Annotated in this window: 38 protein-coding genes, 12 tRNA genes and 3 rRNA genes (2 of these 53 running past the window's edge); 52 read left to right on the plus strand and 1 reads right to left on the minus strand. The window is 43.0% G+C overall.

The features are described from left to right. The 38 genes from mfd to rrf form a co-directional block, all read left to right on the plus strand. A protein-coding gene (gene mfd / locus DESMER_RS00280; protein ID WP_042333211.1) for a transcription-repair coupling factor crosses the window boundary here: on the plus strand, positions 1-2,661 show its 3' portion. Its footprint begins 882 nt before the window's first position; the window shows 2,661 of its 3,543 coding nt (coding positions 883-3,543); the start codon falls outside the window, past its left edge; the stop codon is at positions 2,659-2,661. Positions 2,662-2,699: 38 nt separating this feature from the next. Continuing rightward, on the plus strand, positions 2,700-3,641 hold the full coding sequence (locus DESMER_RS00285; protein WP_042333212.1) for a peptidylprolyl isomerase: 942 nt from the start codon (positions 2,700-2,702) through the stop codon (positions 3,639-3,641). Positions 3,642-3,819: 178 nt separating this feature from the next. Next, positions 3,820-4,380, plus strand: a complete 561-nt coding sequence (spoVT, locus tag DESMER_RS00290) for a stage V sporulation protein T (RefSeq protein ID WP_014901094.1) — start codon at positions 3,820-3,822, stop codon at positions 4,378-4,380. 343 nt (positions 4,381-4,723) lie between these two features. After that, entirely contained in the window at positions 4,724-6,184 is a 1,461-nt protein-coding gene (yabN, locus tag DESMER_RS00295; RefSeq protein ID WP_014901095.1) for a bifunctional methyltransferase/pyrophosphohydrolase YabN, read from the plus strand. A gap of 84 nt (positions 6,185-6,268) precedes the next feature. Then, positions 6,269-6,544: an HU family DNA-binding protein gene (locus DESMER_RS00300; RefSeq protein WP_007778009.1), complete on the plus strand. Its 276-nt coding sequence runs from the start codon at positions 6,269-6,271 to the stop codon at positions 6,542-6,544. 171 nt (positions 6,545-6,715) lie between these two features. After that, the gene (locus DESMER_RS00305; RefSeq protein ID WP_014901096.1) at positions 6,716-6,979 is read left to right on the plus strand and encodes an RNA-binding S4 domain-containing protein; all 264 of its coding nucleotides are present in this window, start codon (positions 6,716-6,718) and stop codon (positions 6,977-6,979) included. Between the two features lie 419 nt (positions 6,980-7,398). Beyond that, positions 7,399-7,677 carry a sporulation protein YabP gene (yabP, locus tag DESMER_RS00310; RefSeq protein ID WP_014901097.1) on the plus strand — a complete coding sequence of 93 codons (279 nt, stop codon included), beginning with the start codon at positions 7,399-7,401 and terminating at the stop codon, positions 7,675-7,677. Between the two features lie 60 nt (positions 7,678-7,737). Beyond that, complete coding sequence (gene yabQ / locus DESMER_RS24875; protein ID WP_042333214.1) at positions 7,738-8,244, plus strand: spore cortex biosynthesis protein YabQ; 507 nt, start codon at positions 7,738-7,740, stop codon at positions 8,242-8,244. 147 nt (positions 8,245-8,391) lie between these two features. Further along, positions 8,392-8,634, plus strand: a complete 243-nt coding sequence (locus DESMER_RS00320) for a sigma factor-like helix-turn-helix DNA-binding protein (protein WP_042334147.1) — start codon at positions 8,392-8,394, stop codon at positions 8,632-8,634. Continuing rightward, positions 8,609-8,920 carry an FtsB family cell division protein gene (locus tag DESMER_RS00325; RefSeq protein WP_014901099.1) on the plus strand — a complete coding sequence of 104 codons (312 nt, stop codon included), beginning with the start codon at positions 8,609-8,611 and terminating at the stop codon, positions 8,918-8,920. Before DESMER_RS00320 ends, DESMER_RS00325 begins: the two co-directional genes overlap by 26 nt. A gap of 99 nt (positions 8,921-9,019) precedes the next feature. Next, positions 9,020-9,409: a S1 RNA-binding domain-containing protein gene (locus DESMER_RS00330; RefSeq protein ID WP_014901100.1), complete on the plus strand. Its 390-nt coding sequence runs from the start codon at positions 9,020-9,022 to the stop codon at positions 9,407-9,409. A 307-nt stretch (positions 9,410-9,716) separates the two neighbouring features. Continuing rightward, complete coding sequence (locus tag DESMER_RS00335) at positions 9,717-11,801, plus strand: SpoIIE family protein phosphatase (protein WP_014901101.1); 2,085 nt, start codon at positions 9,717-9,719, stop codon at positions 11,799-11,801. A 319-nt stretch (positions 11,802-12,120) separates the two neighbouring features. Then, complete coding sequence (locus tag DESMER_RS00340) at positions 12,121-13,881, plus strand: formate--tetrahydrofolate ligase (protein WP_014901103.1); 1,761 nt, start codon at positions 12,121-12,123, stop codon at positions 13,879-13,881. 270 nt (positions 13,882-14,151) lie between these two features. After that, the gene (gene tilS / locus DESMER_RS00345; protein WP_014901104.1) at positions 14,152-15,606 is read left to right on the plus strand and encodes a tRNA lysidine(34) synthetase TilS; all 1,455 of its coding nucleotides are present in this window, start codon (positions 14,152-14,154) and stop codon (positions 15,604-15,606) included. Between the two features lie 78 nt (positions 15,607-15,684). Further along, positions 15,685-17,604, plus strand: coding sequence for an ATP-dependent zinc metalloprotease FtsH (gene ftsH / locus DESMER_RS00350; protein WP_014901105.1), 1,920 nt, complete (start codon positions 15,685-15,687; stop codon positions 17,602-17,604). A 35-nt stretch (positions 17,605-17,639) separates the two neighbouring features. Then, positions 17,640-18,089: a nucleoside-diphosphate kinase gene (ndk, locus tag DESMER_RS00355; RefSeq protein WP_014901106.1), complete on the plus strand. Its 450-nt coding sequence runs from the start codon at positions 17,640-17,642 to the stop codon at positions 18,087-18,089. A gap of 62 nt (positions 18,090-18,151) precedes the next feature. Then, entirely contained in the window at positions 18,152-18,862 is a 711-nt protein-coding gene (locus DESMER_RS00360) for a DUF881 domain-containing protein (RefSeq protein ID WP_014901107.1), read from the plus strand. Beyond that, the gene (locus DESMER_RS00365) at positions 18,862-19,572 is read left to right on the plus strand and encodes a DUF881 domain-containing protein (RefSeq protein ID WP_014901108.1); all 711 of its coding nucleotides are present in this window, start codon (positions 18,862-18,864) and stop codon (positions 19,570-19,572) included. Before DESMER_RS00360 ends, DESMER_RS00365 begins: the two co-directional genes overlap by 1 nt. A gap of 48 nt (positions 19,573-19,620) precedes the next feature. Continuing rightward, positions 19,621-20,103, plus strand: a complete 483-nt coding sequence (locus DESMER_RS00370) for an HD domain-containing protein (RefSeq protein ID WP_014901109.1) — start codon at positions 19,621-19,623, stop codon at positions 20,101-20,103. Between the two features lie 10 nt (positions 20,104-20,113). Next, on the plus strand, positions 20,114-21,328 hold the full coding sequence (gene folP, locus DESMER_RS00375; protein ID WP_014901110.1) for a dihydropteroate synthase: 1,215 nt from the start codon (positions 20,114-20,116) through the stop codon (positions 21,326-21,328). Then, a complete protein-coding gene (gene folB, locus DESMER_RS00380; protein WP_014901111.1) occupies positions 21,315-21,680 on the plus strand; it encodes a dihydroneopterin aldolase in 366 nt (121 codons plus the stop codon). Before folP ends, folB begins: the two co-directional genes overlap by 14 nt. A gap of 4 nt (positions 21,681-21,684) precedes the next feature. After that, entirely contained in the window at positions 21,685-22,161 is a 477-nt protein-coding gene (gene folK, locus DESMER_RS00385) for a 2-amino-4-hydroxy-6-hydroxymethyldihydropteridine diphosphokinase (RefSeq protein ID WP_014901112.1), read from the plus strand. 259 nt (positions 22,162-22,420) lie between these two features. Beyond that, positions 22,421-23,281, plus strand: coding sequence for a Rossmann-like and DUF2520 domain-containing protein (locus DESMER_RS00390; RefSeq protein WP_014901113.1), 861 nt, complete (start codon positions 22,421-22,423; stop codon positions 23,279-23,281). A gap of 40 nt (positions 23,282-23,321) precedes the next feature. Then, entirely contained in the window at positions 23,322-24,179 is an 858-nt protein-coding gene (gene panC, locus DESMER_RS00395) for a pantoate--beta-alanine ligase (protein ID WP_014901114.1), read from the plus strand. After that, a complete protein-coding gene (panD, locus tag DESMER_RS00400; protein ID WP_014901115.1) occupies positions 24,172-24,555 on the plus strand; it encodes an aspartate 1-decarboxylase in 384 nt (127 codons plus the stop codon). The genes panC and panD overlap by 8 nt, the downstream gene beginning before the upstream one ends. A 79-nt stretch (positions 24,556-24,634) precedes the next feature. Further along, on the plus strand, positions 24,635-25,561 hold the full coding sequence (gene nadA, locus DESMER_RS00405; RefSeq protein ID WP_014901116.1) for a quinolinate synthase NadA: 927 nt from the start codon (positions 24,635-24,637) through the stop codon (positions 25,559-25,561). An 18-nt stretch (positions 25,562-25,579) separates the two neighbouring features. Then, complete coding sequence (gene nadB, locus DESMER_RS00410) at positions 25,580-27,226, plus strand: L-aspartate oxidase (RefSeq protein ID WP_174278157.1); 1,647 nt, start codon at positions 25,580-25,582, stop codon at positions 27,224-27,226. Next, entirely contained in the window at positions 27,192-28,064 is an 873-nt protein-coding gene (nadC, locus tag DESMER_RS00415; protein ID WP_014901118.1) for a carboxylating nicotinate-nucleotide diphosphorylase, read from the plus strand. Before nadB ends, nadC begins: the two co-directional genes overlap by 35 nt. Then, entirely contained in the window at positions 28,065-29,042 is a 978-nt protein-coding gene (locus tag DESMER_RS00420; protein WP_014901119.1) for a biotin--[acetyl-CoA-carboxylase] ligase, read from the plus strand. A 185-nt stretch (positions 29,043-29,227) separates the two neighbouring features. Further along, the gene (locus tag DESMER_RS00425) at positions 29,228-29,995 is read left to right on the plus strand and encodes a type III pantothenate kinase (RefSeq protein ID WP_014901120.1); all 768 of its coding nucleotides are present in this window, start codon (positions 29,228-29,230) and stop codon (positions 29,993-29,995) included. Positions 29,996-30,015: 20 nt separating this feature from the next. After that, on the plus strand, positions 30,016-30,972 hold the full coding sequence (dusB, locus tag DESMER_RS00430) for a tRNA dihydrouridine synthase DusB (protein ID WP_014901121.1): 957 nt from the start codon (positions 30,016-30,018) through the stop codon (positions 30,970-30,972). 232 nt (positions 30,973-31,204) lie between these two features. Further along, positions 31,205-31,675 carry a transcription elongation factor GreA gene (greA, locus tag DESMER_RS00435; protein WP_014901122.1) on the plus strand — a complete coding sequence of 157 codons (471 nt, stop codon included), beginning with the start codon at positions 31,205-31,207 and terminating at the stop codon, positions 31,673-31,675. Positions 31,676-31,919: 244 nt separating this feature from the next. Next, positions 31,920-33,410 (plus strand): lysine--tRNA ligase, encoded by a 1,491-nt coding sequence (gene lysS, locus DESMER_RS00440; protein ID WP_014901123.1) that lies wholly within the window; start codon positions 31,920-31,922, stop codon positions 33,408-33,410. 498 nt (positions 33,411-33,908) lie between these two features. After that, positions 33,909-35,475: ribosomal RNA gene (locus tag DESMER_RS00445) — 16S ribosomal RNA — on the plus strand. Positions 35,476-35,692: 217 nt separating this feature from the next. After that, positions 35,693-35,769, plus strand: a tRNA-Ile gene (locus DESMER_RS00450). A 31-nt stretch (positions 35,770-35,800) separates the two neighbouring features. After that, positions 35,801-35,876 (plus strand) — tRNA-Ala (locus DESMER_RS00455). Positions 35,877-35,977: 101 nt separating this feature from the next. After that, positions 35,978-38,887, plus strand: a 23S ribosomal RNA gene (locus tag DESMER_RS00460). Between the two features lie 102 nt (positions 38,888-38,989). Beyond that, positions 38,990-39,105: ribosomal RNA gene (gene rrf, locus DESMER_RS00465) — 5S ribosomal RNA — on the plus strand. The 16S, 23S and 5S rRNA genes sit together here with 2 tRNA genes alongside, the layout of an rRNA operon. Positions 39,106-39,597: 492 nt before the next feature. On the opposite strand, the gene DESMER_RS23405 is transcribed toward rrf, so the two are convergent. After that, positions 39,598-39,798 carry a hypothetical protein gene (locus tag DESMER_RS23405; protein ID WP_148275251.1) on the minus strand — a complete coding sequence of 67 codons (201 nt, stop codon included), beginning with the start codon at positions 39,796-39,798 and terminating at the stop codon, positions 39,598-39,600. Between the two features lie 575 nt (positions 39,799-40,373). Here DESMER_RS23405 and DESMER_RS00475 point away from each other — a divergent pair. The 14 genes from DESMER_RS00475 to DESMER_RS00540 all read left to right on the plus strand — a co-directional run. Beyond that, complete coding sequence (locus DESMER_RS00475; RefSeq protein ID WP_014901125.1) at positions 40,374-41,042, plus strand: Crp/Fnr family transcriptional regulator; 669 nt, start codon at positions 40,374-40,376, stop codon at positions 41,040-41,042. Between the two features lie 341 nt (positions 41,043-41,383). Next, positions 41,384-41,806 (plus strand): hypothetical protein, encoded by a 423-nt coding sequence (locus DESMER_RS00480; RefSeq protein ID WP_014901126.1) that lies wholly within the window; start codon positions 41,384-41,386, stop codon positions 41,804-41,806. Positions 41,807-41,829: 23 nt separating this feature from the next. After that, positions 41,830-42,768, plus strand: coding sequence for a sulfite exporter TauE/SafE family protein (locus tag DESMER_RS00485; RefSeq protein ID WP_014901127.1), 939 nt, complete (start codon positions 41,830-41,832; stop codon positions 42,766-42,768). A gap of 41 nt (positions 42,769-42,809) precedes the next feature. Beyond that, complete coding sequence (locus tag DESMER_RS00490) at positions 42,810-43,403, plus strand: DUF1847 domain-containing protein (RefSeq protein ID WP_014901128.1); 594 nt, start codon at positions 42,810-42,812, stop codon at positions 43,401-43,403. Positions 43,404-43,976: 573 nt separating this feature from the next. Beyond that, positions 43,977-44,052: transfer RNA gene (locus DESMER_RS00495), tRNA-Glu, on the plus strand. Between the two features lie 11 nt (positions 44,053-44,063). After that, positions 44,064-44,139, plus strand: a tRNA-Val gene (locus DESMER_RS00500). A gap of 4 nt (positions 44,140-44,143) precedes the next feature. Beyond that, a tRNA-Asp gene (locus tag DESMER_RS00505) sits at positions 44,144-44,219 on the plus strand. Between the two features lie 11 nt (positions 44,220-44,230). Then, positions 44,231-44,314, plus strand: a tRNA-Tyr gene (locus tag DESMER_RS00510). 20 nt (positions 44,315-44,334) lie between these two features. Continuing rightward, positions 44,335-44,409, plus strand: a tRNA-Met gene (locus DESMER_RS00515). Positions 44,410-44,453: 44 nt separating this feature from the next. Further along, a tRNA-Gln gene (locus DESMER_RS00520) sits at positions 44,454-44,528 on the plus strand. A 7-nt stretch (positions 44,529-44,535) separates the two neighbouring features. Continuing rightward, positions 44,536-44,612: transfer RNA gene (locus DESMER_RS00525), tRNA-Lys, on the plus strand. Positions 44,613-44,619: 7 nt separating this feature from the next. Further along, a tRNA-Gly gene (locus DESMER_RS00530) sits at positions 44,620-44,694 on the plus strand. Between the two features lie 4 nt (positions 44,695-44,698). Further along, a tRNA-Arg gene (locus DESMER_RS00535) sits at positions 44,699-44,775 on the plus strand. A 14-nt stretch (positions 44,776-44,789) separates the two neighbouring features. Beyond that, a tRNA-Thr gene (locus tag DESMER_RS00540) sits at positions 44,790-44,829 on the plus strand; it runs 36 nt beyond the window's last position.

Genomic DNA, 44,829 nt, shown 5'->3' on the forward strand with positions numbered 1-44,829 from the left:
AATACACCACTCGTTCCCTTTTTCTCATATCTTTCCAATGACCATTTTATTGTACTTGATGAGCCTCTGCGTCTAAAAGAACAGTTGGAGTTTCAAGCCAATGAGCGTTTATTGGATTTTACCCAGCAATTGGAAAACGGCGAAGGAATTGTTCACCCAGAGTCACAATATATTGCTTACGAGGAACTATTGAAATTTGGCGAACATCACCCCTTGATCGGACTTTCTACTCTCCTGAGGCAGGCGCCTGGGCTTTCGCCCAAGCGAATTTTTAACCTTAATGCTCGACCTCTAACAGGTTTTATGGGGAAAACAAGTAAATTGGTTGATGAGATTGTACATCGCAAGGATGCAGGGAACGTGGTTGCGCTATTTGTTGGAGATGAGGATCATGTTGACCGGTTGATTCAAGGCCTGAAGGATAGAGGAGTAACTGCAGCTCGTAAAGAGCTACAGGATCCGGTTGAGGAAGGAAATGTCTATATCTATCCATATTCTCTTGATCAGGGCTTCGAGTTGCCTTTGGGGAAACTTGTTATTCTGACCGAAGCAGAAATCTACAAACGAGAGAGTAAGGCTGCCGGCAAAAAACCAAACCCACCGGTTCCGAAGAATGTTTTTGTATCGGATCTTAAGCCCGGAGACTTTGTAGTTCATGTTCATCATGGAATAGGTCAATTTACAGGTATTGAACGGTTAGAAGTGGGTGGCATTGCCAAAGACTATTTTGGGATTCGTTATGCTGGGGAAGACCGGCTTTATGTTCCTTTAGATCAACTCCATCTCCTTCAGAAGTATTTGGGGAGTGCTGGGGAAACTTTGCCGAAGCTTTACAAACTTGGCGGTTCAGAATGGTATAAAGTCAAGAAGAAGACCAGAAGTGCTGTCAAGGAAATGGCTATTGATCTGGTAAAGCTATATGCGCAGAGAGAAGCTATTAAAGGTTATGCCTTTTCCCAGGATAATGTCTGGCAAAATGAATTTGAGGATAAGTTTCCCTACGTTGAAACTCCAGATCAACTTCAGAGTATTGCCGACGTCAAGTCGGATATGATGCGTTCACGACCTATGGATCGGTTGCTTTGTGGAGATGTTGGCTACGGAAAAACAGAAGTTGCTCTTCGGGCAGCCTTTAAGGCTGTGATGGATAGCAAACAAGTAGCAGTACTTGTTCCTACCACAATTCTTGCTCAACAACATTTCAATACCTTTAAAGAACGCTTTATTGGGTATCCGATAAGTATAGAGATGCTAAGCCGTTTTCGTTCCCAGAAGGAACAAAAGGAAATAATTAAGGGACTTAAAGATGGGAAGATTGACATAATAGTGGGGACGCATCGTATCCTTTCAGAAGCTGTCAAATTCAATGATTTAGGGTTATTGGTTATCGACGAGGAGCAACGTTTTGGCGTTGCACACAAAGAAAAACTTAAAACCCTTAAAGGAAATGTAGACGTGTTGACTTTATCGGCAACTCCAATCCCCAGAACACTGCATATGTCCCTCGTGGGAGTTCGGGATATGAGTGTTATCGAGACCCCGCCGGAAGGGCGTTATCCCGTTCAAACCTATGTTACTGAATTTAGAGCTGATGTGGTACGGGAGGCAATTCGTCGTGAAATCCAACGCGGAGGACAGGTCTTCTATGTGCATAACCGAGTTGAGGATATGGATCAAGTTACACGTTTCTTGAGTGAATTAGTGCCTGAAGCGAGGTTTGGAGTAGCCCATGGGCAAATGCGCGAAAGAGAATTAGAAAAAGTTATGCTGGATTTTCTAGAACATGAAATGGATGTCTTGGTATCCACAACAATTATTGAAACAGGGCTGGATATGCCTAACGCCAATACTTTGATTATTGATGAGGCAGATCATTTTGGATTATCTCAACTTTATCAACTGCGAGGGAGGGTCGGACGGTCTAATCGTAAAGCTTATACTTATCTTTTGTATAAGCCTCAAAAGGTTCTTACAGAAATTGCCGAAAAACGCTTGGCTGCTATACGTGAGTTCACAGAATATGGAGCAGGTTTTAAGATAGCGATGCGAGATTTAGAAATTCGGGGTGCTGGGAATTTAATTGGTGCTCAGCAGCACGGGCATTTGGCTGCTGTAGGATTTGAAATGTACAGTCAGATGTTAAAAGAAGCAGTTCAGGAACTTCGTGGGGAGAAAGTTGAAGAGGCCATAGAACCTAGCATTGAACTGCAAGTGGATGCTTATTTACCTGATACCTATGTTGCGGATAATCAAACCAAAGCATCACTGTATCAACGCTTAGCTATGGTGCGTGATGAGGGGCAACTTAGTGAGATGGTGGATGAACTGGTCGATCGTTTTGGAACCCCTCCCCGAGAAGTGGAACACCTTATTGAAATTATTCGAATAAAATTATTGGCTGGTTCGTTGAAAATCGAGCAAATCCAGCAGGCCAAACAAAACGTTAGTCTGCGTTTCTTAGCTAATATTGACTTCTTGACCGGTGAACATCTGATGTCCGTGGCGTCAGCATCCCCTTATCCATTGTCGTTTAAAACTATGCCTAATGGAAATTTAGAGTGCAAGATACGTATTCGAACCCTTGGTCAAGAAGCAACCATAGAGGCAGTTCGCCGGGTGCTCTCGACATTTTGCGACATTGCTTCAAGGACAACTCCTTGATATACTATTCTCACGTCTAATTGAAAGGGTGTGTCTATATGAGAAGGTCCCGTGTTGGGTTGATTTATGGAGTGCTGGCATTGATGCTTGTGACCACGGGGTGCTCTTCGCTGGTTGGAGGAAAATGGGCAGTTAAAGTTAACGAAAGTCCAATCTTAGTGAAAGATTATGATGCTCGTGTTGAAGAGGCCCAAAAAATTTATGAAAAACAGGGTATGAAATTCGACACTGACCAAGGAAAACAAGCATTACCCCAGATCAAGAGTCAATTGTTAGATCGTATGGTTGAAGGGGAGCTAATGGCCCAAGAGGTTAAAAAGCTTGCCCTTAATCCAGAGGATGAAAAAGTAAAAGAGCAAGAGGAAACTATTAAAAAGAACATGGGTGATGAAGCAACATTTCAAGATACTCTTAAACAACAAGGAATGGCAGAAACCGAATTACGAAACTTCTTGGCAGTTTACGGAAAAATTACCAATGATGTTACAGTGAGTGATGCGGATATCAAATCTTTTTATGATCAAAATATTGCCTATTACAGTCAACCTGAAAGTGTAAAGGCTCGGCATATTCTAGTTAAGACTGAAGATGAAGCCAAAGCAATCATCGCTCAATTAGATACGGGCGTTAATTTCGAAGAGCTTGCTAAAGAAAAGTCCATTGAACCAGGGGCTAAAGAGTCTGGCGGGGATTTGGGATCTTTTACAAAGGGAAAAATGGTTCCTGAATTTGAAACTGCGGCTTTTGCTCAAAAAGTAGGAACCTATTCAACAACACCTGTGAAAACCGAATTTGGGTATCATATAATTAAAGTTGAAGCTCATACACCTGCAGCGGCTCCAGAATACGAAAAGGTGAAGGGTCAAGTAGGACAGGACGCTTTGAACCAAGCTAAAGACGCAAAGTTTCAGACCTATTTTGACGATCTTCGAAAAAATGCAAAAATAGAGTATTCTCAAGGATATAAGCCAATAAGCTAGGAAAACGGGTGAAAGAAGGCATTGTAAAGATGCCTTCTTTTGTTTTGCATTGGAAAATAATGAATAATTGGCAATCCCTAGATATATACTATCATTGAATTTACAAATAAAAACTACAGAAGCAAAAAGGACAAGACGAAATAGGATTCGAAAACGACAAAAGGAGGAATGTGCGTCTATGAAAGCAACAGGTATAGTAAGAAGAATCGATGACCTCGGTCGTGTCGTTATACCAAAAGAAATTCGTCGGACTCTTCGTATTCGAGAAGGAGATCCGTTAGAGATTTTTGTTGATCGGGAAGGTGAAGTAATATTAAAAAAATATTCCCCTATCCGCGAATTGGGAGAGTTTGCCAAAGAATATGCAGACTCATTATTTGAGGCGACGGGGCATATAACCTGTATTACCGACCGAGATACAATTATCGCTGTCGCTGGGGCATCAAAGAAAGAGTATCTGAATAAAGCCATTGGCCCGGCAGTAGAACAGGCAATGGAAGAAAGAAAGACTGTACAAATAGGTATAGCAGGAGAACATGCCTCTTGTAAAACTTGCCCGGATAATGAGGATGAGGAATGCAAAGTTACCAGTGAAGTAGTCGCACCAATTATTACCCAAGGAGATCCAATTGGTGCAGTGATTCTAATGTCCAAAGATGCTAACATGAAGATGGGTGACTTGGAAGTTAAATTGGTAGAAACCGCAGCCGGATTTTTAGCCAAACAAATGGAACAATAAAACTTAATTCCATAGACTTACATAGTTATCGATGGACTTTATTAGGCATAGAGATTTGCAACATACTAAAGGCGCAAAGTCAGGCGCTAAGGAGAATCGCATTAGAAGGGCGTTCTCCAGAAAAAATGAACACATCCTAATATGGAGTGATAAACTTTGATAAAGCGGTCTCACCGCTTTTTTTTTATATCATACAAACTCGGGGTTAATTTTGGTTAGAATATAAATAACACGATTTTCATACTTTTGACCAAACTCTTACGCCGGTAAGGCGTAAGAGCGGCGATTTGGCTATACTGACCAAGAAAGTTTGTGGTAAAATATATAAGAGGTGATACCGAAAATGTCTTCGTGTCTTCATGTTATTGGGTTAGGCCCGGCTGGGCTAGAGCAGTTAACCCTTGGAAACTATCGACGTATCTGTAGTGCGAATAAAGTCTTTGCGCGCACAGCTCAGCATCCTTGTGTGCAAGAGTTAATGGCAGAAGGGGTATGTATAGAATCATTTGATGAAGTCTATGCAAAAGAAAATACTTTTGAGGAAGTCTATGAAACGATAATTGAGCATCTTCGCCAGGAATTAAGTAAAAGCCCTGAGGTTATCTATACGGTACCCGGACATCCCATGGTTGCGGAAAAGACTGTACAACTAATTGAAGAAAGGCTTGCGCAAGAGTATGATGTAGTAATCCACCCAGCTATGAGTTTTGTGGATGAGATTTTTAGGGTTTTGAAATTCGACCCAATCGATGGAGTCTCAATAATAAACTATAGTGCCCTTAAGGACTTCGAACATACAGGGCGGGAGTGGCTGATTGTTCCCCAAGTGTATAATAAATTAATTGCTTCTGAGGTCAAATTGGATCTTATGGAAGTCTATCCTGATGAAGCTTGGGTTTATGTTGTCCAAGCCTTAGGAACAGCCTACGAGCATATTGACAGGCTTCCGCTTTATGAAATGGATCATGGAGAATATGACCATTTGACAACAATTGTTTTACCCCCAAATACAGAGGTCACTTCTTTTAATAGGTTGGCTAAAGTAATGAGGACTTTGTGTTCGGAAGGAGGTTGTGCATGGGATAGAGAACAAACCCATGAGTCATTAAAGAAATACTTAATTGAAGAAAGTTATGAAGTTATCGATGCTATTGAGAAACAAGATATGTATAATTTGTGTGAAGAGTTGGGAGACTTACTATTGCAAGTAGTTTTTCATGCTCAGATTGCCACTGAAGCAGGTACCTTTGGACTTAAAGATGTTTTGAGAGAAGTTATTCAAAAAATGATTCGTAGGCATCCTCATGTTTTTGGAGAGGAAAGGGCAGAGACCGCGGATGACGTCATTGTCACTTGGGATAAAATCAAATTAAAGGAGAAACAGAGCGAGAACCGTAAGGAGTCTGACTTCTTTAGTGATCCTAAAGGTTTACCGGCTCTTATGTGGGCGACTTCTACACAACGCAGAGTAGGAAAAATAGGATTTGATTGGTCAGATATAGAAGGCCCTTGGGCTAAAGTGCTGGAGGAATTAAAAGAGCTAGAGAATGCCTTAGCTGATGAGGTTGGAATTCGTGAAGAGTTCGGTGATTTGTTGTTTGCAATCGTTAATCTTTCGAGGTTTTTAAAGCTTGATGCTGAAGAAGTTTTGCGGGATACAATACATAAGTTCCAGAGACGTTTTTTAAAAATGGTTGAGTTAAGCAAAGACAATGGGATTGAATTTGAGCTTCTTTCTCTTGAACAGATGGATGTTTTCTGGGAAAAGGCAAAATCCCAAGAAAAAAGTGGTAATATGGAGTAATCTAATCCAAAAAAAGCAGGAGAATGGTTTTTTATCGCGAAATATAATTTACGTAGTAGATCAGTTATTTAGGAGGGACTCATTTTGAATAAGGCTGAATTAGTTAGCGCAGTTGCAGAGAAAGCTGACATGTCCAAGAAGGATGCAGAGAAAGCAGTAAAAGCTGTTTTTGAAGTGATTGAGGAATCGTTGGCACAAAGTGAAAAAGTCCAACTAGTTGGATTCGGTACTTTCGAAGTTAAAGAACGTGCAGCACGGACAGGGAGAAACCCACAAACCAAGGAAGAAATTCAAATCCCTGCTGCAAAGGTGCCTGGTTTCAAGGCAGGAAAAGCTCTCAAGGACGCAGTACAGAAATAAGTCTTCGGACTGGTGATAAAGTCAGGTTCTAGGTCTTGCTGGAACCTGACTTTGTATATCTGCCAAGATTTGTCTTGCCCCAAAGTTTATTGATGGGGTTGCACGAATTAGCTGGTCTTGCAGGATGTAAACGAAGCCTACTGACCCAAAGACCTATAAAGGGGGGGTTATATGCGTATTGACAAATATCTGAAAGTATCTAGACTAATAAAACGCCGGACGGTAGCTAAGGACGTCTGTGTTGGTGAAAAAATTTCAATTAACGGAAGGCTTGCTAAGCCCTCGGCAGAGGTCAAAATAGGGGATCGAATAGTTTTAGAGTTTGCTAATCGAGTGATTGAAGTTCAAGTATTGTCAACTCCGAACAGTGTTAAAGCTAACGAAGCACAGACGCTCTACGAATTGATTCGAGATGAACGAAGGACAGAGTCTTAATTAAAGAGACTCTGTTTTTTTAATACATCAGAAAGTATAAGGGGCTACCTCCTATTGAATGTTTAAGGACATTCAATAAGGGGTGGCCCCTTTTTACTTTCGTCAGCAATAATTCAAGAACTAAATTACTATCAGAGTATAATCTTCTGGGATTGGAAAGGAGAAAGAACATTGGATTGTCGCTTAAAAGTACGTGTTGATTCACTTGAGTGCCTTGAAGAGAATCTGGATGACAAGTGAATAGATAGTTTGGAGTAATTTGCCGGTAGTCTGAACTTTTTCAGAGCCTGAACGTATCATATTCCAGTAATGTCTTTAAGGAGGAATGAATTGCGTTACAACTAAAACTAATTCCTAATGTCTAAAGTTCGGGCAAGCTGAATAGGGTTATAGAAGAAAAAGAGATAGGGGGATGGGGCATGGTCGAAAAAGCTGCCAAAGGGCATCGCCTTGTCATGGAGAACCGAGAACTTCTCGAATTGTCGGGGATCCGAAAGGTTCAGTCCTTTGACCCCAAGGAAATTATTCTGGAAACCGAACTTGGGATCTTAAGTGTCAAAGGGGATCAGTTAGGCATTAAGTTGCTTAATCTTGAAGAAGGTTTAGTAGATCTTCAGGGGTCGGTGGGTGCTTTAATCTATCATCGAAGTCCGGGGAATGCTTCACGTCGTGGATTTTTGAACAGAGTATTTCGTTGACCTGGATTAAATGGATTCCTCCCAAAGCTTATTAGAATTAGAGGGAGAGGAGGAAGGGCAATCTCAGAATTCGAAACATTTTTTTGGGTAATCTTCGCTGGCGCGGCTGTGGGATTAGTTTTTGACTTTTACCGTTCTTTTCGTCGCTGGCAAAACTGGGGGCAAATCTTAACATTTTTCGGGGACGTAACTTTTTCACTAATAGCGATGGTGATACTATTTTACTATTTTGAAAGAGCTAATGCCCTTGACTTCCGCATGTATATTATTTGGGGGAGTTTGCTGGGCTTAGGGTTGTACTTGAAAGTTTTAAGCCGGTTTGCCTTGAGAGCTTTCTTTGGATTCTATAGATTTATAGCATTTCTCGTGGAGCTTATCCATAGAGGCATTAGGATTCCTATTCGTGGCTTAGTACTGATTATGCGACCACCCTTCGCTATTTTACAATGGTTAAGTTTGCTTCTTTTTAGAATTGGAGAAGTTATCTTTTTTAAGAGAGTTGTAAACACGAAAATCAAACTGCGGGAATGGTTGAAGAGTCTGTTACCCCCACGAACAAATGGCTAAAATTTTCCAGAGGTATTGATTCCTTAAGGCTTAGTGACTATAATGAAGATATTATCCCAATTGTAAGTAGTTTGTACATGGTTTGTAGGCAATATGTCCACAGTATATCCACAAATTGTGAATAACTTTAAGCAAGGGCGTGCCGGGGTGCAACTAGAAATTAGGGGTTTAGAGAAACTTAGTTTTCGGGAACGCCAAGCAGTAATTCTCAAAGAAAGTGGAAAATCTTTAGAGGACATTGCTAAGCGCCTTCATCTTAGTCAGAGCTCAGTTGCTACGTTATTAACTCGGGCAAGAAGTAAGGGGTACGAAATTGTATGTATTATTCCAGGTACGGAACTTGGGTTAGGAGGAGAGGAATTAGATGAAGAGGGCTCGTCGGAAGATTAACTCAAGAAATTACCAAAGAGTCCGAATTCGTCAAAGCTCTATTCTTATATTTTTAACAGTCATGATAATCGTCGGAAGTTCGATGTGGCAGATATGGAATCTTAGAACTAGGGTAGACGGTCAACTAGCTCAGCTGAATGAGGAAAAGGCCAAATTGCTTAAACAAGAGAAACTTCTCAATGAAGAGATTACTCGTTTAAACACGCCGAGTTACATTGAACAGTTAGCCCGTGAACAGCTAGGCCTTGTAAAACAAGGCGAAATTCTCATTTCTCCCAAGAATTAGTACTGCACATTAGTCTTCTTAACCTTGACAGGCATGAAATCTACTGCATATAATATAGATAAGTATAGATAGATCATCACAAGGAGGAGTTTGCTTCGTATGGCCATTGACGTTGGCAGTATTGTTGAAGGTGTCGTTACAGGGATCACGAACTTTGGGGCATTCATTGAATTGCCGGATCGAATTACCGGACTAGTACATATCTCGGAGGTCGCAGATGCTTATGTCAAGGACGTTCGAGATTACTTAAAGGAACAAGACCATGTTAAAGTAAAGGTCATTCACGTTGACGAAAAAGGGAAAATAGGACTCTCTATTAAACAAGCAAACCCCACTGTTCGTAATGTGGGTCGTGAACGCCGTCTTCCGCCGACTGTGTCCTTTGAGGATAAATTGGCTAAGTTTATAAAAGACAGTGATGAACGTCAAACTGAATTCCGTCGTGCCACAGACTCTAAACGTGGAGGTAGAGGATCAAGTCGTTACTAATATAACCGCCGAAAGGCGGTTTTTTATTTTACAGTCAGAAAGTTATAAACTTGCGTTATATACCGCAAGAAGGTTTAATACGTGCGAAGCCAGTGTCTTCGGGCGCTAGCCAAGTTTTCTAATATTTTAATTTGAGACAATTACTAAAATGCTGGAATATATCTTTGCCATAAAGAACATCTCGGTATTTTTAAGAGATTAACTATGAATGAAGTCGAAAGTTTCTGTGCGTTATTGACGTTACTAGACAAGCTTTGCCAATAATTTAAGTTATAATATTACCAATAAATGGTTAAGAGGTGACATTATGGCAGAGTGGGCGACACTGAAACTAGATCAAGGTCTGCGAAGCAGAATTTCCATTGAAAGTGCGGTTCTTCCCATGTTATTAGGGGGGGTGTTGGCTCGAGGAAGCATTTTTGAGTTATACCCCTTCGGGGTCGCTTTTGGGGCAGCATTGATACTTAGAGGGGAGAAAGGTTTTCCGTTTGGTATACTTGGTATTTTAATCGGTATGGTATCATTAAATGACATATCCTTCGTCCTAAAAAGTGTAGCTGTTTTAGCCTCCTTGATGGTTGTTTTACCTTTAGTGCGGAAGAAAAATCACGAAGGGGCTTATTTGGTTGGAGCAACAAGCGTTATGACAGCCTTAGTCTCATTTCTTACAATTACCTTTACAGATCCTGATCCTTATGCCTTTTTGATAGTTGCTCTGCAGGGAATGATTGTAGGAGGATGCTCAATTATTTTTTGGTTTGCTTTATGTCATAAGGAAGTAATTTGGAAGGGCGAATTTCAAAACGAACAAGGTATTGCTTGGCTTTTTATCCTAATTGGTGTAATCAGCGGTCTCCAAGGGGTTCAGGTCATGGGAATTAATTTTGCTATTGTCTTGTTGAGCTTTTTCACTTTATTTGTTTCAGAACGTTATGGGTCCGGAACTGCTGCAGGTGTGGGAGCACTGCTCGGTTTTATGCCCCAATTGTCGATAAGTACTCAGAATCTGATTGATGCGGGAATATATGGTTTGGCAGGATTTTGTACCGGAGCTTTCCGGCGATTTGGCAAACTGGGAATAGGGACAGCCTTTATAGCGGTTATGCTGATTCTTACTATTTTCCTGCGACAGGAGGCAATCTATTCTCAGCTTATTTCCTCAACGGTTGGCCTGTTTCTCTTTTTGATTTGGCCAGGAGCAACACCGGAAAAGAATTTTTTAAAGCCTAAAGTTATACCGGAAGTTGAGACAACAGTTTCTAAAGTTAAGGCTTTGTCGGAGATCTTTGATCAGATTGCAATGAGTTATCAGGCTGCGGAAGCGGAGTCTTTTGAGATGCGTCCTGAGGTTCCGGAATTAATGAATGTCCTAGTTGAGCGAGTATGCCATTCCTGTCCGACAATGGATGTATGTTGGAATCGAGAGTTTTACAAAACATACCATATTTTTTTCGAGCTTTTTGGCCTGGTAGAAAAAGAAACAGATATAAAATTGCAATCCTTACCAATTGAGTGGAAACGACACTGTGGGAGATTAAAAGAGATGTTGTTGGGAGTTCAGTTTATTATTGAGCAAGAAAGGAGCCAAGAAACATGGCGACGCCGCTTGATAGGTAATCAAGAGGCATTGTCCCGGCAATTTCTCAACGTTTCACAAGTTATCGGAAATTTGGCGAAAGAGCTGCACACACAACATAACTGGGAAGTAGTAAAACCATCAAATCTAGCACGTCGGCGTCGCTTCTTTCTAGATGTAGGGATAACCACATTTGCTAAAACCGGAAACGGAATGAGTGGAGATAATTATGCTTCAATTGCCTTCTCATCAAAAGAACATGCCTTTGTTCTGAGTGATGGAATGGGTGTGGGGAAAAATGCTGCGAAGATGAGTGCGACGGCCTTAACCCTTCTAGAGCAACTGTTAACAACGGGTTTTAAGCCTGAGGGTGCTATTCAAGCACTTAATTCCATTTTAGTATTGCGATCGCCCGAAGAAAGCTTTGTAACCATTGACATGGCCATTCTTGATTTAGAATCTACCGGGTTGAAGTTAATAAAAGTAGGGGCATCACCCTCCTATTTGATTGGACAAGATGGAGTTAAAAAAATCGAATCATCAAGCCTTCCTGCAGGTATTTTAAACCAGATTGATACTCCCATCATTGAAATGGATATGCAGAGTGGGGAAGCGCTGATTTTGTTAACCGATGGAGTGCAAGATGTTATAAAGGAAGGGGGGGACTGGATTATGGAGTTTTTAGAGAAGACTCCCTTAGATAAATCTCAGGAAATGGCGGATCTTATTGGTCAGGAAGCTCGCAGAGTAAGCGGGGGGGATTTAGATGATGATGGGATAGTCATGGTCATTCGAAAAAACTTTTGGAGTACCTGATATTTTTGATGCGGAAAACATGCCTAAAAGATTAGATTAAAAGCAGGATATCAGAAATGCGTGTCGAATCAAACTATTGTGTCTATTTCGAGACCGCCCGGCACCCAGAGTCAGAAATAATTGTTGGGAAAATTTTAACTCTGCAATGTATTTTTTACTTAAAATAAAAATACATTTTGTGGAATATACTAATTCTTATTGATTAGGAGGCTGCGAAGGGATTGACTATTTTTAGATACTACTGTTAACTGAGGTGCGGGAAAGCTTTCCATATTATTTAGGGAAAGTAGAAATTTATTATAAGGGAGCGGATTTAAAAATGGCTTGGGATGCAACAAAACTTAAAGACTGGCAGATCGCCGAAGAGGCCGAGAAAAACATGCCTACCGTGGACGAATTAATCGAAAAGTTATCCCTCAGAAAAGAGGAAATAATCCCATATGGAAAAACCCCTAAAGTAGACTTTCTGAAAATGATGGAGCGCCTTGGAGATAAACCTGATGGCAAATATATTGAAGTAACAGCAATCACTCCAACACCACTCGGTGAAGGAAAAACTACAACGACTCTGGGGCTTATTGAAGGACTGGCTAAGAGAGGCAAGAATGTTGGCGGCGCAGTACGTCAACCCTCCGGCGGCCCAACTATGAATATTAAGGGTACTGCTGCAGGTGGTGGTAACGCCCTCTTGATTCCAATGACTGAGTTTTCTTTAGGACTCACAGGAGATATTAATGACATCATGAACGCTCATAATCTTTGCATGGTTGCCCTAAATGCCCGGATGCAGCATGAGGCTAACTATACGGATGAAGAGTTAGCTAAAAGAGGCTTGAAGCGTTTGGACATAGACCCTAAAAATGTGGAAATGGGCTGGGTTATCGATTATGCTGCTCAGGGACTAAGAAATATTATTATTGGTATTGGCGGTAAAAAAGATGGTTTCCAAATGCAGTCAAAATTCGGGATTGCTGTTGGATCAGAATTAATGGCTATTTTGGCTGTCGCTAAAGATCTGCCGGATCTCAGAGAGCGGATTGGGAAGATCGTAGTTGCTTATAACAAAACTGGTCAACCTGTAACTGCTGCAGATTTAGAAGTTGACGGCGCTATGACTGCTTGGATGCGGAACACGATTAATCCAACTATTTGTTACACTGCTGAAGGTCAACCGGTTATGGTTCATGCGGGTCCTTTCGCTAATATTGCAATCGGGCAATCATCCATTATTGCGGACCGGGTTGGTCTGAAAATGTTTGATTATCATGTTACTGAAAGTGGCTTCGCTGCCGACATTGGATTTGAGAAGTTCTGGAACGTTAAAGCCCGTTTGGGTGGCTTAAAGCCAAATGTTTCTGTTCTTGTGGCAACGATTCGTGCACTTAAAATGCATGGCGGCGGACCAGCAGTGGTACCAGGTCGTCCATTACCTGATGAGTACACCAAGGAAAATCTTGAACTGGTTGAAAAGGGATGTGCGAATCTATTACATCACCTAGAAATCATTAAGAAATCCGGTATTGTACCTGTTGTTTGCATTAATGGGTTCTATACAGATACTCAAGCTGAAATCGATTTGATCAAGAAGATAGTTGGAGCTGCGGGTGCTCGTTGTGCCCACTCAGATCACTGGCTCAATGGCGGCGATGGCGCTTTAGAGTTAGCGGATGCTGTTATGGATGCCTGCGAAGAAGAGTCCAATTTTAAATGCCTCTATCCACTAGAAATGCCCCTTCGTCAACGTGTTGAGCTTATTGCTAAGGAAGTTTACGGTGCAGACGGTGTCGATTGGTCACCTGAGGCTGAAGCTAAGGCTAAGAGATTTGAATCAGATCCCTATTATGCTGATTTTTCAACCATGATGGTAAAAACTCATTTGAGTTTATCTCATGATCCCGCACTGAAAGGTGTTCCTAAAGGTTGGAGACTGCCTATCCGTGATGTATTAGTTTACGGAGGAGCAAAATTCCTTTGCCCAATGGCAGGTGCAATTAGTTTAATGCCAGGAACAAGCTCAGACCCAGCTTACCGAAGAATTGATGTGGATACAAAGACTGGTAAGGTAAGTGGATTGTTCTAAAAAGTATGGTCTTGTTTGAAAGAATTGAGCCCTGAGAAATCAGGGCTTTTTCTATTTGTTGAACGGGTAATTGTGTATCCCTGAAAAAATTTCAGAGTTAACCTTTTAAAAAACAAAAGATATCGCATCTGGCTTTACTGATTATCAAAGGTACTACAATTTTATGGACAAAGAGTGTTTGTTTTTAGAGAAAGTGTTAAACTAGTTTAAGAGGATAGGTTATAAAGTAATTTTTCAGTGGAAAGATATAATGAACAAAGGAGGCGCAAGATGTACGAGCATTTGCGCAAATACATACTGCCTCAATTAATTCCTTCGCAAACGAAAGTTATGGTTGCAGTATCTGGCGGGCCAGATTCTATGGCTTTAAGTCATATCCTTTGGAGATATGTACAGGAGGAATCGGGCAAAGAAATATCTCTTGTATTAACTCATGTACATCACGGGGTTCGAAAAGAGTCCGATGATGAAGCGGTCTTGGTTCAACAAATGGCTGACAAGTGGAAGCTTCCCTGCCTTATTCATCGGTTTGATTCAAAGCAATATGCTAAAGAAAGTGGAAAATCGTTTCAGGAAGCCGCCCGAGAGTGGAGATATGCGCGTTGGAAAGAAGACATGGAAGAGTATAAATGCTCTCTATTGGCTACGGCTCATCACCTAGGAGACCAAGCTGAGACGATTCTATATCGTCTGCTTAGAGGAAGTGGAACGGCAGGATTAGCTGGAATGTACCCTGCCAAGGACTCAATTATTCGCCCTCTGCTTACCTTTTCCAAAGCAAGTGTTTTAGATTATTGTGCTAGAGAAGCAATTCCCTATGCCCTGGATCATTCAAATGAAGAGCCAATATACGTAAGGAATCGTATCCGCTTAGAGTTACTGCCAGAATTAGAGAGAAGCTACAATTCCCGCATTCAGGAGATTTTAGGGCGTACCGGAGAGCTCTTGCGTTGGGATGAAGAATATTTAACGAAACAAGTAGAGGCTGCTTGGCTTCGTTATCACAGAGAAGCTCCTAAAGGAACCACTTGCCTTACTTTGAATGTATTTGAAGAACCTGCCGCCATACTTTCTCGCTTATTGCGAAAGGCCGCGATGCAAGTCACCCAGGAGCCTCGAGGAATAGGTTTTTCCTATATTAGTAAGATTATGTCTTCTCAGGCAAGGCTCGGTTGGATGCAGGACTTGCCGGGCTTGAGAGTTGAGATTACAAATGAAGGATTGATATTTAGCCCTCCACAACCCAATAGAGTTCGATCAAATAGGGGGGGTGACAAGTCAGCTGCTCCACCGGGGCTAGACATAGAAACCCCGTTATTCTTACAAAAGTGGACAGAAATTCCCGAACTTGACATAGCTATTGGCTTTCTGGGAGAGGAGGATCTTACCTCGTTAAAAACAGAGGAAGGACTTGAATATCAGATGGCAGTCTTTAGTCGTGACTTCTTAACATCTGTTGCAGAGCCATTGGTGTGCCGCTATCGAAGAGAAGGGGACAAGATGTGGATTCGCGGTGTTGGGCATAAGCCGCTTAAAAAGGTTTTTCAGGAGGCAAAGATAGGGGAGAAAGAGAGGAGCAAAATACCTTTAGTTGCTCTTGGAAACGAGGTGCTATGGATCCCGGGGATTCGCCAAAGTGGGCTATATCATTTCGGTTATAATGGGGAAAAAATCTACTGTATTCTTGTACCACGAAGGGGTGTTAGCAATTTGAATTCATTGTAAAAACTGATACTGCATGGTATAATATGAAGAATTGCTTCTTAATTGAAGTAGCTTCTTAACTAGAGAGGAGGACCATATTTGAAGGTCTTAAAGAATGCGGCAATTTATATACTTATAATTCTCATGGCAATAGTCTTAATAAAGTGGTCGACCCCTCCTGTTAATAAAGAGGTAGGTCTGGATTATAACGCTTTCAAAAAGGCGGTTGTTGAGGATCAGGTTAAAAGTGTGGTGGCCGTTGTTGACAACAACTCCACTAAGTATACCGTTACTATGAAAGACGAGAAAAAACATGAGGTTATCGGACTTGCCTCTGACCCGCAACTTGTAGCAGATTTATATGCTCATGGCCTTCCACTGGTTGTGGAATCGCCACCGAAGTCTCCTTGGTGGATGGGTCTTCTAACTACAATGTTGCCAATCATTGTTATTGTAGGTTTGTTTTTCTTTATGATGCAGCAAAGTCAAGGCGGCGGTAACCGAGTGATGCAGTTTGGGAAGAGCAAAGCTCGCTTGGTTAGCGAAGATAAGAAAAAAGTGACATTTGCAGATGTTGCTGGTGCCGACGAAGTCAAAGAAGAGCTTCAGGAAGTTGTTGAGTTCTTAAAGTCTCCGAAGAAGTTTCATGAGTTGGGTGCTAAGATTCCTACGGGTGTTCTGCTGTTTGGACCTCCCGGAACGGGTAAAACCTTACTCGCACGGGCGGTCTCGGGAGAAGCTGGGGTGCCATTCTTTAGCATAAGTGGTTCAGACTTTGTTGAAATGTTTGTTGGAGTCGGGGCTTCTCGAGTTCGGGATTTATTTGAACAAGCCAAGAAGAATGCTCCTTGTATCGTATTTATCGACGAAATTGATGCGGTTGGCCGACAACGGGGAGCTGGTTTAGGCGGAGGACATGATGAAAGGGAACAGACTCTGAACCAACTTCTTGTAGAAATGGATGGGTTTAACGGTAATGATGGAGTCATTATCATTGCGGCTACAAATAGAGCAGATGTTCTTGACCCAGCATTATTGCGTCCCGGCCGTTTTGATCGACAAGTGATTGTTGATGTCCCGGATGTTAAAGGTCGGGAGGAGATTCTTAAAGTTCATGCTAAGGATAAACCACTGACAAAAGACGTTGATTTAGAGGTTATTGCTCGTCAAACCTCTGGATTTACTGGTGCTGATTTATCGAATCTCTTAAATGAAGCTGCTCTTCTATCCGCGCGGCGGAATGAAACTCAGATAAAACAACAGGCTGTAGAAGACTCGATTGAGCGAGTAATTGCTGGGCCGGAGAAGAAAAGCAGAGTCATTAGTCCTTTTGAGAGGAAGCTGGTTTCTTATCATGAAGCCGGGCATGCACTGTTAGGGGAACTTCTCACTCATACAGATCCTTTACACAAGGTCTCCATCATTCCGCGCGGGAGAGCAGGAGGCTATACACTTCTTCTACCAAAGGAAGATCGAAATTATATGACCAAGTCACAACTGCTTGATCAAGTGGTAATGCTGCTTGGTGGGCGTGTGTCTGAAGCAGTAGTGCTTCATGAAATCAGCACAGGTGCCTCAAATGACTTGGAGCGTGCCACAGGAATAGTGCGTAAAATGATTACGGAATTAGGAATGTCCGAGGAATTGGGTCCGCTTACTTTTGGTCATAAAGAAGAACAAGTCTTCTTAGGTAGAGATATTTCTCGTGACCGCAGTTATAGTGATGCTGTAGCATACTCCATCGACAAAGAGGCCAGACGCATTATTGATAGTTGCTATCAGAAAGCTCAAGATCTCATTATGCAAAATATTGATAAGTTACATGCCATTGCTCAGGCATTAATGGAGAAGGAAACTCTTGATGTCAAAGATTTTGCAGCGTTAATGGAAAAGTTCGATCAAAGGATTGAGGGCAGTGAGAAATCCGTTGACGGATTAGACAGTCTTGAAATAAAAGAAAAACAAGATTCGGAATTGCCGAGTCAAACAATTGAGGATGCGTTTAATAAAATTCAATAGATTATAGAAGTTTCGAATTAAGGAGAGGACGTAGGATGGAACGCACATTTATTATGCTTAAACCAGATGCAGTTCAGAGGGGATTAGTGGGAGAGGTCATTAGTCGATTTGAAAAAAAGGGCTTTAAGCTCGTAGGTATGAAGCTTATTCAAGTGCACCGGGGCTTGGCGGAAGAACATTATGCAGAGCATAGGGGCAAAGGGTTCTTTGAGCCTACGGTTGATTACATCATGTCTTCTCCTGTAGTGGCGATGGTTTGGGAAGGCAAGAATGCTGTTGCCTTAGCTCGTGAGCTGATGGGAGCGACAAACCCGGCAAATTCTAATCCTGGCTCTATTAGAGGAATGTATGGGATGGATATTAGCAGAAATGTTATACATGGTTCGGATTCTCTCGCTAGTGCTGAACGGGAAATTGCTCTTTACTTCAAGCCTGAGGAACTTATAGACTACAATAAAGCCGGCGAAGAATGGCTGAGTGAATAAAGGAGGGACGCCCGCAGGGGTGTCCTTTTTTCAAGTAGCAGTGGCAAATGGAGGTGTAATGAATGCATTTAGATAAAAAGGAACGGTCTCTCCTGGGTTTATCAACAATTCTTCTTGGATTTCTCTTTGTCCTCCTGATTAAAGCCCAGGGAGTAGCGGGCAGTCAGGTGACATTTCAAGAAACAGCTGTTCCTAGTCTAATTAAAACTGAACAAGAAAACCAACAACTCTCTATAGAGAATGCCAAGATCCAAGAGGAGTTAGTCAAATATGCCCAAGGCCAGAGTGCGTCGTCTTTATTAAATCAGCAAGTACAAGAGGCGATGATGAATGCCGGCTTAGTAGAACTTGTAGGGCCAGGTGTGCAAATTACATTAGATGACTCGACACGTGTAGCTACTGGAGACGAAGACCAGAATAAGTATTATATTCATGAGGAATATATTCGCGAAATTTTAAATGCTCTATGGAACGGTGGGGCGGAAGCCGTCGCTATTAATGGACAGCGTGTAACCACCCATACAGAGGTTTTCTGCGGGGGCTCGTTTATTCAGATTAACGGCACTCGACAAATGCCTCCTTATGTGATTGGGGCAATCGGTGATTCGCATAATCTATCTGCTGCATTGAAGTTTTATGGTTGGGATAGACTTGGAGAATTTCAGGAGCAGTATGGTATAACACGAAAGCTTGAAGTATTAGATAATATTATAACTCCTGCTGGCAAACTAAAAGAATACCGTTATGCTGAACCTGTCAAGGAGGGAACATAATGCAGCGTTGGAAAAGAACTTTAGCTTTACCTGTTACTATGGTAGCAATTGCTTTAGGCTTTTTGATTGCCCTACAGGCCCAAACTCAAAAAAATGTATCGGCTGCAGAACAAATCAGTGAACAACGTATGAGCCAAATGAAGGCGGTTCTTATAAATTCTCAAGAGCAAAATGCTCAGCTCCAAAAAGAGCATCAAGAGTTATCAGCAAGGTTGGATGTGGCGCGTAAACAGGTGGGAACGGATCCGCAACTTCTGGTACACTTAAAACAACTGCAAATGCTTGATGGTACACAGGCAGTTGAAGGCCCGGGAATACTGATCAGTATCGATGACCGTAGTAATAAAGTTGCTTTTCCCCTCAACACCAATGATATTGCAACTATGATCAATATTTTGAAGTTAGCCGGAGCGGAAGCAATTAGTATTAATGATCAACGAGTCGTTGGTTCCACCGCCATTGTGTTAAGTGGAAATTCAACCATCTTGGTAAATCAAGTACCTGTGAACCGGTCGGAGGGGGTTCCCTACGAAGTAAGTGCGATTGGAGATCAAGCTACCCTTATGGATTATTTTTCGGAACTTGAAGCCGTGACCCTTAAGCAGAGAGGGATGACTGTCAGTATCGCCAGAAAATCCTTGCGAGTCCCATCCTTCAAAGGGTCGTATACTTTTAAACAAGCGAAACACTTTGATTCTCAGGAGTCGTAGAATCCGCTAAGAATGCGATCATGAGGGGTGTGGGATAGTTTGTATTCAATGGCACGCGTCAATCGTTTAATAGACCATAAGGATTTTGCAAGCTATTTGCAAAAAAACGTTGAATTAGAGAAAGAGCGGCTTTTTTGTAAACATGGCTTTGAGCATGGACTGAATGTTGCGCGTATTGCTTATGCTTACCTCTTAGAAAAAGGAGATTCCCAATCCTCCAAAGAATTAATCTATGCTGCAGCATTACTTCATGATATTGGACGTTGGGTCGAATATCAGACAGGTGAAGATCATGCCGAGGCAAGTGCTCGTTTGGCGTACCCTTTGCTTGTAGATTGTGATTTTTGTTCAGAGGATATCGGAGTCATTTTAGAGGGGATTCGCGAACATCGGCTACACCCTAATGATACGTTAAGTCGATTAGGTGAGGCATTAGCTAGAGCCGATGATTGGTCAAGAGATTGTCGATATTGTAAAGCTCAAAGTTCATGCTATAAATTTAAGCCTGCGATGAAGCAGATTATGTATTAAGGAGGCAACAATGCAAGTATATGGAATGCGCTGGGTTGCGATTAATAATTTGCAAGAATCTAAAATAGCATTGGCACAGATAGGATCCGATCCGGGGGGAGTAGCCCAGATGGTTGGGAAGGGAATAGGGCGTGCGATAAAACTGGAGCAAGTTCCGCTGCGAGTAGCCCATATACTCAAACAAGAGATGCTTTCTGTAGGTGGGGATGCTGCTGTACACCGGGAGGTTATAACTAATAACATAGATGCAACAGATGTCATGTTATTAGGTACAGTGCGGCAATTAGAGCACCTGGCGAAGAAGGTGTTAGCACAACCATTTGGACTAAAAAAGGTTGGACATGCTCTTAAGCAACTGCTAACTGATTTAGAACCGGCCCAGACCCGAAGTATCAATTGCCGAGGAAAGGAACTTATTCTGGGGGGGCGTACCCTTGTAATGGGGATTTTAAATGTAACTCCGGATTCATTTTCTGATGGCGGTAAATTCAATAACCTAGAAGACGCTGTTGTTCAAGCTGGGTGTATGATAGATGATGGCGCAGATATTCTAGATATTGGCGGAGAGTCAACACGTCCAAACTACTCGGGAATTAGTGCCGAAGAGGAATGGAGGCGCTTAGAACCGGTATTAAAGATGCTGCTAGAACGAGTAAATGTTCCCATTTCAGTGGATACCTATAAGGCTAGTGTAGCAGCTAAAGCGCTTGAAGCAGGTGCCCACATGATCAATGATGTATGGGGATTGCAGAAAGACCCTGATATGGCTAAAGTAGTTGGTGATTTCCATGTCCCTGTTATTGTTATGCACAATCAAGCTGGGACAGCCTATCATCATTTAATGGGCGATATTTTTGCATTCTTACAAAAGAGCATCGAGTTAGCTGAATCCAATGGTCTGGAGAGGGATCAAATCATTGTTGATCCGGGAATCGGATTTGGGAAAACGACGGAACAAAATCTTGAGGTTATGGCTCGCTTGGCGGAATTTAAGACCTTAGGGCGTCCGGTATTATTGGGAACTTCGCGTAAATCAATGATCGGAAATACATTAAACCTACCCGTCAATGAGCGCTTAGAAGGGACGTTGGCCACAAGCGTTTTAGGGATTGTTTCGGGAGTAGATATTATTCGTGTTCACGACGTTAAGGCTAACAAAAGGGCAATGCAAATGGCCGATGCGATTGTAAGAGGACAGAGAGGAGCTGGCTATGTCGGAGCATGATGTTATTCATTTAAGGGGTCTGGAATTTTATGGGTACCATGGGGTAATGCCGGAAGAACAGGTTTTGGGACAGAGATTCTTAATTGATCTGGATCTTTTTTATAATTTACAAAAGGCAGGCTCCTCAGATAGCGTGGCAGATACCATTCATTATGGTGAAGTGTATCAAGTGATTAAAACATGCGTAACTGAAGGCAGGTATCTGTTAATAGAACGCTTGGCGGAAGAAATTGCTCAGAAAGTACTGGATCAGTTTGCCTGTAAGTCTCTGCGAGTAGAAGTGCATAAACCACAAGCGCCTATCCAAGGTCTTTTTAAAGATGTTTCAGTGGAGATTTGGCGAAGCAGGTGATTGAATGAGAACATTCTTAGGATTAGGAAGTAATCTGGGAGATCGAGCATATTATCTCAGCGAGGCTATTTCAGCTTTGGAAGGCCCAGCTATTAGAGTTATTACGGCATCTCGTATCTATGAAACCGAACCCTGGGGAAGACTAGATCAACCTTTATTCTGGAATCAGGTTGTGGAAATCGAGACAAGCTTAGAACCATTGGACCTCCTTCATGTTTGTCAGGAAATTGAACTTCGCCTAGGGAGAGTTCGCAAAGAACATTGGGGGTCAAGGACGATTGACATTGACCTGCTTATTTATGATAATAGGGTTAGTGAGTCTGAAGAGTTAAAATTACCCCATCCGTATTTGGAAGAACGAGCTTTTGTGCTTGCCCCTTTACGAGAAATAGCTCCGAAACTCATCTTGCCTTCCGGAAGATCAATAAATGAAGTTGAAGGGGAAGGGAAGGTCTATCCTCTGACCACAAATAAACTATAAATCTAATTAGACAATATCAAACCATGAATTGTACTATAATTAGATTTAAAAATATTTTTACGATGTCAGAATTATAAGAAATGTGTTAAAATTCATGCAGGTTTAAATTTAGTTTGACAGTGCTTTTATTAAATAAATAGCCCGCTTGGATCTTGAAGACCGAGACGGAGGGAACGATATCCTTCACGCTCGTGGGGGTATTTTTTTGTTGTTCGAAAGTACTTAAGTTTGAATTGTTAATTATGAGAAGGAGATCGGGATGAAATTTGGGATTATTGGAGCAGGAATTGTAGGAACTGCTTTGGCGGTACAGTTAACGAAGGCGGGACATCAGTGCGTAGGGGTTCATACCCGAAGTCGTCTCTCTTACGAACGTTTTCGAGGTTTTATCAACAAGGATCATTTGCAATTAGAGGAACTTGTGCCAGCAGTAAATTGTTTATTCGTTACGACTCAGGATGGGGTAATCCCTTTGATTGCAGAAAAGCTGGTCGCCAAGAACCTTGTTGTTCCAGGCCAAGTCTGGATTCATTGCTCGGGATCCCTTCCTTCGGCAATTTTACGTGTTCAGGAAGATTTGCCGGTCAGGTGCTTATCGTTACACCCTCTGCAAGCCTTTGCAAGTGTGGAGAATGCTTTGATGATCCTGTCGGGAACTCATTTTGGCGTAGAAGGTGAGGTAGAGGAACTAGGCACAGATATTGTAAAAGATCTTGGTGGTATCCCGCATAAGATTTTGGCTAGCGAAAAGACTCTTTATCATGCCGGTGCAGTTGTTGCCTCAAATTATTTGGCTGTTCTTGCTTCCATGGCGGTAGACCTTTTTGCCGAGGCAGGTATTCCAAGAGACGAAGCATTAGTTTCGTTATTGCCACTAATGCAAGGAACCCTCTCTAATTTAGAGCGAGTTGGGTTACCTCAAGCGTTAACGGGCCCAATTGCTCGAGGAGATGCTCAAGTGGTAAAAGGACATTTAGACCAACTGCCGCCTAGGCTTACAGAGATTTATAAGGGTTTAGGGTTGAAAGCTCTAGAGTTAGGGGAAAGCAAGAGATCTATTCAAGGCTTAAGTTATCCTCTAGAAGAGCTGGATATGTTGAGAGGGCTGCTTGGTGGATAATTGCTTAAACCGTTTTTCTTAAAGAAAGGTGGAATGTCAAATGAAGAGAACTTCTCGTATATCCGATCTGCGTAATATTATAACCGAAGAAAAAAAACGGGGGCGAAAAATTGCTTTCGTCCCAACTATGGGTTTTTTACATCATGGACATCTAACCTTAATTGATAAAGCTAAAGAAACGGGTGCATTCTTGGTAGTGAGCATTTTTGTTAACCCCTTACAATTTGGCCCTAATGAAGATCTGACGCGTTATCCCAGAGACATAGAACGGGATGCTCTTTTGGTCGAGGCAGCTGGGGTTGATATCCTTTTCCATCCGACCGTTGAGGAAATGTATCCTGAGAAAATGGTAACGTTTGTGGAAGTCGGAGAATTGGATGAGATGCTTTGCGGGGCAAACCGTCCCGGGCATTTTCGTGGCGTAGCAACGGTAGTCAATAAGTTGTTTAATATTGTTCAACCGGATATGGCTTTTTTTGGTCAGAAAGACTATCAACAGTATCTAATTATTAAACGGATGGTTACTGATCTCAATCTTCCGATTCAGATTTGTCCTGTTCCCATTGTGCGTGAAGACGATGGGTTGGCAATGAGCTCGCGAAATGTCTTTTTAAATCCTGAACAACGGCAGGAAGCCTTAGTTCTGTCTAAGAGCCTTAATGAAGCCGAGAGAAGCATTCAAATGGGGCAGAAATCAGCTCGAGAAGTTGAAGAACAGATAAAAAAGAGTATAACCTTAAAAAGTCAAGGGGTCATTGACTATGTTGAAGTTAGGGACGCCAGTGACTTGACCGAAGTGACAGATATTAAGCGACCAGTTTTAATTGCTTTAGCCGTTAAATTTGGAACAACCCGTTTAATTGATAATAAGGTTGTGGAGGTTAAGCGAGATGTATAGAACAATGATGAAATCAAAAATTCATAAAGCGGTAGTAACAGAGGCAAATCTCCATTATGTAGGCAGTATTACAATTGATAGCGCATTAATGGAATCAGCGGACCTATTAGAAAATGAAAAGGTACAAGTTGTAAACAATAATAACGGAGAAAGACTCGAAACTTATGTTATTCCTGGAGAGAGGAATTCAGGAGTAATCTGTCTGAATGGTGCAGCTGCCCGTAAGGTGCATGTTGGAGATGAAGTTATCATTATTTCCTATGCCGTCTTAACAGATGAAATAGCTCGGCAGTATACCCCAAAAGTTGTCTTTGTTGATGAGAAGAACCAGGAGACCAAGATTTCTGATCGGGAAGTCCATGGGCAGAAGGCTTGACAAAGCCAAATGCTTTAACTAAGGTGTAAGCTTAAGGCCTTGGCTATTTGTATTAGTCACTTAGAAAGGGTGTAAAGATATGAATTATAGCATAAGTCGAGACTTATTCGAAGATTTAGCTGGGGAAATACAAGAATTAAAAAAAGAACGCAAAGCAGTTATTTTGGCACACTATTATCAGAGGCCGGAGGTTCAGGATATTGCTGATTTTGTTGGAGATTCTCTGCAATTAAGTCAACAAGCGGCAGACACTGATGCAGAAGTGATTGTCTTTTGCGGAGTCCATTTTATGGCGGAAAGTGCTGCTCTTTTATCCCCTGATAAAATTGTCATATTACCCGAGTTAAATGCGGGTTGCCCTATGGCGGATATGGTTGATGTAGAGGGGTTAAGGGCGTATAAAAAGAGAGTTCCCGGAGTTCAAGTGGTTTGTTATGTTAATTCCTCGGCAGAAGTTAAAGCCGAGAGCGATATATGTTGTACTTCCTCTAATGCAGTTAAAGTAGTACAGTCTTTAGCCAGCGAGGATGTTTTATTTATTCCTGATGAAAATCTTGGACGATATGCAGCTAAAATCTTGGGACGTTCACTTCAGTTATGGCCTGGTTATTGTAAGACACACGATCGCCTGACCAACGATGACATTGAGGCGGTAAAAAAAGAGCATCCGTTGGCTAAGGTTATCGTGCACCCAGAATGTCGGGAGGAAATATGCCAAGTTGCAGATTATATAGGCTCTACTGCAGGCTTAATCAACTATGCGAAGAACTCTGAAAGTCAAGAGTTTATAGTAGGAACAGAGTCAGGGATATTACATCAACTCCAAAAAGTTTGCCCGGAGAAAAAATTCTATCTTGCTTCAGAACGACTTGTTTGTCCAAATATGAAGATGACAACTTTAGAGAAGGTTCGCGATGGACTAAAAACCCTCTCTCCCCGGGTCACAGTAGAAGAGGATATTCGAGTAAAAGCCAAAGCGACACTAGAGCGAATGCTGGCCTTATAAGCAGCAGAAGAGCAGGGGATGGGTGTTTTGAGACGATATTTGTGCCCTTGGTCAAAATCAGGGGTAAGGGTTTTTGAATCAGACGTACTAGTATTGGGAAGCGGTATAGCGGGTCTATATACGGCAATTAAAGCAAGTGAGTATTTTCAGGTTACAGTTCTAACCAAAAAAACAATTAAAGAAAGCAATACTGAACATGCCCAAGGTGGGATTGCGGTAGCCATTGATGAGGCTGACTCACCTACGCAGCATTTACAGGATACTCTAAAAGCAGGTGCGGGCCTCTGTGATCCCTTAACGGTTAAAATTTTAGTCGAAGAGGGCGTTGTTTGTGTTGAAGAGCTCATGGGTATGGGGGCTCAGTTTGATTATAAGAATGGAGAACTTGCTCTTACTCGTGAAGGTGCCCATAGTCAAAAACGAATACTCCACGCCTTAGGGGATTCTACTGGCTGGGAAATTGAGCGGGCCTTAGTTGCTAAGGTTAAGTCCACTCCAGAGATTAGTACTTTTGAAGATCGCTTTGTAATTGACTTATTAGAAAATGTTCATGGAGATATTATAGGTGCTTTAGTTTTGAACGGTGAGACTGGAGAACTGGAAGGACATCTGGCAAATGCAGTAGTTCTGGCAACAGGAGGTTTGGGTCAGGTCTATAGCTTTACCACAAATCCTAATGTTGCAACCGGTGACGGAATGGCGGTGGCGTTACGTGCTGGGGCAGACTTAATGGACATGGAATTTGTCCAATTTCATCCTACAGCATTATTAATTCCAAATGCCCCTCGCTTTCTTATCTCTGAGGCTGTGCGTGGTGAAGGTGCACATTTAATCAACGCTAACGGTTCACGCTTTATGGATAAGATAGACGGGAAAGAGCTTGCTGCACGAGATATTGTGGCCCGAGGAATTTGGAAAGAAATGAATGAAAGCTCGGTTTATCTGGATTTTCGCCCTATTGGAGAGAGACGAATTCTTGAGAGATTCCCCAACATTTACAAGACCTGTTTGAAGTATGGTGTAGATGTATTAACAATGCCTTTGCCAGTTGCCCCGGCTGCTCACTATATGATGGGTGGGATTGCGACAAATTCATACGGTGAAACCAGTTTATCTCAGCTTTATGCAGCAGGAGAATGTGCTTGTAATGGAGTTCATGGAGCTAATCGGTTAGCAAGCAACTCTTTATTAGATGGACTTGTATTTGGTGCACGTATCGTTAAAAGAATAAGAGATAAGTTTGATGGTAAGCGACCTTGCTGGGAAGAGGTTGTGAGTCCAGAAGATAGTCAATGTGGAATTGAAGCTGGAACAAATATGTCTAAGATGTCAGGGGTGAGCTTGCGCAAGCAAATTCAAGACTTAATGTGGAGTCAGGTTGGTATTTTGAGGAATGAAGAGAGTCTCAAAGAGGCATCAAGGTTACTTGCGGCTTGGGAACGGGAGGTTTTATTAACTCCTTCCGTGGATGACTATGAAACTGTCAACATGTTGATAATTGGGGCAGCTATTGCTAAAGCGGCTTTGGATCGAAAAGAAAGCCGAGGGGGACATTTCCGTTCGGACTACCCCTTGCGGCTCGATCTTGATGGGTGGCAGAAGCACTCTCTTCAATGTAAGGAGGATAATTATGTACGCTACATTTCAGTTTCAAGAGCTGATTGATCGAGCGTTGATTGAAGATATTGGGACAGGGGATCTTAGCACTAAGATTTTTCCGAATGATCTCACAAGTATGGCCAAATTGTACGCTAAACAGGATGGGGTAGTTGCTGGTTTGGAGCTTGTTGAGCAGGTTTTCCAGCGTGTAGACCCGAGGATTGAGGTTTGCAAACTGGTTAAAGATGGTTATGAGGTCAAGGTTGGGGAGGTCGTAATAGAACTTAATGGGCCTCTAAGCGGTATTTTACAGGGCGAAAGAACAGCTTTGAATTTTCTACAGCATCTTTCCGGAATTGCTACGGCAACGAAACGGGCTGTTGACCAAGTTTCAGGCCTATCAACTTGTATAGTTGATACCCGAAAGACCCTCCCAGGCTGGCGTTCTTTACAGAAATATGCAGTTAGAGTTGGAGGTGGACAGAATCATCGCTTTGGCCTCTATGATGCGGTGATGCTAAAAGATAATCATCTCACGGCAGTAGGTGGCTTAACAGAAGCCGTTAAAAGGGTAAGGACTACAATTGGACATATGGTTAAGATCGAGGTTGAGTGTGAGACAATGGAACAGGTTGAGGAAGCTGTAGCCTGCGGTGTCGACGTAATCATGCTGGATAATATGAAAATTGACGAAATGCTGCTAGCGGTTCAGTACATCGATAGGCGGGCAATTGTTGAGGCATCAGGGGGAATTCAGGAGGGCCAACTTCGCCAGGTGGCTGAGACAGGAGTTGACCTAATTTCAATTGGGGCATTAACACATTCAGTTAGGGCAATGGACTTCAGTCTTGACATAGGAGAAATAAAGGCTACAACCAGAGCAAGTTGGGAAAGAGGATCTTAAATGTTGCGTCATGACATCCTTTATCTTCTGACAGCACAACCAGATGAGATCGTGTCTGGTCAGAAAATAAGCAACCAATTAAATGTCACTCGAGCTGCTGTTTGGAAACAGATTAAGATATTAAGAGAAGAGGGCTTTGATATTGAGGCCCAAACCAAGAATGGCTACCGATTATTGAGCACCCCTCTTGCTTTAAATGAGTGGGTATTTAAGCAGGCGTTGAGTACCCAAGCATTGGGAAGAGTTGTTGATTTTTCTGATGAGCTATCCTCGACAAATGATCGGGCAAAGGAGCTGGCTCGCCAAGGTGCCATACACGGACTGACTGTATTAGCGTGTCGACAGCAAGCGGGGCGGGGAAGACTTCAACGGCAGTGGGAGTCTCCGGCAGGGGGACTATGGATGTCCGTTGTTCTAAGGCCAAACCTGTCGTTGGCTGATGCTTCAAAAATAACCCTTGCAGCGAGTGTGGCGATTGTGGACACTTTGCAGGAACTTTTTGAGTTGCCTATAGGAATCAAATGGCCCAATGATCTTGTTCATAAAGGACAGAAACTTGCTGGAATTCTTGGAGAAGTTGTGGGCGAGTGGAATACAGTTCAAACTTTAATCCTGGGAATGGGAGTGAATGTAAATTTTCCTCGGGAGCAATTGAATAATACATTTCCGGCTACTACTCTTCAGGAAATTTTGGGGTTTGACATAGACCTTAATTTATTGGCAGCAAAAATCTTGGAAAACCTTGAAAAAGAATTGATCTGCCTCGAAGAAAAGAAGTTTGATGAGTTGAAATCTAAATGGACTAAAAGAGCCATTGGTTTAGGTGAAGGGGTAAGAATATTGCGGGGAGAGGACGTAATTGAAGGTACCTTTAAAGGGATCTCAATTGATGGGGCGCTGATCTTAGAAACTGGAAACAAGGAGATAACGTTTTCGGCAGGAGAGGTCAAACTGCGGTCTAAGAAGGGATATTTTTAACTTTTTCAAGATGAAAATGCAATAACATCGGTGATAAGGCACGGGTCCTTTCACTGGTTTATGGCTTCCTTTTAGTGTTTTACCAGTATTAGTCATTATGTTAGGAATTATTCTTGATGTTGAAATGGATCGGCAGCATTAGGTTTGATCTGATTGTAGGATCTTGAACTAAAAGGAGCGGTATTATGATTCTGTTATTTGATGTGGGTAATACAAATATTGTGTTAGGAGTCTATGATGAAAGGACGTTAACTAATCATTGGAGAGTGTCCACAGATAAGTCTCGAACTATGGATGAGTACGCAGTGGTTATTAAAAATTTATTTGATTTAAGTGGGTTGAGTTTTGAAGAAATTGATGCAGTTGTAATTTCGTCGGTAGTTCCTCCCGTAATGCCAACCCTAGAAGCTCTAGCACGAAAATACTTTGGAGTAGAACCTTTGGTTGTGGGGCCGGGTGTTAAAACCGGAATGCCTATTATTTATGACAACCCAAGAGAGGTCGGCGCTGATCGCATTGTGAATGCGGTGGCTGCATATACTAAATATGGCGGCCCTCTAGTCATTGTGGATTTTGGCACTGCAACAACATTTTGCGTAATATCGAAACGGGGAGAGTATTTAGGCGGGGCAATTGCACCGGGAATTGGAATCTCGACAGAAGCCTTATTTCAGAGGGCTTCGAAGTTGCCCCGAATTGAGATGGTTAGACCTACATCTGTCATTGCCAAGAATACAGTAGCAGGGATGCAATCCGGAATATACTATGGATTCACCGGTCAAGTAGATGGCATCGTTAAACGTATGAAAGGTGAACTAGGGCCTGAGACCAAAGTGATTGCCACAGGGGGATTAGCAAAAATGATTTCTCAAGAGTCAGAAATGATCCAAAAAGTAGATCCTTTTCTAACTCTTGAGGGGCTGTTACTAATCTATGAGCGTAACAGGAAATAGTAACTAAGAGGAATAATAATATGAAGTTAGGACATTATGAACTTGGAGTCCCGGTGTTTATGGCACCTTTGGCTGGGGTAACAGATAAAGCGTTTCGAGAAACAGTACGTTCCGTTGGCGGAGATTATGTATGGACTGAAATGATAAGTGACAAAGCACTGACTTATCAAAACTCGAGAACTTTGCAGATGCTGGATTTAAGTGGTGAAGGGGAACCAAGGATTGTACAGTTATTCGGCAATGAACCCGAGACAATGGCTAAAGCAGCTGAATTGGCTGTAGAGTGCAATGCTAATATTATTGATATCAACATGGGATGCCCTGCTCCAAAAATTATCAAAAATGGTGAAGGATCGGCATTACTAAAGGATCTCCCCCGTGCTCAGGCAATTGCTTCAGCGGTAGTCCGCGCAGTCAATATACCTGTAACAGTAAAGATACGCCTTGGTTGGAATGATAGGGAAATAGTGGCGCTTGAACTGGCCAAAGGGTTAGAGTCAGTTGGTGTTCAGATGATAACCGTTCATGCAAGAACTCGTGAACAGTTTTATTCTGGGCATGCCGACTGGGAATGGATTCGACGAGTAAAGAAGGCAGTCAGTATTCCGGTGATTGGCAATGGGGATGTGCTAATGCCTGAAGATGCCGGTAGATTGATTGAGCAAACCGAATGTGACGGGGTAATGATCGGACGCGGAGCATTAGGAAATCCCTGGCTCATACCGCGCACCCAATTTTTTTTGAAGCATGGGCAAATATTACCTGAGCCTTCCATTGAAGAGCGTATACAGGTTGCCTTAAAACATTTTGAACGTGTGTTGCATTATAAGGGTGAAAGAATCGGTCTTAACGAAATGAGAAAACATGCTGTGTGGTATATCAAAGGAATTAGCAAGGCTGCAAAAGTTCGTGATGAGATAATGCAAACCAGATCCGTCGAAGAAATGCAAGCAGTCTTAACTAGGATTTCAGGGTAACACTGGATATCTTGCCGAAATAATAAATAATTTGACAAGATGCCTTATTAACGTTAAGAGGTGCGTCCTTGACAATAATTTGCCAGGTCCTTATAATAACGAGTAATGCAAATGAGGAATTTTTTAAGGAGTTCCTATATTAAAGGAATTACGCATATAAGGTTCTTAAAACGCTCGGTACAGTCAGTATAGAAGCGTGATGCGTAGGACGAGAAAAGGGAGCGAGGAAAATATGGCTGAAAAAGAAGTTATTCTAACATTAGAAGGCCTCAAGAAGCTTGAGGAGGAGTTGGAACTATCTAAAACTGTGAAGCGGCGGGAAGTTGCCGTGCGCATTAAGCAGGCCATTGACTTTGGAGATATCAGTGAAAACTCTGAGTATGACGATGCTAAAAATGATCAGGCCTTTATCGAAGGCCGGATAATCACTCTTGAAAAGATGCTCAGAAATGCGCGAATAATTGATGAACTTGAAGGAACTGATGTTGTGGCGGTAGGTACAAAAGTACGCCTCAAAGACTTAGACTACGGTGATGAAGAAGAATATTTCATTGTCGGTTCAGCTGAGGCTGACCCAGGTACTAATAAAATTTCCAATGAATCTCCTGTCGGAAAAGCAGTCTTAGGCCAAACTAAAGGATCCGTAGTCGAAGTAAATGTTCCAGCAGGTATTTTACACTATCAAATTCTTGATATTAAATAGACTTTAACATTCAAAGATTTGAAATTTGTGTAGACACATTAGCTTTAGAGAGTGCAGTGTTTCTGTGACTGGTTTGGTTTAGCCACGCACAGATGCTGCACTTTGTTTATTGATTTTGTTAATCCAAAATATGGAATATAGTCCTTATTGAGCAAACGATATATAAAGATTATATCTAAACTTGTTTATTGAAGTCTTAGTTTGGTAAAATTGGTAATAGAGAATAATTGATGGAGGAATAAAGATGGATAATACCAACGACCTCTGGCGAATTCGTTTAGAAAAGCTTGAGATGCTTCGCCAAGCAGATATTGAACCCTATGCTGATCGCTATGTGCGAACCCATAAAACCTCTGAGATATTAGAGCACTTTGAAGAGCTAGAGGGCCAAGAAGTAAGTATTGCTGGCCGAATTATGAGCAAGCGTGATCAGGGCAAGGTTATCTTTACACATGTACAAGACCTTAATGGACGTCTTCAGATTTATATTCGAATGGACGAATTGGGGCAAACTATGTTTGACCTAATCTCTAAATTCGATGTAGGCGATATTATCGGAGTAAAAGGGAAGGTTTTTCGGACTAAACGAGGAGAAATATCTATTCATGCAGTAGAGGTTTTGCTTCTGTCTAAAGCTATGCGACCACTCCCTGAAAAATTTCATGGGCTAACCAATGTAGAAACCCGATATCGCAGACGTTATTTGGACTTAGTAATGAATCCCGATGTTCGTCAGGTTTTTGTGACACGAAGCAAAATAATTCGTTATATGAGAGAGTTTCTAGAGGAGCGGGAATTCCTTGAGGTAGAAACGCCTACTTTACATACTATTCCTGGGGGGGCAGCAGCTCGTCCATTTATTACTCATCACAACACTCTTGATATGGATCTATATTTGAGGATTGCTCTCGAGCTTCCGTTAAAGCGTCTTATTGTAGGTGGACTTGAAAAGGTTTATGAAATTGGACGAACCTTTAGAAACGAGGGAATTTCAATCAAACATAACCCCGAGTTTACTATGATGGAGCTTTATCAAGCGTTTGCGAATTATGAAGATATTATGGAATTGACTGAAGAAATGATTGCGCATATTGTGCAAAAAGTTCACGGTACTACCGAAATTACCTATCAAGGTCAACCCCTTGAATTTAAGACACCGTGGAAGCGCCTTCCCATGCTTGATGGAATATTAGAGTATTCCGGAGTAGACTTTAGGGAAATCATAACAGATGAACAAGCTCGTGATAAAGCTCGTGAAAAGGGCATACACGTCCAGGCAGATGCATCACGAGGGAAAATCATTAATGAGTTTTTTGAAGCCTTTGTTGAACCAAATTTGATACAGCCGACATTTATCATTGGACATCCTGTGGAAATATCTCCATTAGCAAAACGCAATGCTAAGCAACCCGAATATACCGATCGGTTTGAGGCGTTTATATTTGGACGTGAACTAGCCAATGCTTTTTCCGAGTTAAATGATCCAATTGATCAACGGCAACGTTTTGAAGCTCAGGCTGCCGAGCGGGCAAAAGGGGACGATGAGGCTCATATTATGGATGAAGATTTTGTACAAGCTCTAGAATATGGTCTTCCTCCTACGGGCGGGCTCGGAATCGGAATAGACCGTTTAGTGATGCTATTGACGGATTCTGCGTCAATTCGCGATGTTATCCTCTTCCCAACGATGCGTCCAAGAGATGAAAATGTTCAAGACGAAGATGCTATAGAATAAGTGATGTATAAGCTGCTCCATTTAAGGGGCAGCTTTTGTTTTTTAACTGCGAACCACTTAAGCATATTGAATTAAGAAATTAATAAATCATATTAAGTCAGGTGATATTAAAAAAGCTATAAAAAATAAAAATTAGAGATATATAAAGAATAATGGAGTAAAGATGTAATTATTAAAGATAATATGGTTATAATGAACCATAAAGGGGTTTGAATAGGTGTATATCCCTATGGTATATTACTATTTGTTCGCTCGACAAAATAATTGTAAAGCGAAAGGCAAAATAAGCTATTGAGAAGTCATTAAAAATGTCTTGACAATGCAAGAATAAAATGCTATTATGTAATTCCGGTCATTGATCATAACTACATAAATTATAATCGGTGACACCCTGGTCTTTGAAAACTAAACAACAAGGACAGCCAATGAGAGAAACTCTTAGGAGTTTCAAAATAAATCATGAGTCAATCATCTTCTTCTAGAAGAAGTGAAATAACTTTTTTGGAGAGTTTGATCCTGGCTCAGGACGAACGCTGGCGGCGTGCCTAACACATGCAAGTCGAACGGAGAATTTGATAAGCTTGCTTAGAAAAATTCTTAGTGGCGGACGGGTGAGTAACGCGTGGGTAACCTACCCATAAATCCGGGACAACCCTTGGAAACGAGGGCTAATACCGGATAATCTTAGAGCCTGGCATCAGGCATTAAGGAAAGATGGCCTCTGAAAATGCTATCGATTATGGATGGACCCGCGTCTGATTAGCTAGTTGGTGGGGTAAAGGCCTACCAAGGCGACGATCAGTAGCCGGCCTGAGAGGGTGAACGGCCACACTGGGACTGAGACACGGCCCAGACTCCTACGGGAGGCAGCAGTGGGGAATCTTCCGCAATGGACGAAAGTCTGACGGAGCAACGCCGCGTGTATGATGAAGGTCTTCGGATTGTAAAGTACTGTCTTTGGGGAAGAACGGTGGCTTTGAAAATATTGAGGCCACATGACGGTACCCAAGGAGGAAGCCCCGGCTAACTACGTGCCAGCAGCCGCGGTAATACGTAGGGGGCAAGCGTTGTCCGGAATTATTGGGCGTAAAGGGCGCGTAGGCGGATTGTTAAGTCCGGTGTGAAAGATCAGGGCTCAACCCTGAGAGTGCATCGGAAACTGGGAATCTTGAGGACAGGAGAGGAAAGTGGAATTCCACGTGTAGCGGTGAAATGCGTAGATATGTGGAGGAACACCGGTGGCGAAGGCGACTTTCTGGACTGTAACTGACGCTGAGGCGCGAAAGCGTGGGGAGCAAACAGGATTAGATACCCTGGTAGTCCACGCCGTAAACGATGAGTGCTAGGTGTAGAGGGTATCGACCCCTTCTGTGCCGCAGTTAACACAATAAGCACTCCGCCTGGGGAGTACGGCCGCAAGGTTGAAACTCAAAGGAATTGACGGGGGCCCGCACAAGCGGTGGAGCATGTGGTTTAATTCGACGCAACGCGAAGAACCTTACCAAGGCTTGACATCCTACGAATCTTTAGGAAACTAGGGAGTGCCCTTCGGGGAGCGTAGAGACAGGTGGTGCATGGTTGTCGTCAGCTCGTGTCGTGAGATGTTGGGTTAAGTCCCGCAACGAGCGCAACCCCTGTATTTAGTTGCTAACAAGTAAGGTTGAGCACTCTAAATAGACTGCCGGTGATAAACCGGAGGAAGGTGGGGATGACGTCAAATCATCATGCCCCTTATGTCTTGGGCTACACACGTGCTACAATGGCCGGTACAGACGGAGGCGAAGCCGCGAGGTGAAGCAAATCCGAGAAAGCCGGTCTCAGTTCGGATTGCAGGCTGCAACTCGCCTGCATGAAGTCGGAATCGCTAGTAATCGCAGGTCAGCATACTGCGGTGAATACGTTCCCGGGCCTTGTACACACCGCCCGTCACACCACGAAAGTCTGCAACACCCGAAGCCGGTGAGGTAACCCGAAAGGGAGCTAGCCGTCGAAGGTGGGGCCGATAATTGGGGTGAAGTCGTAACAAGGTAGCCGTATCGGAAGGTGCGGCTGGATCACCTCCTTTCTAAGGAGAACGGTTTAGAGCTTAGGCTTTAGACGAACATCCTATTGGTCGATTCTCACGAAGAACAACGGTTGAAAAACTTAAGTTCGACGAGAGATCAATAACGAGTCGCAAGACTCACGCCGAGGGATCGGCAACTCATTGGAAACAGCTGTTGTTTAGTTTTGAGAGACCATAGTAATGGAATCTCAAAAACGCGAATGCGAATATCGAAAATGGGCCTGTAGCTCAGTTGGTCAGAGCGCACGACTGATAATCGTGAGGTCGATGGTTCAAATCCATCTAGGCCCACCAAAATCGATATACAAATTCGGAATATTGAAATGGGGGTATAGCTCAGCTGGGAGAGCACCTGCCTTGCAAGCAGGGGGTCAGCGGTTCGATCCCGCTTACCTCCACCAAATTCACTGTTCTTTGAAAACTGCATAGAGAAAACTAGTAAAGTCGAACGAATTCACATCAATACGAAAGTATTGAGTAAACCTAAAAGTAGCGACCAATAGGTCAAGCTATTAAGGGCGTACGGTGGATGCCTAGGCGCTAAGAGTCGAAGAAGGGCGCGGTTAACAGCGAAATGCCATGGGGAGTCGTAAGCAGGCTTTGATCCATGGATACCCGAATGGGGCAACCCAACCGGAGTCATGTCCGGTTATCCTCAACTGAATACATAGGTTGAAGAAGACAACCCGGGGAACTGAAACATCTAAGTACCCGGAGGAAAAGAAAGAATCATCGATTCCCTGAGTAGCGGCGAGCGAAACGGGAAGAGCCCAAACCGAATCCTTCGGGATTCGGGGTTGTAGGACCCTCTTTTAAGAATGGATCTCTAGCTGAAGAAGACTGGAAAGTCTCGGCAAAGAAGGTAACACCCCTGTAAACGAAAGGGAGACATTCTGTGAGGGAATCCTGAGTACCGCGGGACACGTGAAACCCCGTGGGAAGCAGGGAGGACCACCTCCCAAGGCTAAATACTACTTAGCGACCGATAGCGAACCAGTACCGTGAGGGAAAGGTGAAAAGCACCTCGGAAGAGGAGTGAAAAAGAACCTGAAACCGTACGCTTACAAGCAGTTACAGTCCAATTATGGATGGTAGCGTGCCTTTTGTAGAATGAACCGGCGAGTTACGGTATGTAGCAAGGTTAAGGTGAGAAGCCGGAGCCGAAGCGAAAGCGAGTCTGAAGAGGGCGTAAGTTACATGCTGTAGACCCGAAACCGTGTGATCTACCCATGGCCAGGGTGAAGGTGGGGTAAAACCCACTGGAGGCCCGAACTCACTGTCGTTGAAAAGGCAGGGGATGAGCTGTGGGTAGGGGTGAAATGCCAATCGAACACGGAGATAGCTGGTTCTCCCCGAAATAGCTTTAGGGCTAGCCTCAATTGATGATCGATGGCGGTAGAGCACTGAATAGGCTAGGGGCCTTACCAGGTTACCGAACCTTATCAAACTCCGAATGCCATCAGATTTAGATTGGGAGTCAGACTGTGGGGGATAAGCTTCATAGTCGAAAGGGAAACAGCCCAGACCATCAGCTAAGGTCCCCAAGTATACACTAAGTGGGAAAGGATGTGGAATTGCACAGACAACCAGGATGTTGGCTCAGAAGCAGCCACCATTTAAAGAGTGCGTAATAGCTCACTGGTCGAGTGGTTCTGCGCCGAAAATGTAACGGGGCTCAAGTGTATCACCGAAGCTATGGCTTGCGCTTCATGCGCAGGGGTAGGGGAGCGTTCTATCAGCCGAGAAGTCAGACTGTAAGGTCTGGTGGAGTGGATAGAAGTGAGAATGCCGGTATGAGTATGCGAAAAGGAAGGTGAGAATCCTTCCCGCCGAAAATCTAAGGATTCCTGGGGAAGGCTCGTCCGCCCAGGGTAAGTCGGGACCTAAGCCGAGGCCGAAAGGCGTAGGTGATGGACAACTGGTTGAGATTCCAGTACCACCTAGAAATGTTTGAGCAATGGGGTGACACAGAAGGATAGGTTAAGCCAACCGTTGGTTGAGTTGGCCCAAGCGAGTAGGAGGTAGGGTAGGCAAATCCGCCCTGCGAGACTCTGAGACGTGACGGGGAGCGAAAATTAGTAGCGAAGTAACCGACTCCAAGCTGTCAAGAAAACCTCTAGTGAGTGACTAGGTGCCCGTACCGTAAACCGACACAGGTAGATGGGGTGAGAATCCTAAGGCGCGCGAGAAAACCCTCGTTAAGGAACTCGGCAAAATAGCCCCGTAACTTCGGGAGAAGGGGCGCTCTTGGCAATAAGAGCCGCAGAGAAATGGTCCAGGCGACTGTTTAACAAAAACACAGGTCCCTGCTAATCCGAAAGGAGATGTATAGGGGCTGACACCTGCCCGGTGCTGGAAGGTTAAGAGGAGAGGTTAGGGGCAACCCGAAGCTTTGAATTGAAGCCCCAGTAAACGGCGGCCGTAACTATAACGGTCCTAAGGTAGCGAAATTCCTTGTCAGGTAAGTTCTGACCCGCACGAAAGGTGTAACGATCTGGACACTGTCTCAACGAGGGACTCGGCGAAATTGTAATACCCGTGAAGATGCGGGTTACCTGCGACAGGACAGAAAGACCCCATGGAGCTTTACTGTAGCTTGACATTGGATTTTGGTATAAAATGTACAGGATAGGTGGGAGACTAAGAAGCTAGGGCGCCAGCCTTGGTGGAGTCAACGGTGGGATACCACTCTTTTTGTACTGAAATTCTAACTAGGTCCCCTGAATCGGGGATTAGGACAGTATCAGGTGGGCAGTTTGACTGGGGCGGTCGCCTCCTAAAGAGTAACGGAGGCGCCCAAAGGTTCCCTCAGCGCGGTTGGAAATCGCGCGAAGAGTGTAAAGGCAAAAGGGAGCTTGACTGCGAGACCTACAAGTCGAGCAGGGACGAAAGTCGGGCTTAGTGATCCGGTGGTACCGAGTGGAAGGGCCATCGCTCAACGGATAAAAGCTACCCTGGGGATAACAGGCTTATCTCCCCCAAGAGTCCATATCGACGGGGAGGTTTGGCACCTCGATGTCGGCTCATCGCATCCTGGGGCTGTAGTAGGTCCCAAGGGTTGGGCTGTTCGCCCATTAAAGCGGTACGTGAGCTGGGTTCAGAACGTCGTGAGACAGTTCGGTCCCTATCCGTCGCAGGCGCAGGAAATTTGAGAGGATCTGTCCCTAGTACGAGAGGACCGGGATGGACGAATCCCTGGTGTACCAGTTGTCTCGCCAGAGGCATAGCTGGGTAGCTATATTCGGAGCGGATAAGCGCTGAAAGCATCTAAGCGCGAAACCGACCTCAAGATGAGATTTCCCACAGCGAAAGCTGGTAAGACCCCTGAAAGATGATCAGGTTGATAGGCCAGGTGTGGAAGCACGGTGACGTGTGGAGCTGACTGGTACTAATCGGTCGAGGGCTTGACCTAAATCGAGACGCTAGGTGAGTGGCTCAAATTCTTAGACAATACTAGATAGACTCTGTGCAGTTTTGAGAGAACAGCAATCGAAAGAAAGCGATATCTCAGACATCTGGTGATTATGCCGGAGGGGTTCCACCCGTTCCCATACCGAACACGGAAGTTAAGACCTCCAGGGCCGATGATACTTGGGGCATAGCCCCTGGGAAAGTAGGTCATCGCCAGGTAAAACACAAAGAAAGGCCATCTCTGAATGAGGTGGTCTTTCTTTATATGTCATCCTTCCACCTCATCTGGGGTGTCTTAAATTCGCCCACGTGGGCGAATTTGGGGAGTAGGGGTTCCACCCTTCGGGAACACACTGCAAGAGTATGCGTTATAAGACGCAGTGTGGCGAAAGGCTCATCCCCTTCGTATCGCCAGGTAACAAGCGAAAGACCATCTCTGAATGAGGTGGTCTTTTTTTATGTCATCCTTCTACCTCGTCGAGAGTGTTTTAAATTCGCCGACGTGGGCGAATTTGGGGAGTCGAGGTTCCACCCCCTCGGGATACACACTGCTGGAGTATGCGTCACGGGACGCAGTGTAGCGAAAGGCTCCCCCTTCGCCACGAAGGGTTCCTTGGGGGTAGGGTGGCACTCATCCTTCGCCGCTAAGGATTCTTTGGGGGATCGGCGGCTTCGGCGAAACTCTCCACCGGAGGCTTTCGTTACTGGACACTATCGTGCCTTTCGTTCCAGGGCCGATGACACTTGAGGCATAGCCCCTGGGAAAGTAGGATCCACACTGCAGGAGTATGCGTTATAAGTCGCAGTGTGGCGAAAGGCAGAAGTCGGCAGTGTAAAAAACCGATTTGGCTTTAGGAGTTTCAGGGTCGATCCTATGATAGGCTGATTAGCCATACAACCATCGTAATGCACTATATATTCTTCTTGCTTGGCAACATGGACAAAATACCGATGAACGTTCGTTAGGTGAGCTATTCTCATTATTGTGTGATGAGGTCAGCGAATTAGATTGGCTTACAACAACTATTGGAATTCTTACTGATCTTTCTGAAAAAGCTGGAAAGAAATTATCCAAATTAATTAATCGTCAACTCCAACAATGGATTATGGCTCTAGCTGCTATATCAGAGTCGGCCTCATGGATTGGAGCCACAAGATATGAGTGATAAATCAAAAAATTCTAATTATAGACTTATTATCCTCAAATGGAATATAATAATTTATGTGGTAGGAATGAATGCCCTTAACTTTGATCCCCATTAGTCACATTGAATTGAATGGACTTGAGTAGGGGAGAAATATATATTAACATTTAAGAGATATGTATTGCTACCTTAAATAAGCAGTTAGATAATTGATTCAAAATTTATAAAATCCTTATTTAATAAAGCTTATCAGTGGCTGTCAAATAAAAAATGTTCTGTTTCTGCTGATATTTTGTAAAAATATGATACAATATAGTAATATGTGGAGGTATAGGAGATAGAATGGAAAGCATAAATCATGAAGCTTTAGCTTTGGATGATCATGAAAAGGATCTTATCAGGGAATATGGGACAGTAGTTCATTATCCTAAAGGGCAAATAATCTTCTCTGAAGGGGATACAGCTGATCGAATATACTTAATTGAAGAAGGTTTTGTGAAGATATATCGGATCACTCCAGATGGTCGACGAGTTACAGTAGGTAGTATGAGAACCTCAGGGCAACTTATGGGACTGGCTGAAACCTTATATCACGGAGAACGTACCTGTTTTGCTGGTGCTATTAACGATGCTACTCTGGTAGTTGTACGGAAAGCACGTTTTGAGGAATTGCTCGTTAACCATCCGTCGATAGCAATAAAGGTTGCCACTACACTAGGCGTTAGAATGAGAGAAGCAGAAGCAATTATTCAGGAAATGGTCTGTTTCCAGGTACCTGGCAGACTGGCTATGTTGCTTCTAAAGATGTCTGAACGAGCAGGAGTTGAAACCGAAACAGGCACAAAAATAGGCTTTCGGTTAACTCACGAGGAGATTGCCTGCATGATAGGAACTTCCAGACAGACAGTCACCTCCTTGCTTAATATATTTAGACAAGAAAATAGTATTGCTATTGAAGATAAGGAAGTATACATACTCGATCTCGATAAGCTGAGTAAATGGATCGTCTAAGGGAGGCTGGTAGATACGCCAGCCTCCCTTAATTTTTAGGAGTCAATAAGTATATCCTCTGAGAGCATAAGTACCTTAGATGGCGTTGTAAAAATAGGTTTTAAAGTATTCGGTGATCACTTGAATATTTTATGTCTGTCAACAGACATAAAAAAGGTAATAGGGTTGACATAAATAGAGTCATAAGATAGACAAAAATATAGTCACCATGTCGACATTAAAATTGTTTGGAGTTTGGTAAATTAAGTACATAGTAAAAATAAATAAATGGAAGGGGGCAAGTGTAGTTTCGCAGGGCTGCTTTAGTAAGTGAAAGTCTTTTCAAGAGAGGGGTGTTAGCTATGAAGGAGGGCTCTAAACTAATACAATATCTTAAAGACCCTCATACTAAAAAGGTCCAGCATTTTAAAGAACGGTATCAGGAATTAGATGAACTCTCAGAAGTGGCAGTTCAAATTGGGGATGCGCAGGCCTACAAATCTCTTCAGACGGAAATGAAAGAAGTATTCTTTGATTATCTGACAGCAGTAGTAGTGGACTCAATTTATAAAATAGCTCCCCACGTTCTTATAATTTGGATAATTAGTCTCAAATGGCCGAATATTACCATTCCTATTGTCAATTGGCAGATTGGCATATTGGGGGCATACCTAGCTACGTATTTTTTATTTCATATAGGAAAATGGCTTATCAAGCCAATTAAGTCTATGCTATTTAAATCCAGATTAATTAATTTAAGGACATCTCAAGCAACCAAAATATAATTCTAGAATTGGAGGAAAACGATATGCATTTCGCATTAGCTGGAATAGATGCTAACCCTATAGGCTTGATCCTCTGGGGTATCTTTGTTGGATATGTGTTTACATCCGTAGGGGCAGCAGGTGGAATTTTAGCCGGGGTAGGCCATATGAGTATTTTTGGACTTAAAAATGCCAATATGGTTAAACCGATGAACCAGATATTAACTCTTGTTAGTCCGATTGTTGGGACACCTCTATATCTTCGAGAGAAGAGAATTGTTGTACCTACTGCTGTTGTGCTGGGCTTAGGTGGAATTGTCGGCGCGTTGATAGGCTCGACCCTTTCGTCTTCCTTATTAAAGGAAATGAAGACTTTCCAACCTTACTTTGGCATGGTAACTTTAGGGATTTCTATACGTATCGCCTATGAATGTACAGCCAAATTTATTAACGGTCAAAAACAAGTAACAGCTGCCAATAAACTATTTGCGGCAAAAGTTAAAGAACTTAAGGCTGCTGGCAAAATGAATGAGATCAAAGAAATCGGCGTTAATTTCCAAAAAATTGGCCTCCAAAATACCTTTACCTTTGCTGGTCAGGAATTCAAGTACAATACTATTATGGTCTTCTTCACAGGGCTTATTGTAGCAGTTATCTCAGCATCATTAGGGGTAGGCGGCGGATTCTTACTCGTTCCGTTTATGACTAGCGTAATGGGTTTCCCAATGTATATTGTAGCAGGAACATCGGTTCTTTCAATATTGGTATCTTCATCAACAAGTATTTTAAACTATCTATCTATGGGTAGCTCTTTAGACCTTCAGTTTCTGGCTTTTGAATTAGTGGGTGTTGCTATTGGTACTGTAGTAGCAGCTCGAGTGTCGAAGTATATCAATGCTCGTTATATGAAAATGTTTCTTGCAGTCGTATTGTTCTATATCGGACTTAAATATGTATTACCGCTAGTAGGAATTAGTATCTAATCAATGATCTTTTAAGGCAATGGAAATAGGAGGGCTCTTGAATGAAATGTGCATCCTGTAAAATGAAGACTAAGAATATGTGTGATAAGGAAGGTTTTGATTGTACAGGTGGAAAGTATTCACTTGACGAATGTCTAGAAGAAGAAAACAAACCCTTTCATCGCTTAAGCGGTTGTTTTCAAGCGGTTCATGGCAACAATCTTAGCCGACTGGATGAATTGATTATGTTCGCTAAGAACATGGGTTACAAGAAGCTGGGAATGGCTTTCTGCATAGGTTTAGCTGAAGAAGCAGAAGTCTTAGAAAAAATCTTATCTCAGCACTTTGAGGTATATTCTGCTTGTTGCAAAATAGGCGGACTCAAAAAAGAAGACTACGAGATCCCTAAAGTAAATGAGGAAAAGACTGAAATAATTTGTGATCCTATTCTTCAAGCTAAAGTTCTTGAACACGATGAGACAGAACTAAACATTTCTTTGGGCTTATGCGTTGGTCATGATATGTTGTTCAATAAGTATTCTAAAGCACCTGTGACCACTTATGCTGTTAAAGATCGTATCTTAGGACACAACCCTCTAGCAGTATGTTATTCAAGCTATCTGCGTAAAAAGTATCTTAATAAAAAATACGAATAGAACTCAACGGACATCCACTCTAACAATAATAATCTTGGCTTATATCTATAATAGCATTTACCGATTAAATTGATGTATGTGGAGCTCGAAAGCAGTTTTTCAGTATTCAATCCTTGTAACATTGACTTATCTAAAAGGGAGTGTTGCTTACTACAAATTTTGTAAGCGACACTCCTTCTCACTGTACGGACAGCCATTTTAGTTATTGGAATGTAGAGGTGTCATGAAACTAGCCCCTACTCGATATTCATAGCCGTGCTGGTTCTACCGGAATGATGGACTCACATCAATCGAGTGAGGTATCTCCAACCGAGTAGCATTGAGTACATTTCGGTTTGCCGGAAGCCCCCAACCTTCGGGAAAAACGGTGTATTCGGTCTTAACCAAGTATAAGTGGGGAAGTTCCTCTTGTATCAAAGTGCAGTTCTTACAGTCGGCAGCCCTTGAATTATCAACAAAGATACACTGAAATATTTCAATTTAGAGGTTGTCCAATTTTTTTAAAAAAACTTGTTTTAAACAGTTGACATTTATGTTACGTTCAGCTATACTAAAAAAGTTCTTAAAAACAGTGGCCCGTTGGTCAAGCGGTCTAAGACACCGCCCTTTCACGGCGGTTACACGGGTTCGAATCCCGTACGGGTCACCAAATAGAATTATGGGTGATTAGCTCAGTTGGTAGAGCGCCTGCCTTACAAGCAGGATGTCGGCGGTTCGAGCCCGTCATCGCCCACCAAAATGGCCCCGTGGTGTAGTGGTCAACATGCCTGCCTGTCACGCAGGAGATCGTCGGTTCAAGTCCGATCGGGGTCGCCATAATATAATGTGGGTAGGTGGCCGAGTGGTTAAAGGCGACAGACTGTAAATCTGTTCCGCGAGGTACGATGGTTCGAATCCATCCCTGCCCACCATATTAAAAATTATATAACATCGCGGGGTGGAGCAGCGGTAGCTCGTCGGGCTCATAACCCGAAGGTCGTCGGTTCAAATCCGGCCCCCGCAACCAAGATGTTAGGTTCTGAGCAAATGCTTAGACTTAATATATATAGTTGGGGTGTCGCCAAGCGGTAAGGCACCAGACTTTGACTCTGGCATTCGTAGGTTCGAATCCTCCCACCCCAGCCATAATTATGGGCCATTAGCTCAGTCGGCTAGAGCACCTGACTTTTAATCAGGGTGTCCCGCGTTCGAGTCGCGGATGGCCCACCAGTAATTCGCGGGTGTAACTCAGTGGTAGAGTGTCACCTTGCCAAGGTGAAAGTCGCGAGTCCGAATCTCGTCACCCGCTCCAAAATGCGCTCGTAGCCCAGCTGGATAGAGCGTCTGACTACGAATCAGAAGGCCGGGAGTTCGAATCTCTCCGAGCGCACCACATTCAAATAACATGCCGTTGTAGCTCAGTTGGTAGAGCGTATCCTTGGTAAGG

The organism is Desulfosporosinus meridiei DSM 13257 (genome assembly GCF_000231385.2).
Classification (GTDB): Bacteria; Bacillota; Desulfitobacteriia; order Desulfitobacteriales; family Desulfitobacteriaceae; genus Desulfosporosinus; species Desulfosporosinus meridiei.

Excerpts from the sequence above, each read along its gene's own strand:
- DESMER_RS00425 (WP_014901120.1), top strand. The coding sequence starts at position 29,228 with ATGATTCTGTTATTTGATGTGGGTAATACAAATATTGTGTTAGGAGTC.
- DESMER_RS00390 (WP_014901113.1), top strand. The coding sequence starts at position 22,421 with ATGAAATTTGGGATTATTGGAGCAGGAATTGTAGGAACTGCTTTGGCG.
- DESMER_RS00335 (WP_014901101.1), top strand. The coding sequence starts at position 9,717 with ATGGCAGAGTGGGCGACACTGAAACTAGATCAAGGTCTGCGAAGCAGA.
- folP (WP_014901110.1), top strand. The coding sequence starts at position 20,114 with ATGCAAGTATATGGAATGCGCTGGGTTGCGATTAATAATTTGCAAGAA.
- spoVT (WP_014901094.1), top strand. The coding sequence starts at position 3,820 with ATGAAAGCAACAGGTATAGTAAGAAGAATCGATGACCTCGGTCGTGTC.
- yabP (WP_014901097.1), top strand. The coding sequence starts at position 7,399 with ATGGTCGAAAAAGCTGCCAAAGGGCATCGCCTTGTCATGGAGAACCGA.
- DESMER_RS00370 (WP_014901109.1), top strand. The coding sequence starts at position 19,621 with ATGGCACGCGTCAATCGTTTAATAGACCATAAGGATTTTGCAAGCTAT.
- DESMER_RS00285 (WP_042333212.1), top strand. The coding sequence starts at position 2,700 with ATGAGAAGGTCCCGTGTTGGGTTGATTTATGGAGTGCTGGCATTGATG.
- DESMER_RS00365 (WP_014901108.1), top strand. The coding sequence starts at position 18,862 with ATGCAGCGTTGGAAAAGAACTTTAGCTTTACCTGTTACTATGGTAGCA.
- DESMER_RS00305 (WP_014901096.1), top strand. The coding sequence starts at position 6,716 with ATGCGTATTGACAAATATCTGAAAGTATCTAGACTAATAAAACGCCGG.
- panD (WP_014901115.1), top strand. The coding sequence starts at position 24,172 with ATGTATAGAACAATGATGAAATCAAAAATTCATAAAGCGGTAGTAACA.
- nadA (WP_014901116.1), top strand. The coding sequence starts at position 24,635 with ATGAATTATAGCATAAGTCGAGACTTATTCGAAGATTTAGCTGGGGAA.
- ndk (WP_014901106.1), top strand. The coding sequence starts at position 17,640 with ATGGAACGCACATTTATTATGCTTAAACCAGATGCAGTTCAGAGGGGA.
- DESMER_RS00490 (WP_014901128.1), top strand. The coding sequence starts at position 42,810 with ATGAAATGTGCATCCTGTAAAATGAAGACTAAGAATATGTGTGATAAG.
- DESMER_RS00330 (WP_014901100.1), top strand. The coding sequence starts at position 9,020 with ATGGCCATTGACGTTGGCAGTATTGTTGAAGGTGTCGTTACAGGGATC.
- folK (WP_014901112.1), top strand. The coding sequence starts at position 21,685 with ATGAGAACATTCTTAGGATTAGGAAGTAATCTGGGAGATCGAGCATAT.
- DESMER_RS00340 (WP_014901103.1), top strand. The coding sequence starts at position 12,121 with ATGGCTTGGGATGCAACAAAACTTAAAGACTGGCAGATCGCCGAAGAG.
- nadC (WP_014901118.1), top strand. The coding sequence starts at position 27,192 with ATGTACGCTACATTTCAGTTTCAAGAGCTGATTGATCGAGCGTTGATT.
- nadB (WP_174278157.1), top strand. The coding sequence starts at position 25,580 with ATGGGTGTTTTGAGACGATATTTGTGCCCTTGGTCAAAATCAGGGGTA.
- DESMER_RS00360 (WP_014901107.1), top strand. The coding sequence starts at position 18,152 with ATGCATTTAGATAAAAAGGAACGGTCTCTCCTGGGTTTATCAACAATT.
- greA (WP_014901122.1), top strand. The coding sequence starts at position 31,205 with ATGGCTGAAAAAGAAGTTATTCTAACATTAGAAGGCCTCAAGAAGCTT.
- tilS (WP_014901104.1), top strand. The coding sequence starts at position 14,152 with ATGTACGAGCATTTGCGCAAATACATACTGCCTCAATTAATTCCTTCG.
- panC (WP_014901114.1), top strand. The coding sequence starts at position 23,322 with ATGAAGAGAACTTCTCGTATATCCGATCTGCGTAATATTATAACCGAA.
- DESMER_RS00485 (WP_014901127.1), top strand. The coding sequence starts at position 41,830 with ATGCATTTCGCATTAGCTGGAATAGATGCTAACCCTATAGGCTTGATC.
- DESMER_RS00420 (WP_014901119.1), top strand. The coding sequence starts at position 28,065 with ATGTTGCGTCATGACATCCTTTATCTTCTGACAGCACAACCAGATGAG.
- DESMER_RS00325 (WP_014901099.1), top strand. The coding sequence starts at position 8,609 with ATGAAGAGGGCTCGTCGGAAGATTAACTCAAGAAATTACCAAAGAGTC.
- yabN (WP_014901095.1), top strand. The coding sequence starts at position 4,724 with ATGTCTTCGTGTCTTCATGTTATTGGGTTAGGCCCGGCTGGGCTAGAG.
- folB (WP_014901111.1), top strand. The coding sequence starts at position 21,315 with ATGTCGGAGCATGATGTTATTCATTTAAGGGGTCTGGAATTTTATGGG.
- lysS (WP_014901123.1), top strand. The coding sequence starts at position 31,920 with ATGGATAATACCAACGACCTCTGGCGAATTCGTTTAGAAAAGCTTGAG.
- DESMER_RS00475 (WP_014901125.1), top strand. The coding sequence starts at position 40,374 with ATGGAAAGCATAAATCATGAAGCTTTAGCTTTGGATGATCATGAAAAG.
- dusB (WP_014901121.1), top strand. The coding sequence starts at position 30,016 with ATGAAGTTAGGACATTATGAACTTGGAGTCCCGGTGTTTATGGCACCT.
- DESMER_RS00480 (WP_014901126.1), top strand. The coding sequence starts at position 41,384 with ATGAAGGAGGGCTCTAAACTAATACAATATCTTAAAGACCCTCATACT.